The following is a 54,881-nucleotide window of genomic DNA, read 5'->3' on the forward strand; positions in this document are numbered from 1 at the left end:
CGGCCAGCCCGCGAACTTCCTGGGGCTGTTTGCCAGCGCAACCGAAGAGCGCGACAAGGCAAACGCGATCCTGGCTATAGGCGAAACGATCCTCGATTGGGCAGAGCATCGCGCCAAGGACGCCGGCGCGCAGGACGTGGTCACGCACTTATGCGCCGGCGATTACGCAGACGGTATTCTGAAAACCGCCGAATCCAGCAATGCCGGGATGATCGTCATCGGCAGGCGCGGGCTGGGTCTGGTCCGCGAGATACTGATGGGGAGCGTGTCCCAGAAGGTGCTGCACCACGCGGCGTGCACGGTGGTTGTCACGCAGTAACCCGGCACCGGAATGCAGTTGGCTTCGGTAAAAGGGAGCAAGCCGTGGGATTTCCAGCGGGCGTCCAGCATGAGCCTCCAGCCAAAGACAGATTAGGCCCGTGGCCAGCTGCCGTGGTCACTGCATTTGCAGATCTGGGCCTGAATGACGGCGAAATCGCCCGGTACTTTGGCGTCCCGCCGTCGCTGATCCTGCAACTGCGGCAGGCCAGGCGGCCGGACCGCATGGCGGTTTTCGGGGGCGGCAGCGCCCTTGATGCGCGGCATCCAAGCGACCCGCCGGCCACACCGCCCTGGTACGCAAGCCTTACCCGGCTTGCAGGAAGACTGCGCCACGCGCTGCGCCGGCTGCCGTGGTAGGGTGGGTCGGCACATCCTGACGCTCAGGCTCGGGCGCGCCTTGCCCAAGAGCTCTGACCCAAGGTCATGTTGACAAATGGCGGAGCCAAAGACGGATCGACGTGATGTCGATGAAGCCCGGGAAGCTCTCAGCCGTCTTGTCGTAGCGTGTTGCGGCGCGTCTGGCGTTCTTGAGCTTGTTTAAGCACCGCTCGGCCAAGTTGCGCAGGCGATGGAGCGAACGGTCCACGCTGATGCGTTTCTTGCGGGATTTGCGCATCGGGATGACCGGCAGCACATCGCGCTTTTCCATGTGCACCCTGTTGCTGTCGGCGTCATATCCGCGATCTGCAAGCAGCACGCTAGGACTAGGCAGGTTGTCGGCCATGACCAGATCGAAACCGAGATAGTCGAATGTCTGCCCCGGCGTGATCTCTGTCCTCATGGGCAGACCATGCGCGTTGACGAAGAGGTGGATCTTGGTCGTGAAGTGGTAGATGGTCCAGAAAACAGTCCAGTGGACTGTTTTCCCATCGGACGCTCTTGAGCGCCCGAAACCCTGTCGCGGAGTCCCCCTTTAGCACCCGCTGTCTGATGATGGGCCCGGATCACGGTGCTGTCGATCATTTGCAGGGCGTCTGGCACGGCCCCGCTTTCGTTCAGGGCCTCCATGATCTCCTCCCAGAGCCCCGCCAGCGTCCAGCGCCGGAACTGGCGGTAGACGCTCGACCACTTGCCAAACTCTTCCGGCAGGTCACGCCATGGGGCACCCGTCTGCGCGATCCAGAATATCCCATCAAGAACAGGGCGGTGGTTGGTGGGTTTGCGTCCATTCGGGGTGCGGGTTGTCTGGATGAACCGCTCAAAGAACGCCCATTCCTCGTCCGACATCAGGTTTCGTGCCAAGCTGGTCTCCATCGCAGATACCAGCTTGAATCATGCCCAGAGCCCGATGTGAATCCCGTTTATCAACACGACCTAGGGCCGTAAATTTACAAAAAATGAACTAGAAGTAGAAAAGCCAACGTTTCAAGCCTCCAAATATCTCCGTAACAGTAAGTCAAAGGAACCTTTGGGCTCTACCGCCCGCTGACCCGAAACAGCTTCACTATTTGAGGGTTACGCTGTTTCGGGCTAGCTGGTAGCTGAAGTTCTAACACAACAAGAGCTTATGGTCTCGTCGTACGTGTTAGCACTTTTAATTCATGCCCAAGGCGTCCTTGTACATTTCCAGCACCGCCTCTTCTTCGGCGATGTCGTTCTCGTCGCGCTTGCGCAGGGCGATGATCTTGCGCATCACCTTGGTGTCGTAGCCGCGCCCCTTGGCTTCGGCCATCACCTCTTTCTGCTGCTCGGCGATGGTCTTCTTCTCTTCGTCCAGACGCTCGAACCGCTCGATAAACTGGCGCAGTTCGCCAGCGGTCACACGGTAGTTTTCGCTTTTTTCGTCTTCGGTGATATCCATCTGCGGCTCCGTCGGCACATGCTGTCAGTTGCTGTCGGAGCAAGGGGATAGCGTCCCGCCCGCCGCGCCGCAAGAAGGGAAAGCGGCAGAGCTGCGCCAAGCGGCAAAATCCGGCACCACGCCTGCGCGGCTTGCGCGTGCGATCAGGATCAGCTAGGCGCGGCAAAGCGCAAAACCCTGCAGGAGCACGCCTATGTTCGATCTTATTGTCTGGACCGGAGCCGCCTTGTCCGTAGCCGGGCTGCTGGGGCTGGTCTGGTGCATCATCAAGGTCGCACGCGCCCGCCGCCGGAAACTGGATGACGACGCGCTGCGTGCTGTGGTGCAATCGGTGCTGCCCTACAATCTGGGCGCCCTGCTGCTGTCGGTTCTGGGCCTGATGCTGGTGATGGTGGGCATTTTCCTGGGCTGAAGCCCGGGGCGGTCCTGCTGGACCGGCATGCCTTCAGACGGGCATGTTGTCGAACATCTCTTCCACCGCCTCTTCGCACAGCGCAGCCTCAAGACGGCGGAACCGGCGCGGAACCTCTGCCCCCTTCTTGCGCATGTGGTCCAGCAGCCGGATGAATTCGGGCCGCATGGCCAGCCGGGCAGCGCCGGTCTCTTTCTGAATTCTGGTTTCCAGCTGTTCGACGGTGTGAAACAGATCTTCCATTGTCATGAGCAGTCCTCCCTACGTCCTGCGATTGTGACAGTATTTCGCAACAGGAATACGAAATCCCGCGGAATGTGACCTCCGTGCCGCAAATTTACGCACTTTTATCGCCCAGCCGCCGCTTTTGCGGCTTTACTTGGCGCCCGGCAACGCTAACGCGGCGCAGCATCGCCCGCCTTGACACAAATCAGACGGCTGCGATGATTTGAATGGCGCCTGCGGCTTTGAGCTCCGGCGGCCTTGAAACACATTCTCAAATCAATATATGAATTCCCGTAATCAAGGGAGACTGACAAATGACCCCCGCCGTCAAAGCCTTTTTCGACGAAGCCACCAACACCGTGTCTTACGTAGTGCGTGAGCCCGAAGGCACGGCCTGCGCCATCATCGACTCGGTACTGGACTTTGACCACGCGGCCGGGCGCACCAGCACCGCCTCCGCCGACGCAATTGTGGCCTGGATCAAGGCCGAGGGGCTGCGGCTGGAGTGGATCCTTGAAAGCCATGTGCATGCCGACCACCTGTCGGCGGCCCCCTATCTGCAGGAGCAGCTGGGCGGCAAGATCGGCATTGGCGATCGGATCACCGTGGTCCAGAACACCTTCGGCAAGATCTTCAACGAAGGCACCGAATTCCAGCGCGACGGCAGCCAGTTCGACCAGCTGTTCCGCGAGGGCGACAGCTTCATGATCGGCCAGATGCGCGGCGAGGTGCTGCATACGCCCGGCCACACGCCCGCCTGCCTTACCTATGTGATCGGCGATGCCGCCTTTGTCGGCGATACCCTGTTCATGCCTGATTTCGGCACCGCCCGCTGCGATTTCCCCGGCGGATCCTCTGCCGATCTGTACAACTCGATCCAGAAAATCCTGTCGCTGCCCGATGAAACCCGGATCTTCGTCGGCCATGACTACAAGGCGCCGGGCCGCGACGATTATGCCTGGGAAACCACGGTGGGCGAGCAGAAGGCGCTGAACGTGCATGTGGGCGCGGGCCGCAGCATCGAAGAATTTGTCGAAATGCGTGACGCCCGCGACGCGACGCTGGGAATGCCGCGGCTGATCCTGCCGTCGCTGCAAGTGAACATGCGCGCAGGCCAGATGCCGGAGCCGGATGACCAGGGCGATGTGTTCCTGAAGATCCCGGTCAACAAGATCTGACCGGGCTAACGGAGAAAAATGATGCAAGCAGACTGGATTTGGGGATTGGGCGGCGGCCTGCTGATCGGGCTAGGCGGCGCGGTTTACCTGCTGGGCAATGGCCGGATCATGGGCGCCAGCGGCATTCTGGGCGGGCTGCTGGATGGCAGCGGCCGCAACACCGCGGCTGAACGGACCGCCTTCATCGCCGGCGTGATCGGCATGCCGCTGCTGATCGGGCTGCTGACAGGCAGCACGCCCGACACCCACGTCACCAGCAATGCTGCGGTACTGGTGCTGGCCGGCCTGCTGGTGGGCATCGGCACCCGCGTTGCCAATGGCTGCACGTCCGGCCACGGGGTCTGCGGCATTTCCCGCCTGTCCCTGCGCGGGATTGCGGCAACGGCGGTCTTCATGCTGGCAGGCATCCTAACGCTCGCGGTGCTGCGCCAGATGCTGGGGGTGATCTGATGCTGCGGATTGTGCTGGCATTGTTTGCAGGCAGCCTGTTCGGGACCGGACTGATGCTGTCGGGAATGACCGACACCGCCAAGGTGCAGGGCTTTTTGGATATCCTTGGCGATTGGGATCCCACCCTGGCCTTCGTGATGGGCGGCGCGCTGCTGCCGATGGCGCTGGCCTGGCGGCTGACAGAAGGGCGCAAACCCGCAGCCGGCGGCAGCTTCCCCGCCCCGCCCTCTGCGGAGCTGGACAGGCGGCTTGTCCTGGGTTCGGTGCTGTTCGGCATCGGCTGGGGGCTGGTGGGCCTCTGCCCCGGCCCGGCGATGGCTTCGCTCAGCTACAACAGCTGGCAGGGCGCGCTGTTCATGGCGGCGATGGCCTGCGGCATGATAGCCGCCCCGAGGGTCAGCCGGCATCTGGACCGGGGCGCCGCAAACGCGTAAAGAATCGCGCATGGATGCACGCGTAATCACCCCCCGCTACTCGGTCTCGCCGCAGATCTCGGCTGAGGATCTGCCCGCCATCGCCGCCGCCGGTTACAAGACTGTGATCTGCAACCGCCCGGACGAGGAAGTGCCGCCCAGCCATCAGGCCGAAGCGATCCGCGCCGCGGCGGAGGCGGCCGGGCTGCGGTTCGAGGTGCTGCCCCTGACCCATCAGACCATGACGCCTGAAAACGTGGCGCTGCAGCGCGAGCTGTACGAGAGCTGCGAAGGCCCGGTGCTGGCCTACTGCGCCTCCGGCACACGCTGCTCGGTGGTCTGGGCACTTGGACAGGCCAGCGATATGAGCGCGGACGACATTCTGCAAAAGACCGGCGCGGCAGGCTATCAACTGGATGGGCTGCGCCCGGCGCTGGAATCGCTGGCAAGCCGCTGAGGCCCTGACCGCAGATTGCCTGCCCAGGTATGGCAGGCAATCCCAAGCACCGGCACCCGTCTCCTGCCCGGGGTCAGCCCCGGGCAACTTCGCCTTATGCAAGGGCTTTCTGCGCTTCTGTTTGCGGCTGGCTGTTTCCATTTCGGTGCGGCGGCCGGGACTGAATTTGCGGCAACGCTCCGGGCACACTGAGCTGCCGCCGCAGCGCTGCCAGCGTACGATTGCGGCCCGGCAGCCCGTTTATGGGTCTATGCGAAAAGGCCGTCCGGCGTGAGCAAGGGAAACGCCGCAAACGGGGCTTATCAAAATCAGCCGTTTTCCGTCAGCGCGCCGTCCAGACCGGCCAGTTGCGAGATTTCCGCTGCGGCATCGCCCGGCTCGAAATCGCCGAGGCCGGCGGCAGGCAGATCAGGCAGGTCAGGCAGATCCGGCAGGTCGGGAAGATCCGGCAACCCGCCGTCCAGGCCATCCATGCCCAGCCCGCCATCGCCGTCGAGACCGGACAGGTCCAAGCCATCCAGGCCCGCGTCCATTCCGCCCATTCCGCCCATACCGCCGCCCTCCAGCGCCGGAGCCGCCTCCAGCGCGGGCAGGCCGCCATCATCCATCGGATCCTGCAGCCCCTGGTCGGCAATTCCCATTCCGAGTGCCGGCGCGGCGTCCGGCATCGAATCCATGCCTGCCCCGTCGGAGAAGGCCATATCGTCCGCACCGGCATCGCTGACCAGCCTGGTTCTGGGCTGGTTCAGCCGCACCGCACGGGATCCGTTCATCTGTCCCAGCCGCCCCTGCGCCACCGGCTTTCCGCCAATGGTCAGCAGGTCGGTTTCATAAAGAAAGGCCTGATCCAGCGGCAGCGTGTCGCCGACCTTCAACCCGGCAAAGTCGCGCAGCGGCACCCGCATCTTGCACAGAACCGCGGTCAGCTCCGCGCGGATCGAATCGAGGTTGCGGCCCAGCGACGGGCCCTGGGCTGCGCCGCCCTGTCCGTCCTGCAGCTCTTCCGCGGTGGGTTCCGGCAGTATCAGCTTCATCACGCCCTGCATGGCGCCGCAGGCCAGATCCAGCGTCAGCTCGATCACCCGGTAATCCTCAGCCTCCAGCCCCAGCACCAGGCTGCGCACGTTCTCCACCTGCGCGCCAAAGCGGTAGCCGGAGAAGATGGCCTGGTCCGCATGGCCGTCCAGCATCGACACAACCTTGGCAAAGGCGCGCTCGAGGAATTCGGCGGTCATTGCAGCATCGGTGGGCGTATAGACGCGCTCACCCGGCGCCTTGCCGATCACCGCGCCGATGGTCTGCTGCTGAATCAGCGCGGTCACCGTGGCCGCGTCCATGCTGGCTGCACCGATCCGCCCGTTGGGGCAGTCCAGCACCACCAGCAGATCCTTGTCTGACAGGTTCTGGGCAAGGTCCTCGGGGACGCGGTTGCACTGACGGGCCGCCAGCACCGCCATCGGCAGCTCACACAGATCCGCAGCCGCGCGCGCAACGGAACGGCGCAACGCCTTCAGCGTCAGCGAGCTGTTGATCGCCCCGGCGCCTTCCTTAGTTGCTGCCAGCTTGCGTGCAAGCACACTCTGCTTACCGCTGCCCGCCTGTGCTGCATCTGTCTCAGACATAGGTTGATTAACCTGCCCCATACGCGTCCCGTTTCCCCGGTTTTACCCGAAAGGAGGTTAACAACTTCTGTATCCCGAGGCAGGTTACGCCGCCTTTTCACCGGCTGCGGGTAAGGAAACCCGGAAGGCGCCGCCGCTGTGCCCGGGCAAGTAGCAGATATCTCCGCCGAGCCGCTGCATGACCTCGCGGCAGATCGCCAGCCCCAGCCCGGCGCCGCCCGCGCGTTCGGGGCTAACGCGAGAGAATTTCTCGAAAATCATCTGCTGGAAATCCGCGGGCACACCGCTGCCGTTATCCGTGAAATCGATATGCAAATGCCCGCCGGCGGCCGTGGTGGAGATGGTCAGTTCAGGCTCTTCCGCGTCGCAGTATTTCTGGGCATTGGCGATCAGGTTGATGAACACCTGCGCCAGCCGGTCGAGGTCGGAGGAGATGCGGTAGGCCTCCGCTTCGGGGCTGCGGACCACCTTGAGCGGCCGGTCCGAACCCGCCAGCGCAGCGGCGACCGCGTGGTCCAGCACTTCCGTCAGGGTGCCTGCCGTCATGTTGAGGCTCACCTGGCCGTTCTCCAGCACGCTGAGGTCCAGCAGGTCGTTCAGCAGCCGGGTCAGACGCAGCGTCTCGTCATGGATGATGCCGGCATAGTGCCGCTGCTCCTGCGGGCCGAGCTGGGCGTCATCGCGCAGGATCTCCGAGAACGCCCGGATCGAGGTCATCGGCGTGCGCAGCTCATGGCTCACCTGGCTGAGGAAGGCGTCTTTCTGCTCTGAAATCTGTGTGAGCTTCTCGTTTGTTTCCCGCAGCTTTCGGGCCGTTGCCGACAGCTCCGCCGACTGGGCTTCCAGGCGGCTGGAGTATTCCAGCATCTGCGCCGTCTCATCCGCCACCGCCAGCAGATCCTGCACCGAGACCGACGAGCCGCCGACGATCTGCCCGATCATCGCATGCGCCGCCGCGGCGCCGATGGAGGCGCTGAGCTCGCGCTCCAGCCGCTCCAGAAAGGCAGGCGTCGGCTCCGGCAGCGGGCCGCGGCCACCCTGGCGCATCCGCTCGCGCTGGAAGAAGGCCTGCGCTTCGGAGGCACCGAGGATCCGCTGCGACATGATCATCAGGTCTTCGGATTGCGCAACCGAACCGGTCCAGCCGCGCGGGCCCGCGGAATGGTCAAAGACATTAACGAATTGCGCGCCCTGCAACCGTTCCAGCGGGCTGGGGAAGCTCATCAGCGACACCAGGCAGAAGGCCGTGGCATTGAGGCTCATCGACCACATCACCGCATGCACGGTCGGGTCCATGCCCTCGATCCCGAACAGCGCCTGCGGGCGCAGCCAGCTGAGGCCGAACAGGCCCTCGCGCAGAATGTGCTCCGGCAGCAGCCCGCCGCCAAGTGCGGGCAGCAGCATGGTATAGAGCCAGATGGCAAAGCCCACGGTGAGGCCGGCCAGCGCGCCGCTGCGGGTGGCGCCGCGCCAGAACAGGCCGCCGACCAGCGCCGGCAGGATTTGCGCCACACCGGCAAAGGAGATCAGGCCGATAGCCGCCAGCGCGGCAGCGCCGCCCGAGAGGTGGTAATAGAAATACCCCAGCGCCATGATCACCGCGATCGATACCCGCCGCGACAGCAGCACCACATCGCGCACATCGCCGGAGACCGAGGCCTGGCGGCTTTGCAGCCGCAGCCAGACCGGCATCACGATATGGTTCGACACCATCGTCGACAGCGCCATCGCCGCCACGATCACCATCGAGGTCGCGGAGGAGAAGCCCCCGAGGAAGGACAGCACGGCCAGCCCCTGCTGGCCCTGCTGCAAAGGCACCGTCAGCACGAACATGTCGGGGTTGGCGCCCGCGGGCAGCAGCTCCAGCCCGACAACGGCGATCGGCACCACGAACATCGAGATCAGCAGCAGGTAAAGCGGGAAGGCCCAGGAGGCGATGCGCAGGTGGCGTTCGTCCTCATTCTCCACCACCATCACCTGGAACATCCGCGGCAGGCAGACAAAGGCGGCAGCAGCCAGGAAGGTGATGGTCGCCCAGCGGCTGCCGTCGACGTTCCACTGGCCGATCTGCGAGGCATCGATGCGCTGCAGCGTCTCGCCGACACCGCCCGCCACGCCCCAGACCACAAACACCCCCACCGCCAGCAGCGCCGCCAGCTTGACAATGGCTTCCAGCGCAATGGCGGTCACCACCCCGTGGTGGCGCTCATTGGCGTTGAGGTTGCGGGTGCCGAACAGGATTGCGAACACCGCCAGCCCGGCCGCTACCCAGAACACGGTCGAGGTCTCATTATAGCCGCGTATGGGATCGGCCTCGGCGAAGATGGCAAAGGACAGGGTGACCGACTGCAGCTGCAGCGAGATGTAAGGGGTGACACCAATCACCGCGAGGATCGTGACCCCGGTGGCCAGCAGGTTCGACTTGCCATAACGCGAGGAAATGAGGTCGGCGATGGAGGTGATCCGCTGGCTGCGCCCGATCCGCACCAGCTTGCGCAGGCCCCACCACCAGCCGATCATCACCAGCGAAGGCCCGAGGTAGATGGTCACGAACTCCAGACCTGAGCGCGCCGCATAACCGACGGCACCGTAAAAGGTCCAGGCGGTGCAATAGACCGACAGCGACAGCGTGTAGATCAGCGGCGAGCGCATCCAGGCCGCGCTGCGGCCTCGTGCCGCCATCCGATCGGCCCAGAAGGCGATGAAGAACAGGAACGCCACATAGGCGAGGCAGACAAAGGCCAGCACGTTGAGGGAGGCCATCAGCCGTCCTCCCCGTCATCCGGCCGGTCACCGGGAAGCCCTGCCCCGTCCGGCCCGCCGCCGGTCCAGTGGTCGGCCCACCGCTGCACCGCCATGCTGAAGACGAAACAAGCGCCGATCAGCCCGATCCAGACCGCGAACACATAGATGACGGCAGCAGACATGCTGACCCCGTCCCGGGCCGCCGGATGGGTCGAGGCTTCGGGCCACAACAGCGGCAGTGCCAGCAGCAGCGCCCCCAGCACCGGCAGCAGCCGGGCGATGTCCATCAGGCGGCGGCGGCGGTAGGTCTGGCGCTCCGCGCGGGTGCCCGTTTGCTCTCTGGGGCCGCCGTCCCGGGTCATCCCTGCCCGGCCTGGGCGTGCAGGTCCCGCACTGCGGTCAGCACCTCGGCATTGGAGAAAGGTTTGGTCATGAAGCGGGTCACACCCGCTTTCTCCGCCATCTCGCGGTCCCGCATCTGGCCGCGGGCGGTCAGCATCAGCACCGGCAGCGCCTGCATGTCACGCTCGGCGCGCAGCTCGCGGACGATCTCCAGCCCGCTCTTGCCCGGCAGCATAAGATCGAGAATCACCAGGTCGGGATTGGCATCCCGGATCACCTCCACCGCGGTGGCGCCATCGGTATGCGCATCCACGCTCCACCCGTCCCGGGTCAGCAGAAACCGGATGGCCTCGGTGATATTCGGCTCATCTTCGATCAGTACAACATGCCTGCCCATCAGCAGAATTTCCTCCCGGCGTCCCCTTCCGGCCAGGCCGGTGCGGGCGCGCATTCCTTTTTGCGCAGGTTAGCCCCGCGGCCATGTGGCTGTCAAAACTCTTCCTTCAGGATCGACGGCTCGCGCCGGGCCGGACAACCCTGGCGCGGGCAGATCCGGCAGCTGGCGCCGACCGGCTGCGGGTCCTGCGCTTCCTGGCCGCCGGGCAGGATCAGCATCACCGCCCGGTACAGGGGATCAGCCCCGAAATCCGGCATCTCCTGCGGCCAGGCTACCGCCATGCAGTCAAAGGCAGCCGCGTTGCGCCCCTGCTGCACCACATTGCGCCGCACCGGCACATGCGGGCGCACCAGCGCGGTGTAAAGCGGCCACAGCGGGCAGGACGCCCCGAACCGCGGCATGGCAAAGCCGGTGACCGGCTTGCGGAACAACAGCGTGCCGGAGGCATCGCAGATCACCAGCCCGGCCTCCCGCCCCAGCACCTCCTCCGGCAGTGCGGCCAGCCGCCGCAGCACCGCAGGCAGGCCGCAGCCGAATTTCTGCGCCAGCGCCACGGGGGCAAGCCCGCCGGAGCGGAGCTCGCGCTCCAGCGCCTGCAGCGGCATGGCGCGGGCGTCCGCCTGGTACTGTTCCAGTGCTGCGCGGGCCAGGCTGCGGGCGGCTTCGCTCACCAGCTCCGGGGCCTCCCGCACCAGATCCTCCGGCGCAGCGGTGCCGTCCTCCAGCGCCGGAAAATGGAAACGGCTGGCCTGCAGGAAGGCCTCGGCCTCCTCCTGCGGCATGCCGCGGCGGTCGGCGCCGGTGTCCCCCTCATCCAGAAAGCTCACCAGTGCCCGGCTGCTTTCCGACAGGCGCAGCGAATCCTCGTTGAGGTTCTTGTGGAAGCGGTCGCGCCATTCCGGCTCCAGCTCTCCGGTTTCCGCCAGGATCGACGCGGTGGAGCGGATTGCCGCCGCGGTGGACAGCACCTCATGCACCGAGGCTGCCAGGTTGGGGTCATGGGTCAGCCGGTCCGACAGGGTTTCCACCGTGCGCTCCAGCGTAGCGATACGGCGGTGGCCGGACGCCAGCACCTCGGCCCAGCCCGGAAAGCGGCCGGCAAATTCGTCCACCCGGTCCAGTTCCGCGACCGGCACGCCGCTGTCCGCCGCCGCCTCCCGCAGGGTGGAGATCAGCGCCGCCTCCGCCCCCTCGCTCAGCATCGACGGCTCCACCCCCAGAACACCGGCGATATCGACCAGCAGCTTGCCACCGATTCTGCGCCGGTTGTGCTCGATCAGGTTGAGATAAGAGGCTGAAATCCCTGCTTCCCGCGCCAATTCGGCCTGCCGCAACCCCAGGATGAGCCTGCGTTCGCGGATCCGGCTGCCAGTGAGGGTGTCGCGTGCCATGCCGGCGGGTCTCCCAAAACACTTCCAATTCAAGGGCTTTCTGCAACGCAATATAAGTTTGTTTACAGTATGCCACGGAATATTGTTCATTTATTTACAGAATTTTCAAGCTGTAAAAGGGTTTTATTGCCTGGGTTTACATGTCGCTCTCATACTGATTTTGCACTCATCGTGCTGGTACCGCGCAGAAGTGAGGAGCTGCAAGGCACCAATCATACTAGGGAGGAATACATGTCTAAATTCGACGTTTCGCGCCGTGGTGTCCTGAGGACCGGCGCACTCGCAGGCGCCGGCGTGGCGCTGCCGACCATCTTTACCGCTTCTTCCGCCGCGGCCTTCACCAATGAGCCGACCGGCGGCACCGTTACCCTCGGCTTCAACGTGCCGCAGACCGGCCCCTATGCCGACGAAGGCGCCGACGAGCTGCGCGCCTATGAGCTGGCGGTCGAGCACCTGAACGGCGGCGGCGACGGCGGCATGATGAACACCTTCAGCTCCAAGGCGCTGCAAGGGAACGGCATCCTGGGCAAGAAGGTGGAATACGTCACCGGCGACACCCAGACCAAGTCCGACGCCGCCCGTGCCTCCGCCAAGTCGATGATCGAGAAGGACGGCGCGGTGATGATCACCGGCGGCTCCTCCTCCGGCGTTGCCATCGCCGTGCAGGGTCTCTGCCAGGAGGCAGGCGTGATCTTCATGGCGGGCCTCACCCACTCCAACGACACCACCGGCAAGGACAAAAAGGCCAACGGCTTCCGCCACTTCTTCAACGGCTACATGTCGGGCGCGGCGCTGGCGCCGGTGCTCAAGAACCTCTACGGCACCGACCGCACCGCCTATCACCTGACCGCCGACTACACCTGGGGCTGGACCCAGGAAGAGTCGATCGCAGCCGCCACCGAAGCCCTGGGCTGGCAGACCGTGAACAAGGTCCGCACCCCGCTGGCAGCCACCGACTTCTCCTCCTACATCGCGCCAGTGCTGAACTCGGGCGCCGACGTGCTGGTGCTGAACCACTATGGCGGCAACATGGTGAACTCGCTGACCAACGCGGTGCAATTCGGCCTGCGCGACAAGGTGGTGAACGGCAAGAACTTCGAGATCGTGGTGCCGCTCTACTCCCGCCTGATGGCCAAGGGCGCCGGCGAGAACGTCAAGGGCATCCACGGCTCCACCAACTGGCACTGGACGCTGCAGGATGAGGGCTCCAAGGCCTTCGTGAAGAGCTTTGGCACCAAATACGGCTTCCCGCCGAGCCAGGCCGCGCACACCTGCTATGTGCAGACCATGCTCTACGCGGATGCGGTCGAGCGCGCAGGCAGCTTCAACCCCTGCGCCGTTGTGGAAGCGCTGGAAGGCTTCGAGTTCGACGGCATGGGCAACGGCCCGACCCTCTACCGCGCCGAAGACCACCAGTGCTTCAAGGACGTCCTGGTGGTGCGCGGCAAGGAGAACCCGACCTCGGAGTTCGACCTCCTGGAAGTGGTCGAAGTCACCCCGCGGGCACAGGTGGAATACGCCCCCGATCACCCGATGTTCGCCGGCGGCAACCTGGGCGCCTGCAACCCGGGCGCATAAGCCAGCCACAGGGCGCCGGAATTTTCAAAAAATTCCGGGCCGGATTCCGGGCCGGAATCCGGCTGCCCCAACCGGCCCGTCCGCCTCCCCCGCCGGACGGGCCATTCCGAACCTGACGAACGGTGGGACCCATGGACGCCATTCTCCTGCAAATCCTGAACGGGCTCGACAAGGGCTCGGCCTATGCGCTGATCGCGCTGGGATTGACACTCATTTTCGGCACGCTGGGCGTGGTGAACTTTGCCCATGGGGCCCTGTTCATGATCGGCGCCTTCTGCGCCGTTACCCTGCAACGCATTCTGAACCTCAGCTTTGAAGTGGTCGACGAGACCCAGACCGACTTCCTCGGCAACCCGCTGAAGGTGAAAACCCCCTATGTCGAGGCCTGGTTCGGCCCCGAGTTCGGCGGTGCCATCATTGACTGGGCGGTGCCGCTGGCGATCCTCTTTGCGATCCCGATCATGATCGGCGTCGGCTATGTGATGGAGCGCGGGCTGATCAAGCATTTCTACAAGCGCCCCCACGCCGACCAGATCCTGGTGACCTTCGGCCTCGCCATCGTGCTGCAGGAAGTGGTGAAATACTTCTACGGCGCCAACCCGATCCAGACCCCGGCACCGGATGCGCTGAACGGGGTGATGAACCTCGGCGCCGTCATCGGCATGGACATCATCTATCCTGTCTGGCGCGTGGTCTATTTCTTCTTTGCCGTGCTGATCATCGGCGGCATCTTCTCCTTCCTGCAGTTCACCACCTTCGGCATGGTGGTGCGGGCCGGCATGGCCGACCGCGAGACCGTGGGCCTTCTGGGCATCAACATCGACCGCCGCTTCACCATCATGTTCGGCATCGCCGCTGCCGTCGCGGGCCTGGCCGGTGTCATGTACACACCGATCAACTCGCCCAACTACCACATGGGCATGGACTTCCTGGTCCTGAGCTTCGTGGTGGTGGTTGTCGGCGGCATGGGCTCCCTGCCCGGCGCGGTGCTGGCAGGCTTCCTGCTGGGTGTTCTCGAGAGCTTTGCCTCGATGAACGAGATCAAGTCGCTGATCCCCGGCATCGACCAGATCATCATCTATGTGGTCGCAATCATCATTCTGCTGACCCGTCCGCGGGGCCTGATGGGCCGCAAAGGCGTGATGGAGGACTAAGACATGTTCGGACTGGACAAAAGAGACACTTCCCTGCTGATCATCGTCGCCATCCTGACGCTGTTTGCCCCCTTCATCCTGAACCCCTTCCCCACCGGCAGCGCCATGGCGCAGTTCAACGCGGGCTATCCGGACCTGATGCAGCGGTTCGTGATCTTCGGGATCTTCGCCATCGGCTTCAACATCCTGTTCGGCCTCACCGGCTACCTGTCGTTCGGCCATGCGGCCTTCCTCGGCGTCGGCTCCTACTCCGCCGTCTGGATGTTCAAGCTCATCGGCATGAACGTGATCCCGGCGATTGTGCTATCGGTAATCGTCGCGGGCCTGTTTGCGCTGCTCATCGGCTTCATCAGCCTGCGCCGCTCGGGCATCTATTTCTCGATCCTGACGCTGGCGTTTGCGCAGATGTCCTTCAACCTCGCCTATTCGGTGCTGACACCGATCACCAACGGCGAGACCGGCCTGCAGCTGACGCTGGAAGACCCGCGCATCCTGGGCGTCTCCGCCACCGCGGACGGCTCGATCCCCGTGACCAACCTGTTCGGCCTTGAAATGCGCTCCACCTTCGAACTGGCGCTTGGCCCCTGGGCCTTCCAGTTCAACGCGGGCTACTACCTGTGCGCGCTGATCATGCTGGCCGCCTTCTACCTGGCGATCCGCATCTTCCGCTCGCCCTTCGGCATGATGCTGCGGGCGGTGAAATCGAACCAGCAGCGGATGAACTACACCGGCCTCAACACCCGGCCCTACACCCTGGCGGCCTTTGTGATCTCCGGCATGTATGCGGGTCTTGCAGGCGGGCTGATGGCCTCTATGGACCCGCTGGCGGGCGCTGAGCGGATGCAGTGGACCGCCTCCGGCGAGGTGGTGCTGATGACCATCCTGGGCGGTGCGGGCACGCTGATCGGCCCGGTGCTGGGCGCAGGCTTCATCAAGTACTTCGAGAACATCTTCTCCAAGATCAACGACAACGTGCTGCACACCTGGTTCAGCTTCCTGCCCGACGGGATGGAGGACGCGGTGGTGTTCCTGATCCACCCCTTCATCGGCAAGGGCTGGCACCTGACCCTGGGCATCCTGTTCATGCTGGTGGTGATCTTCCTGCCCGGCGGCCTGGTTGAGGGCGGCCAGCGGATCAAGGGCTGGCTGCGCGGCCGCAAGGTCAAAGACAGCAACGCCTCTGGCGAAACCAACCCCGCGGAATAAGGAGACAGAACAATGGGTATCCTTGAAGTCAAAGACGTGGGGAAACGGTTCGGCGGCCTGCAGGCGCTGTCCAACGTGAACCTCAGCGTCAAGGAAAACTCGGTCCACGCGATCATCGGGCCGAACGGCGCAGGCAAATCCACCCTGTTGAACTGCCTGGTGGGCAAGCTGATCCCCGACACCGGTTCCGTCATGTTCGACGGCCAGTCGGTGCTGGGCCGCGCCCCTTACGAGATCAACCAGATGGGCATCAGCCGGGTGTTCCAGACGCCCGAGATCTTCGGCGACCTGACGGTGCTGGAAAACATGATGATCCCCTGCTTCGCAAAACGGGACGGCGCGTTTGAATTGAATGCCCTGTCCGCGGTGCTGCGGCAGAAGGACATCCTGCAAAAAGCCGAGCACATGCTGGAGGAGATGAACATGGCGGACAAGCGGCACATGCACGCCGCCGCCATGTCCCGCGGCGACAAGCGGCGGCTGGAGATCGGCATGTGCCTTTCACAAGAACCGCGCCTGCTGCTGCTGGACGAACCGACTGCGGGCATGGCGCGGGCCGACACCAACAACACCATCGACCTGCTGAAACAGATCAGCGACGAGCGCGACATCACTATCGCCATCATCGAGCACGACATGCACGTGGTGTTCAGCCTCGCCAACCGGATCACGGTTCTGGCCCAGGGCACCCCCTTGGTCGAGGACGACCCGCAGAACATCCGCGGCAACCCGAAGGTGCGCGAAGCCTATCTGGGCGAGTCGGCGTAAGGAGGAACCAATATGAACGTCAAACCCGATTTCTCCAAGAACGCCAATGTGGCCTCCACCGCCCCGGCCTTCCTGTCGGTCTGGGATGTGCACGCCTACTACGGCGAGAGCTACATCGTGCAGGGCATCAACTTCAACGTCCATGAGGGCGAGATCCTGGCGCTCTTGGGCCGCAACGGCGCGGGCAAGACCTCGACCCTGCGCTCGATCGCGCGCACCGGCTCACCCATGGTGACACGGGGCGAGATCTGGCTGGACCACAAGCCGCTGCATAAGATGACCTCGTATGAGGCCGCCGCCGAGGGCTTGGGCCTGGTGCCCGAAGACCGCCGCATCATCCCCGGCCTGACGGTTGAGGAAAACCTGCAGCTGGCGCAGATCGCCCCGCCGATCGGCTGGTCGCTGGAACGCCTTTACGACCTGTTCCCGCGCCTCGGCGAACGCCGGAAACAAGAGGGCGTGACCCTGTCCGGCGGCGAGCAGCAGATGCTGGCGATTGCCCGCGCGCTCGCCCGCGACATCAAGGTGCTGCTCTTGGACGAACCTTATGAGGGCCTCGCCCCGGTGATCGTGGACGAGATCGAAAAGACCCTCATCCACATCAAGGAACAGGGCATGACAACCATCATTGTCGAGCAGAACGCGGTCCGTGCCCTGGAACTGGCGGACCGTGCCGTGATCCTCGATACCGGCGGCATCGTCTTTGACGGCACCGCCGCCGAGGTTCTGGCGAACGAGGAACTGCGCGCCGAATACCTGGCGATCTGAGGCGCGCCCCAAGAATTCATCTCCGTCTTGCCGGCCACCCGCGTGCCGGCAGTGGCAGACTGAGGCTGGCTCTTCCTGGGTCGGCCTCCTTTTTTTGGGGGGCAGCAGCTGTTCTTGCGTGCGGCAAACATCAGTTTCCCACTATAAACCCTGGTGGTACTCGTTAGCGTTTCTGCGCTTTTCCAACTTGGCGCCTCTTCTTCCCTGCCGCTCCGGTTCCGATGTCTCAGCCACGGCCCGCGCCATTCCGGTGCGGTTTCTGACAGAACACAGAAAGGACATCCGGTTCGCCATGCGCTGAAACTCCGCGCCCTTGCAGTCGCCCTGCCCGCCGCAGCCGCATAGGCTTCCAGCGGCACACCCAGCGCCGGAACCCAGGCCACGATCCGCGAACTTCTGACCGGTCAGGGCAATGACGTGCGCAAGATCGAAACTGAAGACGGCCTGGACGCGGCCCAGGCTGTGAAGGACGGCAACTCAGCAGAGACCTGACAATGCGCCAGAACCGGCAAGACCCGGCCAAACCCTGGATCCTGATTGCCATCATCGCCGTGCAGCCCCTCTGCGCGGCGGTGTTCCTGGGCGGCATGATCGCCGATCCGGCGGGCTTGAGGCCGGTGATGCGGAGACCGGAGAAGGGCCGCACGCCTATTTCGAGAGGCTGGCGGCGGCCATCGTGATCGAGACCCGCATCCTGATGTGGCCGGTGCGGCGCAAGGCGCAGCTGAAGGCAATTTACCGCAAGTCCGCCACCGGAAACCGGGCTGAGCTGGTGAACTTCCTGACCGGCACCATGATGGGGCAGCGGCAGCCGGATACGGGCCAAAGCGCTGCTGCCCGCCCGGCCCGATCCGGCGTCAGACCATCTTCCGCAGCTTGGTCTTCAGCACCTTGCCGTAGTTGTTCTTGGGCAGGGCTTCGATGCGGATATAGGCCTTGGGCCGCTTGAACCGGGCGATCTGGCTGTTGCACAGATCGTCCAGCTCCGCCTCCGGTGCATCGCCCACAACAAAGGCCACCACTTCCTCGCCCCAGTCGGCATGGGGCCGCCCCACCACCGACACTTCCCGCACCTGCGGGTGCATCAGCAGCACCTCCTCCACCTCGCGCGGATAAACGTTAGAGCCGCCGGTAATGATCATGTCCTTGGAGCGGTCCTGCAGGGTCAGATAGCCGTCCGCGTCCAGCACCCCCATGTCACCGGTCATCAGCCAGCCATTGACCAGTGTCTTGGCGGTAGCCTCCGGGTTGTCCCAATAACCCGGCATCACAGCATCGCCGCGTACCATGATTTCACCGTGTTGACCTGCGGGCAGGAACTCCCCCTCCGGGGTACCGATCCTTACCTCCACCATGCTTTGCGCCCTGCCGACACTGGCCAGCCGCTCCTTCCAGCGGGGGTGCGTTCGGTCCTGCACGTCATGGCGCGGCAGCGCGGTGATTGCCATCGGGCATTCGCCCTGGCCGTAAACCTGTACGAAGACCGGTCCGAAATGCTCAACCGCCTCGATGATGTCGGCCACATACATCGGCCCGCCCGCATAAACCACGGTGCGCAGCCCCTCCCCCTTGCGGCCCAGCCGTTTGGCTTCCGAAGTCATTCTTGTGACCATCGTGGGTGCTGCAAACATGTGGACGCGCCCGAAATGCGCGGCGAGGCCGAAGATTTCCGCCTCGTCAAACCCGCCCGACGCCGGGCAGACATGCCTCGCGCCGGCCAGTACATGCTGGATCGCGTAGATGCCCGCCCCATGGCTCATCGGCGCGGCATAAAGCGCGTGATCCTCTGCACTCACCTGATCCACATCTGCAAAATAACCAATGGCCATGTTCATCAGCATCCGGTGGGTAATCATCACCCCCTTGGGCCGCCCGGTGGTGCCGGACGTATAGAACAGCCAGGCCAGATCCCCCGGCAGGCGCGAGCCGGGTTCCGCCACCGGATCCGCTTGCATCGCAGCCGCATAATCCGCGCTGGTGATATCCACGCAACGGACTTTGGCCTCTGTTTCCTCAACGGCCCCGGTCAGGCCCGGCGACGAGAACACCAGCCCGGCACCTGAGTTTTGCAGGATGAACTCCGCCTCCTTGCCGTGCAGCTTGGCATTGATCGGCACAGCAGCCGCCCCGGCGTACCAGATGCCATAAAGCGCGATCAGGTAATCCGGGCAGTTCTTCATGAAGATGCCCACCCGGTCACCCGGCTGAATGCCCTGCCCCAGCAGCCAGCCCGCCACCGACGCCGCCCGCGCATGGAACTCCGCGTAATCCGCCACCAGTTCCTGCCCAAGATACAGCGCAGGCCGGGCGCCCTCCGCCGCTGCCATCCGCTGCAGCCAAACTGCTATGTTCATTTGCTCCTCCCGATGCCCATTTGCCCGCCATAAGGCGCGCCGCGGCACCCCCTTCAATTTCCCGGAACAACCGGGCTAAGAATACCATATGAGCGATCTTGCCTTTGACCATGCCCCCGTGGGCCTTGCCGTGCTGGAACGCCGCGTCATCACGCGGTGCAATCTGCAGTTTGCCGCCACCTTCGGCGGCGCGCCGGCGGACTACACCGGGATGCTGGTGGCCGAACTCTACCCCAGCCAGGAGGATTTCAACCGCATCGGCGCGCTGCTGCAGCGGCCTGAGGCGCAAAGCGGCAGCTACAGCGACGAGCGCATTATGCGCCGCCGCTCCGGCGCCTTGTTCTGGTGCCGGGTGCGCGGCCGTTCGGTCACGCCACAGGCGCCGTTCCAGACCGGAATCTGGTCCTTTGCCGACATTTCCGACGACCGCCCCGTCGTTTCCCTCACCCCGCGCGAACGTGAGGTGGCGATCCTCACCTGCAAGGGGCTGTCGGCCAAGGAAATCGGCAAGCAGCTTGACCTGTCCTACCGCACCGTGGAAAGCCACCGTGCGCATCTGCTGCAGAAATTCGGCGCCCGCAAACTGCCGGAACTGGTGGCAAAACTGACCGGAATGCCGCTTTAGGCAGGAATTTCCCGCCGCCAATTGCGAATCCGCGCCATAGACCTCATGTTACGGCGCAGTTCAGGAGTGCTTTCCTTGCGGTAATCCTTGCCCTATAAGCGCCCTAATTTCCTGCCTGCCTTAACCGGCGGGCCTGTCGGAATTGGCTGAGGACAATATGACAAACAAAACTCACGAAGCTGACGTGGCATTCATCAAGGCGCTGGCGGAGCTGCTGCGCGAAAACGATCTGACCGAGCTGCAGGTCAAACGCGACTACGGCGATGATGACAGCCTGAACGTGCGCGTGTCGCGCCAGACCGCGATGGCTGCGGCCCCGATGCAGGTACAGGTTCCTGCCGCGGCTGCCCCCGCGCCGGTTGCCGCCGCAGCCGCGCCTGCCGCTGCCCCCGCAGCTGCCAATGACGATCCGGCCAGCCACCCCGGCGCCGTGACCTCGCCGATGGTCGGCACCGTGTACCTGCAGCCCGAACCGGGCGCACCCTCCTTTATCTCCGTGGGCAAGCAGGTCAGCGAAGGCGACACCCTGCTGATCGTCGAAGCCATGAAGACCATGAACCACATTCCGGCGCCGAAATCCGGCACCGTGAAGCGCATCCTGGTCGAAGACGGCGCCGCCGTCGAATTCGGATCGCCCCTGGTCATCATCGAATAAGGATCTGCCATGTTTGACAAGATCCTGATTGCCAACCGCGGCGAGATCGCCCTGCGCGTGATCCGTGCCTGCCGGGAAATGGGCATCAAGTCGGTCGCGGTGCATTCCACCGCCGACGCCGACGCCATGCACGTGCGCATGGCCGATGAATCGGTCTGCATCGGCCCGCCGTCCGGCGCCCAAAGCTACCTGTCGATCCCGGCCATCATCTCCGCCTGCGAGATCACCGGCGCCCAGGCCATTCACCCGGGCTACGGCTTCCTGTCGGAAAACGCCAATTTCGTGCAGATCATCGAGGACCACGGGCTGACCTTCATCGGCCCCTCGGCCGAGCACATCCGCATCATGGGTGACAAGATCACCGCCAAGGAAACCGCCAAGAACCTCGGCATTCCGGTGGTTCCCGGTTCCGACGGCGGCGTGCCCGACATTGCGACCGCCAAGACGGTGGCCGCCGACATGGGCTACCCGGTGATCATCAAGGCGACCGCCGGCGGCGGCGGCCGCGGCATGAAAGTGGCGAAGAACGAGAAAGAGCTGACCTCTGCCTTCTCCACCGCCCGCTCCGAGGCCAAGGCCGCCTTCGGCAATGACGAAGTCTACATGGAGAAATACCTCCAGAAGCCGCGTCACATCGAGATCCAGGTCTTCGGCGACGGCAAGGGCACCGGCGTGCATCTGGCCGAGCGCGACTGCTCCCTGCAGCGCCGCCACCAGAAAGTGTTCGAGGAAGCCCCCGGCCCCTGCATCACCCCGGAAGAGCGCGCCCGCATTGGCAAGATCTGTGCCGACGCGGTCGGCAAGATGGGCTATTCCGGCGCCGGCACCGTCGAGTTCCTCTATGAGGACGGCGAGTTCTACTTCATCGAGATGAACACCCGCCTGCAGGTGGAGCACCCGGTGACCGAGGCCATCTTTGGCGTCGACCTGGTGCGCGAGCAGATCCGGGTGGCCGAAGGCCTGCCGATGTCGTTCACCCAGGACGATCTGGAGATCAACGGCCACGCCATCGAAGTGCGGATCAACGCCGAGAAGCTTCCGAATTTCTCGCCCTGCCCGGGCAAGATCACCCAGTACCACGCCCCCGGCGGCCTGGGTGTGCGGATGGATTCGGCGCTCTATGACGGCTACTCGATCCCGCCGTACTACGACTCGCTGATCGGCAAGCTGATCGTGCACGGCCGCGACCGGACCGAGGCGCTGGCGCGCCTGAACCGCGCCCTGGGCGAGCTGATCATCGACGGCATCGACACCACCGTGCCGCTGTTCCATGCGCTGCTGCAGGAGAAAGACATCCACACCGGCGAGTACGGCATCCACTGGCTGGAACGCTGGCTGGAAGAGAACACGCCGGGCTGAAATCTCACGGGGCGCGCCATTGGCTGCGCCCCGTTTTACTTTTCCCTGCATTTTCCCGTTATACTGCCAGCACCATGAGCTTGACTGCGGACCTCCTGCTGCACGCCTATTCCGCCGGTGTTTTCCCGATGGCCGAACACCGCGACGATCCGGACGTGTTCTGGGTCGATCCCAAGCGGCGCGGGATCCTGCCGCTGGACGGCTTCCGCATCTCCCGCTCCCTGGCCAAGCGCATCCGCAACGGCGGCTTTGAAATCACCGTGAACTGCGACTTTGCCGGGGTGGTGGACGGCTGCGCCGACCGGGCCGAGACCTGGATCAGCGCCGAAATCCGCGACCGGTATCTGGAGCTGCACACCATGGGCAACGCCCATTCTCTGGAAGTCTGGCATCAGGGTATCCTGGCCGGCGGCACTTATGGCGTCTCGCTGGGCGGTGCGTTTTTCGGCGAAAGCATGTTCTCGCGCCGCCGCGACGCCTCCAAGGTGGCGCTGGCCTATCTGACCGACCGGCTGGTGCAGGCGGGCTACAGCCTGTGCGACACCCAGTTCCTGACGCCGCACCTCGCCTCGCTCGGCGGCATCGAGGTCAGCCGCGCCCGCTACCGCGCGCTTCTGCGCGACGCCCTGTCAATAGATGCTGATTTCACGCGCCCCGACGTTCCCGCGCCTCAGCTGCTGCTGCAGCGGATGACCCAGACGTCATAACGGCTGTGATCCAGCGCGTTCAGCGCCGGGCTGGAGGCGATCATCCACCCCTCGAACTGCACCGCGCCGTCACTAGGATTGCGCACAGTGAGATAGGCAAAGGCATCCCCCGTAGGGTTCTCCGCCGGGTATCGGCACTCCGACACGGTGACCAGCAGCCCGAACATCTCCGCGCTGGCGCCAATGGCAACCTCGGCGTCCATGCTGTGACCGTTGACCTTGTCGAGCGCCCGCAGCACCGCGGCAGTCCCCTGTGCCGCCTGCTCCTGCCCCCAGGCGGGCAGCGCCAGCATGGCGGCGGCCAGGGCAGCGGTCAGCCGTTTCACGACTCTTCCCCGCCGCCTGCCACGAATTTGACCAGCAGCGAAATCAGGCTGACGGCACCTTGGGTGTCCTCGATCTCATCCCCCGGCTCAAATGCGAAAGGCGAGCCGCCAGGCATGATCTCGACGAAATTGCCGCCGAGCAGACCTTCGGAGGAGATGACCACCGCACTGTCATCGGGGATTTCGATCCCTTCCTTCACCGAAAACATGGTGTCGGCCCGGAAGGTTTCCGGGTTCAGATCAACACCGGTCACGGTGCCGATCTTGACGCCCGCCAGCCGCACATCGGTGCCGACGCTGACCCCTTCCAGCGACCGGAAAGACGCGGTCAGGTCATAGGTGGCGCCGGCGCGCGACAGGCCCGCTGCCTGCCCCGCATAGACGGCAAACGCAACCGCAGCGGCCAGCACAACGCCGCCGGCAAAGACTTCAGTAGGATTGTGGGACATGAAACCAGCCTTCTGGCAAATGTTTATTCCGGCACCCAGGCCTCGTAATCGCGGCGTTCCTTGGGCTCGCCGCCCGCGCGGATGGAGCCGGCCGGCGCATAGGCCATCATGGTGCCGGTCAGGTTTTCCTGATGCGGCTTTTCCCAGGCCTTGTGCTTCAGCGGCTTCTCGCTCGGCACCTCGTCAAAGGTGCGGTGCAGCCAGCCGTGCCAGTCCGGGCTGACGCGAGAGGCTTCCGCTTCGCCGTTGAACATCACCCAGCGCTTGCTGTCGTCGGCATTGCGGTAAAACACATTGCCCTGGTCATCCTCGCCCACCTTGATCCCCTTGCGGGCGGTGAAAATCGCGGTGTTCAGGGTGGAGCCGTTCCACCAGGTCACAGCGCGCAGAAGAGTGTTCAGGATTCCCATGGGTGCCTCCGGAGTTTTCCGACCTTGATATGGCCCAATTTCCCGCCAAGGTCCAGTGGCTTGCGCCTTTGCTGGAGGCCTCCCGGCGGGAAGGGGCTGTTTTGCCTCAGCCCCGTTTACGGGGCGTTTACCGGCTCAGCTTTCCGCCGGTGCCAGCGCCGTCACCTCGATCTCGATGCGGAACTTGGGATCGATCAGATTGCACTCGATCATCGTTGCCGCCGGCGGGTTGGCGCCAAAGGTCTCGGCCAGAACCGGCCAGCAGGGCTCAAACTCCGCTGCATCCGGCAGGTAGTAGTTCACCCGCACCACATCGGCAAAGCTGGCACCTGCCTTCTCCAAGGCTCCGCCAATTGTGTCCAGCGCCGACCGGCACTGCGCCACAACGTCCTCGCCCTGGCCGACAGTGCCGGCCACATGCACAAAACCGCCCGCAACCACGGCGCGGCAATAGCCGATCTTGGCTTCGAACTCACCGCCCGAAGAAATCCGCTTGATCATGTCTCTCTCCTCAACATGAAAACGGCGCGGAAAATACCGCGCCGTTTTGATAAAACCTTTGGTCTATCAGCCTGCAGACGCCGGCTCTTTCTCGGCATCCGCGTGGATCATCAGCGGCTGCGCTTCAGAGGTCACCGCCTCTTCGTTCACAACCACCTTGGTCACGCTGTCCATGCCCGGCAGATCGAACATGGTATCCAGCAGGATGTCCTCCATGATCGAGCGCAGGCCGCGGGCGCCGGTCTTGCGTTCGATCGCCTTGCGGGCAATCGCCTTCAGTGCCTCGTCGGTGAAGTCCAGCTCGGTGTCTTCCAGTTCGAACAGGCGCTGGTACTGTTTGACCAGGGCGTTCTTGGGCTGGGTCAGGATGGTGACCAGCGCGTCCTCGTCCAGGTCCTCCAGCGTCGCCAGAACCGGCAGGCGGCCGACGAATTCCGGGATCAGGCCGAATTTCAGCAGGTCTTCCGGCTCCAGGTCCTGGAAGATCTCGCCAACACCGCGCTCGTCATTGTCGCGCACATCGGCGCCAAAGCCCATCGCCGAACCCTTGCCGCGCTGCGCGATGATCTTGTCGAGGCCGGCAAAGGCGCCACCGCAGATGAACAGGATGTTGGTGGTGTCCACCTGCAGGAATTCCTGCTGCGGATGCTTGCGCCCGCCCTGCGGCGGAACCGAGGCCACAGTGCCTTCCATCAGCTTCAGCAGCGCCTGCTGCACACCCTCGCCCGACACGTCGCGGGTGATCGAGGGGTTCTCCGACTTGCGGGTGATCTTGTCGACCTCGTCGATATAGACGATGCCACGCTGCGCGCGCTCGACGTTGTATTCCGACGCCTGCAGCAGCTTCAGGATGATGTTCTCGACATCCTCGCCCACGTAACCGGCTTCGGTCAGCGTGGTGGCGTCAGCCATGGTAAAGGGCACATCCAGGATCCGCGCCAGCGTCTGCGCCAGCAGGGTCTTGCCGCAGCCGGTGGGGCCGATCAGCAGGATGTTCGACTTCGCCAGTTCGATGTCCGACCCCGCCTTCTGGGCGTGATTCAGTCGCTTGTAGTGGTTGTGCACGGCAACCGAAAGCACCCGCTTGGCGGTTGCCTGGCCGATCACATAGTCGTCCAGCACCTGGCAGATGTCCTTGGGCGTCGGCACCCCGTCGGTGGCCTTCAGCCCGGAAGCCTTGGTCTCTTCACGGATGATGTCCATGCACAGTTCAACGCATTCATCGCAAATGAACACGGTGGGGCCTGCGATCAGCTTGCGCACTTCATGCTGGCTCTTGCCGCAGAAGCTGCAATAGAGGGTGTTTTTGCTGTCGCCGCCTGAATTCGTCGCCATGGTCTACCTTTCAGTCCGCCCGGTCCGCTGCGCCCGCGCCGCGGGGCAATTCATCTTTCTGCCAGCTTAAGCCAGTGCTTAGGCCGCCACAATGTGAAAGTGCGCCCCAAATTCACCGCGGGGCACACCGCTGTTCACAAGAGCAGGCGTCAGGCCTGCTCGTCATCGCCCCTGGCGCGGTTCTCAACGATCTCGTCGATCAGGCCGAATTCCTTGGCCTCTTCCGGCGACATGAAGTTGTCGCGCTCCAGCGCGTTGACCACGGTGTCGTAGTCCTGGCCGGTGTGCTTGACGTAGATCTCGTTCAGGCGCTTCTTCAGCTTCAGGGTCTCTTCGGCGTGGATCATGATGTCGGTCGCCTGGCCCTGGAAGCCGCCGGAGGGCTGGTGCACCATCACGCGGGAGTTCGGCAGCGAGAAGCGCATGCCCTTTTCGCCCGCGGTCAGCAGCAGCGAGCCCATCGACGCCGCCTGGCCGATCACCAGGGTCGAGACCTTGGGCTTGATGTACTGCATGGTGTCATAGATCGACAGGCCGGAGGTCACCACGCCGCCGGGGCTGTTGATGTACATCGAGATTTCCTTGGACGGGTTTTCCGCCTCAAGATGCAGCAGCTGCGCCACGATCAAGGAGCTCATCCCGTCGTGAACCGGGCCGTTCACAAAGATGATCCGCTCCTTCAGCAGGCGGGAAAAGATGTCATAGGCCCGCTCGCCCCGGCTGGTCTGCTCAACCACCATCGGGACCAGGGTGTTCATGTATGTTTCTCTGGGATCAATCATTTCGACCTGCCTGCGTTGTTTATGTCCGGCACCATACCCGACAGTGTGTTACCCGAGTCTTAGTATCGCCCCTTTTGACCTGCAAGGGGCGGCTGGCATTTTACGCTGCCGCAATCCTGCATCCGGTGTCGCAATCCGCTGGAACGCTGTCGCTATTCTCGGGCTGCGGCCTGCGGCAGCGCCTTAGGTAGCAAAATCAAGTCCGAATTCCGCCCGGGTGCCAAGCGTCCGGGTGCCGCGCTGGGGTCCCGTCATGGCCGATGACAGTTTCGTTCAGAAAGGCGCCGCCGCCAATCTCGCCATCCCGTTCGAGGGCGAGCCGCAGGATTTCTATTTCCTGCTGCTGCCCAAGGCGACGATGCTGCCCGTGGCCGCCGCCATCGAACCCCTGCGCATTGCCAACCAGGTCACCGGCACCAGGCTGTACCGCTGGTACATCATGACCGAGGACGGCCAGCCGGTGCGCTGCTCCAACGGCATGGTGGTGACGCCGGACACCCCGCTGCAGCCGCTGCCCTCGGATTCGATGGGCTTTGTCTGTGCCGGCGTCGAGCCGCACAGCGCCGCCAGCGAGATCACCCTGAACTGGCTGCGCCGCGAAAGCCGCTTTGGCCGCTCCATCGGCGGCATCTGCACCGGCGCCTTTGCGCTGGCCCAGGCCGGGCTGATCAAGAATCACAAGTTCACCCTGCACTGGGAGAACCAGCCGGGTTTTCTGGAGAGCTACCCGAACCTGGAGCCCTCGCCGAATATCTTTGAGATCTCAGGCCCGCTGATGACCTGCGGCGGCGGCAATGCCGCAACCGACATGATGCTGCACCTGATCGAGGAGCGCCACGGCAAGCAGCTCGCCATCATCGTCGCCGACATGTGCCTGCACGTGCGCTCCGGCGGCCAGGCGGCGCCGCAGAAATCGAACTACGCGGTGGCCATCGGCAGCCGCAACCAGCGCCTGCTGAATGCGCTGCAGCTGATGCAGGAATCGATCGAGGAGCCGCTCTCGATCGGCGAGCTCTGCGACCGTCTGGACATCTCCCGCCGCCAGCTGGAACGGCTGTTCTCGCGCTACCTGAACCAGAGCCCGATGCACGTCTACTTCGACATGCGCCTCAGCCACGCCTTCGCGCTGATGAACGAGACCTCGATGAGCGTCACCGAAATCGCGCTGGCCTCGGGCTTCAACTCCGCCACGCATTTCTCGCGCCAGTTCAAGCGCAAGTTCGGCGCCTCCCCGCATTTCTTCCGCAAGGGCTGGAGCTGATCTCTCCGATTTGATCCAGCGCAAATCGCGGCCCGGAATACCTGCGTAAAGGAGCACCTCAAACACTCCTTTTCGCCAGGCCGGACCGATGACCTCCAAGCGCTCTGAACTGCTGATGCCCGCGGGCAATCTGCGCAAACTGAAAATGGCAATCCTCTACGGGGCCGATGCCGTCTATCTCGGCACCCCGGACATGAGTCTGCGCACCAAGTCGGAGTTCTCGCTGGAGGAAGTGATCGAGGGGGTGGAATTCTGCCACAGCCATGGCCGGCGCGCCTATCTGACGCTGAACCTGTTCTCCCACAACAAGGACATTCCCAAGCTGGACGAGTACATCGAGACCGTCCGCAAGGTGCAGCCGGACGGGCTGATCATCGCCGATCCGGGCGTGTTCCAATACGTCAAGGATCGCGCGCCGGAAATCCCGCTGCATGTCTCCACCCAGGCCAACATCTGCTCCTGGCTGTCGGTGAAATTCTGGCAGGACCAGGGCGCGGACCTGGTGGTGCTGGCGCGCGAGGTCTCCTATCCGGAACTGGTGGAGATCCGCGAAAAATGCCTGGATATCAAGCTTGAGGCCTTTGTGCACGGGGCCATGTGCATGACCTATTCCGGCCGCTGCCTGCTGTCGAACTTCATGGCCGAGCGCGGCGCCAACCAGGGCAACTGCGCCAATTCCTGCCGCTGGAACTACGGCGTGCGGATGCGGCTCAAGGACGGCACCGTGCAGGAGCTGGACATCAACGAAGGCAACGCAGGCCTGTTCGAATTCCTGCTGGAGGAAGGCTGCCGCCCGGGCGAACTGATGCCGATCGAGGAAGACGGCCGCGGCTCCTACATTCTCAATTCCCGCGACCTCTGCATCATGCCCAAGCTGGACGATTACCTGAAAATCGGCGTCGACAGCCTCAAGGTCGAGGGCCGCGGCAAGTCGGAATACTACGCCGCCATCGTGGCCCGCGCCTACCGGATGGCGATCGACGATTACTACGCCGCCCCCGGGAATTGGGACCCCAAGCCCTACATGCGCGAGCTGGAAGCGGTCGGAAACCGCGGCTACACGCTGGCCTTCCATGACGGCCGCCTCAGCAACCTTGCGCATGACTACGAGCACACCGCCTCTCTGGCGCAGTGGGAATACGCGGGCGTCGTGACCGAAGTAACAGACGAAGCCTTTCACGTTCTGGTCAAGGCCAAGCTGACCGCCGGCGAGGTGCTGGAGTTCGTTTCTCCCATTGCCCGCGAAACCGTTCTGTTGCGGGTCTACGATTTTGAGGTTGCCAAGGACGGCAGCCGCACCGGGACCGTGCATGGCAGCACCCAGACCATAATCCGCCTGCCCTTCACCCTGTTCGACCACGAGGACATTAATGCGCTCAAGGCCCGCTACCCTGCTTACACCGTCCTGCGCAAGGAACGCGCCCTGACGGAGGAGCAATGGAACCGCGTCCGTTTCGACAAGCTGACCCAAGCACTCGAAATCTCGGGCAAGGACAATCCAAAGGCCTACACCCGCCGCCGCGACGCATTGGCGGACAGCATCGCCCAGGACAGCAACGAAAGACGCTACAAGACCAACCGTACCGGCACCGAGGGCTGCTGCGGCAAGGGCTGCAACGGCTGCCTGATCTTTTGGCAGGACCCGCAATACGAGCTCGCCCGCGCAGCCCTGCAAAAGCGCAAGCAGGGCGAGATGCTGAGCCGCGCCGAAGCCAATGAACTGAAACTGGCCGCAGGCGAAACCGCATGACAAAGGGGCGCCGCCGGGCGCCCCTTTTCAGTTCCGGTCTCCGCAGGACTTACTGCGAATAGGCCTGCAGATAGGCGATCACCGCCTCGATATCGCTGTCCTTCTTCAGCCCGGCAAAGGACATCTTGGTGCCCTTCATGTACTTCTTGGGCTTGGCCAGAAAGGCCGCCAGTTCGGCCTCATCCCAGACCAGCCCGCCTTCCGCCGCGGCCTTCATCGCCTTGGAATAGCGGAAGCCTTCCTCATGGCCCGCAGGCGCGCCGACAATGCCGTTCAGGACCGGTCCGGTCTTGGATTTCGCACCCTCGCCGACCTGGTGGCAGGCCTTGCACTTCTTGAAGGTCTTCTCGCCCTTGGCCACCAGTTCCGGGTCCAGAACCGCTGCAGTTTCAACGGGTTCTTCAGCAGGCTGTTCCACCGCCGCTTCCTGCACGGGTTCGGCTTCGGCAGACGCTTCGACGCCTTCCTCCTCCGGCGTCACGTCCAGCACCATGGCGCGCATGGTGATCTCGACGCTGTCCTTGCAGTTCTCCATGCAAGGCTCCGGGTTCCAGAAGTGCTTCTCTGCCTCCAGCCGGTTATCGAGGATGAACCCCTCGGCATTCGGCAGTTCGACCTCCATGAAAGTCTCGTTCGACAGCACGAACTCATCATCCACCAGATCGTTGGAATAGAGGATATAGGCCACGATGGCATAAACCTCATCCGGCGTCAGCGACTGCGCATCGCCAAACGGCATCGACCGGTTCACGTAGTCCCAGGTGGTCGATAGGTATGGCCAGTAGCTGCCCACCGTCTTCAGCGGGTCCTCATGGTCCAGCGTGCCCTGCCCGCCCGCGAGCTTGGGCCAGTTGCCAACGCCCTCGGCAAAATCGCCATGGCAGACCGCGCATTTCTCGGCAAAGACCTCCTCGCCGGTGAACACATCGCCCGAGCCCGCGGGCAGGCCGGTGCCGTCGGGCGCCACGTCCAGATCCCAGGCGGCGATTTCCTCCGGCAAGGCCGGACGGCCCAGGCCGAATATCTCGGCCGCAGCGGGCCCGGCACCTAGAGCCGCCAGCGATACTGCCAATAGAATGTTCCGCCCGGCCGGCAGGCCGGGCAGCGCCCGCCCTTCACCACGGGAGGGCGCTTCTGCACCCGCCCGCGGCCGGGCGCTGCCCTCTGCTCTGTTGTACAGCCTGTTAAGAAACCTCGACATTTTCCGCCTCCCCGTTTGCCTTGACCCACCAGGTCTGGATGGCGTTGTTGTGATAGATGGAGTTCAGCCCCCGCACCTCGCGCAGCTGCGCCTTGGTGGGCTGCACGTAACCGGTGGAATCCTTGGCCCGGCTCTGCAGCAGCATCTCGGAGCCGTCCCAATTGATGTCCAAGTAGAACCGGGTCAGCGCCTTGTCCGTGCCCGGCGCCGCCAGCCGCGCCTCGGTCCAGTTCTTGCCGCCGTCCAGCGACACATCCACACCCGTAATCGCGCCGCGGCCCGACCAGGCCAGACCGGTGATCACCAGCGGCCCCGCGCCATGCTTAATGGGCGCCTGCGGGCTGGGGCTGGTGATGACGGATTTCGCATCCATCTCCCAGGTCCACTTGCGACTGACGCCATTGGCCAGCGTGTCGGTGTATTTTGACGTTTCCTCGCGGCTTTCGACCGGCTGGTCCATGACCTCGACCCGGCGCAGCCATTTGACCCACATGTTGCCTTCCCAGCCCGGCACCACCAAGCGGACGGGATAGCCATGCTCCTTGCGCAGTGCCTCGCCATTGGCCTTGAAGGCCACCAGAACGTCGTCCATCGCTTTCTCCAGCGGGATCGAGCGGCCGTTCGAGGACGCATCCGCGCCTTCCACATAGACCCACTTGCCCTCCGGCTTGACCCCGGCTTCCTCCAGCAGCGTCCGCAGGGAAACACCGGAGTATTCCATGTTGTGGATCATGCCGTGGGTGAACTGCGCCCCGTTCAGCTGCGCGCCGGCCCATTCCATGCCGGAATTCGCCGCGCACTCGCAAAAGTAGACGCGGTTTTCACGCGGGAAGCGCTCCAGGTCCTCATAGGTGAACACCAGCGGCGTCTCGACCAGCCCGTTGATCATCAGCCGGTAGTCTTCCTTGCGCAGCTCGATGGCACCCGAATGGTGCCGCTCGAACGCGCAGCCCTGCGGCGTGATCGTCCCGTCCAGCGCATGGATCGGGGTGAAGTTGATCGAGCTGATGGTGTCCGCCGTCAGCCACTCGACATTGCGGCGCACCACGTCGCTCTCGTACTGGATCGGCAGGCCATAGGGCGTGGCATCCACCCCCTCGCCCAGACCGCTGGCCCAGTCCTGCACTTCGGTGATCAGCGGATCGGGTGCGGCTGCCTTGGCTGCCCCAGCCGCGACTGCCCCTGCGCCGGCCGCTGCCGCCCCGGTCAGGAACTGGCGGCGCGAGGGCGCCAGGTTCTTGGCGTCGTCACTCATAATTTTTTGCCTCCTTACATAGATAAATTCACGTTCGTGAATTCAACTGCGCAAAATTTTTTGTCTTGTCCCCCGCCGGGGCGGGCGCTGATTAAGCGCCAGCTACCTGTACGGAGGTGTTGGGGTTCAGGGTCACGGTGCCGAGCTTGCGGATATGATCCTCGACCACATCCCAGATCATCGGCCCTTCGGTGCCCTCGTTCACGCTGGCCCAGCCGGCCACCACATAGGATTTCGCCGGATCAATGGCCTCGCCGGTCCTCAGCAGGGTCATGTCGCTGATCCGCTCGCCCTGCGGCTTGGTGATGTCGATCCGGTAACCCATGCCGCCGATCCGCACCATGTCGCCGCCCTGCTGATAGTAGGGGTCGGGGTTGAAGATGTTGTCGGCCACATCCTCCAGGATCACCTTGATGAACTGACCGGTCATTTCACTCCGGTAGGCCTCGCCGTAGGACATCGAGGTCACGTTCCAGATGTCCTCGCGGGTGATATCGTCGCCCGGCACCAGCGACGGCCCCCAGCGCACGCCGGGCGACATGGCGATATCCGCCTCCCGCTCGCTCAGCAGCGCATCGCAGATCAGGTCATCCCAGGTGCCGTTGAAATTGCCGCGCCGGTACAGCAGCGTATCGGTCTGGCCGATCACCTCCTCCAGCTGCGCCTTATAGGGCGCACGTTCCGCCTCGATCAGCTGCGCCACCGCCGGATCCGGCGCAATCACGTCCGAGAACACCGGGATCAGCTTGTGCCGCAGCCCCATCAGCTGGCCATCGCGCACATCCAGATCGACGCGGGAGACGAACTTGCCGTTCGAACCGGACGCGATGATATGCGTCTTGCCTACCAGCACAGGCTCCGGCAGCGCGTCGTGGGTGTGGCCCGACAGGATCACGTCGATGCCCTGCACCTTGCCCGCCATCTTCTTGTCCACGTCAAAGCCGTTGTGGCTCAGCACCACCACCAGATCAGCGCCCGCCGCGCGGACCTCATCCACCATCATCTGCATGTTCTCGTCGCGGATGCCGAATGAGTACTCCGGGAACATCCAGCGCGGGTTGGCAATCGGCATATAGGGGAAGGCCTGGCCGATCACCGCCACCTTGGCGCCGCCGCGCTCAAAGAACTTGTAAGGCTTGAACAGCTCGGCCGGCTCATCCCATTCAGCATCAAATATGTTCTGGCCAAGCGCCGCAAAGGGCAGCCCTTCGACAATCTCGTTCACCCGGTCGCTGCCCAGCGTGAATTCCCAGTGAAAGGTCATCGCATCCGGCTTCAGCGCGTTCATCACGTTGACCATGTCCTGGCCCTGGGTGTGATGGCAGGTGTAGGAGCCATGCCAGGTATCGCCGCCGTCGAACAGCAGCGCGCCGGGGCGGTCGGCGCGGATGGCGTTGATGATCGTCGCCACCCGGTCCAGACCGCCGACACGTCCATAGGCCTTGGCCAGCGAGGAGAAGTCATCATACGTCAGCGCATAGGCCGAGGGGCTGCCGTCGGCGATGCCATAGGCCTTGCGGAAGTCCGCGCCGGTGATGTGGGGCACATGACCCTTGTTCGCGCCGACCCCCAGATTGATCGACGGCTCGCGGAAATAGATCGGCTTCAGCTGGCCGTGAATATCGGTCACATGGATCAGGCTGATGTTGCCAAAGGTGTCAAACTCCAGCAGTTGGTCCTGGCTCAGCGACTGCTGCGCAGCCAGCCGCGCCCAGTTGCCAAAGCCTGACGCCCCCACCATGGCGGATGCCGCCATGGAAACCTGCAGAAAATCGCGGCGCGAGATCATGAGTACCGGTATCCTGTATGCTCACGCGACATATTCACGTGAATGAATGTTTTAAAAGAGACACGCCCCGCACCTGAAGACAGGCGCGGGGCGCTAAGATCAGTTGCGGACGGAAGGAGCTTCGACCGACAGCCCGTTGCCGCGCGAGGCGACATAGAGTTCCAGCGCAACGAATTCCGCCGAGCCCGGCTTGTAGGTCTCGGCGCGGGTGTCGCGCACGCAGCCCTTGAAGCGCGCATGGGCCGTGTTCAGCTTGGTGTTCTTCAGACGGTACACCGGGAAGCCGTTGATCTGGCCCTGGCTCAGGTGGTCGGCGCGGATCATGTTGCCATAGTTGTCTTCATGGCAGTTCGCGCAGGACAGCTCCAGCTGGCCGGTGCGCGTGTAATACATCTCCTTGCCCTTCTCCCAGGTCGCCTGGACCGGGCCGTCGATGGCCACGTTCACCGGCATCCCGCGGGACTGGACTGAGATCAGCGCCTCCATCGCCGCCATCTTGCCGCCGGAGTACTTCCACTTCTCGGCGCCCATCTGGTTTTCGCGGCAGTCGTTGATCTGCATGTTCAGGGTGCGGACCTCGCCAGCGGCTTCGTTCCACTTCGGGTACACCGCGCGCACGCCCGCCATGCTTTCCTCGACATCGCCATGGCAGGACGCGCAGGATTTGCCCTCGGAGCCGTCGGCAGTGTCCCAGGCTTCCTGCGCCTGGTCGACAAACACCATCGCCGGGTTCTCGAAGTCATCCATTTGCAAGGCCTGCGTCTCGTCGGAGCGGAAGTGCCAGCCCGACATCACCTCGTCCAGCACATCCGCCACATGGGCGGGCGCCGCGGCCTTGGTGATCATCTCGATTTCCTCGTTGACCACCAGCTTGTCGTCATCGGGGCCTGCGCCCGCCGCCATCGGCAGCGCCAGCACCGCGGCAATGGCTGTGATTGCCTTCTTGTTCATTCCTTTTCCTCCCTTGGGTGCCTGCCCTGCCCGGCGCAATCCGGACAGGACGCGTGCCTGAAGATCCGGAACGGATCAGCCGATGGCGATTTTCTTCTTGGTGTCGTAGACGGAGCCGTCGTCGTCATACCAGGTGAACACGAACTCACCCGCTTCCGGCACGGTCGCGTCGAATTCGAAATAGGGGTTGGTGGAGATCGCGGGCTCCATCGCAACGTCCAGCACCATCGTGCCGTTGAACTCGCAGGTGAAGCGGTTGATGATCGAGCGCGGGATCAGGTTGCCTTCCTTGTCCTTGCGCTGGCCGCTTTCCATCTTGTGGCTGATCAGGGTCTTGATGGTGACCGCCTCGCCGGCAGCAGCAGACTTCGGGACCTTGACGCGGGGTTTAACACCGGATGCCATGTCTTTAACTCTCCTTAAGAATTCCGTTCAGGGAGCGGGCGGCCTCAGCCGCCGCAGCCGCCGATGGTGACTTTGACGGTGGCGCTGGTCTTGGCAAAGGAACCGTCTGCCAGCTTGGCAACCGCAACCACGTCCTGGGTACCCGCCAGGCGGATCCGGGTGGAGGCCGCCTGCTGCGCCGCGCCGGGGCCGAAGTTGAAGGTTGCAACACCCGGTTCCGGGTTGCCGGTGGCCAGCACCAGGATCGCAGTGGCGCCCGGCGCCTCGACCGAGATCGGAACGGTGTTGCCGTTTTCGGCAATCTCCGGCGCGTTCAGCGTGACGCCCCCTTCGGCCATCTCGGCACCGCCGGTAAAGGCGGCGATCCGGTCGTCCGCCGCCGCGTTCACGCGGAACGGCAGCACGGTAACCACGGCAGCGCCCAGGCCCATCGCCAGGGTCTCACGGCGTGAGAACTCCATCATATCTCTCCTTTGAATTCACATCGGTGCAGGGCGCGGAACGGCCCCGCCCGCGCCTTACTCTTCTTTCAGCGTCGCGAGGAACGCGACCACATCCTCGATCTCCTGCGCCGTCAGGATCGGCGGCAGCGGCTCCTGCCCGGCATCGCCGGTATAGGCATCGCCCGGGCGGATGAAGCCTTCGACCTTGTAGAAGGCCGGCATCATGGTGCCTTCGAATGTCATCTTGGCATTGGCCACCAGCCCGCGCAGTTCCTCCTCGGTCCAGCGGTCGCCGGCGCCATCCAGCGACGGGCCGATCTCGCCATGGAACGGCACATCCGCCAGCGCGCTCACCTGGTGGCAGGCCACGCAGTTGCCCTTGGATTTGGTGCCGGCAACAATCGCCCCGTTGGCCGCATCACCCGCAACGCCGGTCAGCGAGGCCGCAACCTCGCCATACTCGCCGTACTGCACCGCTTTCGGAGCAACCTCCCCGGCCAAAGCCGCAGCCCCGGCCAGGCTCAGCGCCAGTGTCAGAGATGTAAACTTCATGTGTCCTCCCATTGGCTGCCGCTTTAACCGGGCGGCCTGCTTAGCTTTGCATACCGTAGGGCACAGCGGCCCCGATACGCAACAACAAATTCATTATTGTGAATTTTTATAGATGATGCGCGAAAGGTCAGTCTGTGGACCCATTGTTGCGCTCCTGTATCCGGCGCGCGTGATAACGCTGGAAATCTTCCCCGTTATCAATCGCATAGCGCTTTTCGTTGACCCATGTAAACATGTCCAGCGTGGTTCCTGCGCCAAACGCACCCGGCATCATCGCCACCGCAGCCTCGGGCGCCGAGACATCTTCTGCCACTTCCTCCGGCAGGAACAGAATCGTCGGTGTGAACAGAACGCCCCATTTGCGGGCCATGTCCTTTTCCGCCAGCGCCTCGCCGTCAAAGTCGGTCACCTCCACATCGCCGTAAAGGTTCAGCTGCACGACAAAGAAGTTGTCTTCGATGTACTGGCTGATTTCCGGGCGGGGAAAGATCTCCTCGTGCATCTTGGTGCAATAGACGCAGCCGCGCTGCTCAAAGATCAGAGCCAGGCGTTTGCCCTCGCCATTGGCCTCTTCCAGATCCTCCCGCAGATCCTTGAAGGTGTCCCGCATCCACGACGTCTTGTGCAGCCCGTCATCGCCCAGCTCCGCCGCGGCCAAGGGCGCGGCAAGAACCACGGCCATTAACACTTTTGCAATACTTCTCAGCATGTTGCCCTCCACATTTCACTCACCCGATTGCACTGAAACCCGGCACCCAGCGGATCATCGCCTCGGCGATCAGCCGCACCCCGCCAGTGGCGATCAGCACCGCAAACAGCACCAGCATCGCGCCCATGCCCTTCTCCACCCAGGCAAAGGCGCTGCGGTGGCGCGCAACCCAGCCCAGGAACGGCTTGGCAAACAGCGCCGCGACCACAAAGGGCGCCGTCATGCCCAGCCCGTAAACCAGCAGCAGCACCCCGCCCCGCCAGACATCGCCCATGCCGGAGGCAATCATCAGGATCGACGCCAGCGCCGGCCCCACGCAGGGCGTCCAGCCGAACCCGAACGCCAGCCCCATCAGATAGGCGCCCAAGACCGTAGAGGGCTCCGCTGAACTCTCCAGCCGCGCCTCGCGGTACAGCAGCGGAATCTTCACCACCCCCAGGAAATGCAGCCCGAACAGCAGCAACAGCGCCGCCGCGCCGTAGGACAGAACCTCCAGATACCGCCCGAACAGCTGCCCCAGCGCGGTTGCCCCCATGCCCATCAGCATGAACACCGTGGTCACCCCGGCGGCAAAACAGACCGCAGACACCAGCAGCCGCCGCTGCGCACCCACAGCAATCGCCCCGTCCCCGCGCAGCTCCGCCATCGACAGCCCGCCCATGTAGGACAGGTAAAACGGCACCATCGGCAGGATGCAGGGGGTGAAAAAGCTCAGCAATCCTGCGATCAATGCGCCAAACAGGGAAATTTCGAGCATCACACCCCCAACAGGCCCCACGCGAACGTTATCCCGGCCCGGCTTGTATCATTCACATATTCGAATTATGTTGAGTCATACGGTACCGTCAACAGATGGAATGACATCCATGCACCTTATCCGGCAACTGGCTGCTGCCGCAGCCATGGCCTTTGCAACGCTGCCCGCCTGGGCGGCGGAACTGGTGATGGTCGAACAGCCGGGCTGCGAGTGGTGCGCCCGCTGGAATGCGGAGATCGCCCCGATCTACCCCAAAACAGCCGAGGGCAAACACGCCCCCCTGCGCCGTGTAGACCTCCGCTCCCTGCCCGATGACCTGCAGGTTACCCGCCGGGTCATGTTCACCCCCACCTTCCTGGTTGTCGAGGACGGCGAGGAGCGCGCCAGGCTCGAAGGCTACCCGGGTGAAGATTTTTTTTGGCCTTTGATCGCGGATTTGCTAAGCGCACATACAGGGTTTGTTGATAATACGAACTCAAAGGGCGGCAGCTGAGCGCCCTGATGGGGCAAGAGAGAGGAGTGCGGCACCGAGGTGCCGCTCAGGAGACGACACATGGCACTACCGCAGTTTTCCGCCGACATGGACCCGGAAGAAATGGACAAGATGGTCGAAAACGCGACCAAGGCATCCAACTTCCTCAAGGCAATCAGCCACGAAGGCCGGCTGATGATCCTGTGCCATCTGGTTTCGGGTGAGAAATCCGTGACCGAGCTTGAGGAGCTTTTGTCAGCCCGCCAGGCCGCCGTCTCCCAGCAGCTCTCCCGCCTGCGTCTGGAAGGGCTGGTCATTCCCCGCCGGGAAGGCAAGGCGATTTTCTACCGGCTGGCAGACGACAAACCCCGCCGGATGCTGGAAGTGGTCTATGAGCTGTTCTGCAAGGAAGAAGGCTGACGCCTGACTGAAACCCCGGCATGTTTGACCTCCTGACAGAACACCAGCTGGCCGCCTGCATCGGGCTTCTGGGCGGTGTGGCTCTTGGGCTTGCCGCCCGGCTGGGGCGGTTCTGCACCTTGGGGGCGATCGAAGACCTGCTCTATGGCGGCTCGTCCCTGCGGATGCGGATGTGGGGGGTGGCCATCGGCGTGGCTGTCACCGCCAGCTTTGCGCTGCTGGGGCTGGGCCTGGTGGATGCGGGCCAGTCCTTTTACCTGTCGATCCGCTGGATGCCCGCCGCCTCGATCCTGGGCGGGCTGATGTTCGGCTACGGCATGGCGCTCAGCGGCAACTGCGGCTACGGCGCCATTGCCCGGCTTGGCGGCGGCGATCTGCGCAGCTTTGTGATCGTGCTGGTGATGGGGGTTTCCACTTACGTCGTCCTCGCAGGCCCCCTCGCCCCTGTGCGCAACTTTTTCTTCGCGCAGCAGGACGTCACCAATGAGATCCCGCCGGGCCTCGCCCACTATGCCGCTGCCTGGAGCGGGCTGCCGCTGGCTGCCGTTGGCACCGCCGCTGGCCTGCTGATCCTGCTGCTCTCCCTCGCCAATGCCGAGCTCCGCCGGGACAAGCAGGCGCTGTTCTGGTCCGCGGTTGTGGGGCTGGCCGTAACCTCCGGCTGGGCCGGAACCACTTACATCAACGCCGAAGGGTTCGAGGCACTGCCGGTGGTCTCCCACTCCTTCTCGGCCCCGTTGGGCGAAACCATCCTCTGGACCATGACCGGCTCCTTGCGACCGCTGTCCTTTGCCGTCGGCTCCATCGCCGGGGTCTGGGCCGGCGCCTTCCTCGGCTCGCTGATCAAGGGCCATTTCCGCTGGGAGGCCTGCGAGGACCCGCGCGAGCTGCGCCGCCAGATCATCGGCGCCGCGATCATGGGGGCCGGTGCGGTGATTGCCATGGGCTGTACCGTCGGCCAGGGCCTCAGCGCGTTCTCACTGCTGGCGGTCTCGGCACCGGTCACCATGCTGGCGATCTTTGCCGGTGCTGCCATCGGGCTGCGCCAGCTGATCGAGGGCTTCCGCCCGGCAGAATAATCCGCTGTCCCCGCGGGGACAGGCCAGGGATTCCGATTGCCGCGCAGATTGAAGATCTTGGTTAATTTTCATTAACGATTACATGCGTGTTACAAGCCACTCTTAAGATATCCGGGCCTCCCACCCCCGCAGCCCCGAATTGATATTTCCAAACAACCCGGAGCCCGCCGTGAACCGCAAGCAGACCATCAAAGACCCGCAAAACGGCAATAAGGCGGAAGCATTTGAGGCCGCCGACGACATTCCCGCCAACCCGTCTCGCGGCCGAACCATCGGCGATGTGATTGCCGCCCGCTATGGCCGCCGCGCAGCATTGAAGGGGATACTGGGCACCTCCGCCGCCACCGCCCTGTTCGGCGTCTCAGCCCTGACCGCTCCGCGCCAGGGCAACGCCGCATCCCCTGCTGCCCAAAGCCGCTATGCCTTTGACGAGCTGGAATGGGGCAATGACGAAACGCACCATGTGGCGCCGGGCTATGACGCCGATGTGCTGCTGCGCTGGGGAGACCCGATCCTCGCAGGCGCCCCGGAATTTGACGTGATGAACCAGACGGCGGAAGCCCAGCTGCAGCAGTTCGGCTATAACAACGACTACGTCGGCTTTGTGCCGCTCAACGCTGACGGCACCCGCGGCCTGTTGTGCGTGAACCACGAATACACCAACGAAGAGGTGATGTTCCCGGGCCTCGGCCGCCAGGACAAGGCGGAGTTCGCCGGCATGACCCGCGAGCTGGTTGAGGTCGAGATGGCGGCGCATGGCGGCTCGGTTGTGGAAATCACCCGCGGGGCTGATGGGAAGTGGTCGGTTGTGCGTGACGGCGCGATGAACCGCCGCATCTCGCCGCTAAACACCGCGATGGCCATTGACGGGCCCGCCGCAGGCCACCCGCGGATGCAGACCAGCGCCGATCCCAGCGGACGCGAGGTTATCGGCACGCTGAACAATTGCGCCGGCGGCATGACCCCCTGGGGCACCTGGCTGATGGCCGAGGAGAACTTTCACGGCTATTTCTGGACCGACCGCCTCGACACTGAAGGCGAGCCGGATCTCTCGGGCCAGCCGGACGCGGCCCGGATGGAACGCTATGGCGTGCCCGGCATGTGGTATGCTTGGGGCAAATACCACGACCGCTTTAATACTGACAAAGAACCCAATGAAGTGAACCGTTTCGGCTGGGTTGTTGAGGTCGACCCGATGGACCCGCTCTCCAAACCGGTGAAGCACACCGCCCTGGGCCGTTTCGCGCATGAGGGCGCGGAAACCACCCTGTCACGGGACGGCCGGCTGGTGGTCTACATGGGCGATGATGCGCGGTTCGAATATGTCTACAAATACGTCTCCGGCGGCATGGTGTCAGAGGACCGCGCGGCCAATGCGCGGCTGCTGAGCGAAGGCACGCTTTATGTGGCCCGGTTTGAGGCTGACGGCACCCACCGCTGGCTGCCGCTGGTGCATGGCCAGGGTCCGCTGACGGCGGAGAACGGCTTTGCCAGCCAGGCGGATGTGCTGATTGATGCGCGGCTGGCGGCAGATGCGCTGGGGGCCACTCCGATGGACCGGCCCGAGGACGCCTCGCCGCGCGGAGACGGCACCGCCTTTGTGATGCTGACCAACAACTCCAAGCGCAAGGCCGGCCAGACCGATGCCGCCAACCCGCGGCCCGCGTCGGATTTCGGCCATATCATCGAGATCCGGGAGGACGGCGGCGACCATGCAGCGGCAAGCGGCCGCTGGTCAATCCTGGTGAAATGCGGCGATCCGGAGATTGCCGAAGTGGGCGCCGAATGGAACCCGGAAACCTCTGAACACGGCTGGTTCGGCTCCCCCGACAACAGCGCGATGGACGCGGCGGGACGGCTGTGGGTGGCCACCGACCAGGGCAGCAGATGGGACAAGACCGGCAAGTCGGACGGTCTTTACGGGGTGGAGACCGACGGGAGCCTGCGCGGCCATTCCAAGCTGTTCTTCCGCTGCCCCGTGGGGGCTGAGCTGTGCGGGCCGTGCTTCACCCCGGACGGTGAGACGCTGTTTCTGGCCGTGCAGCATCCGGGCACCGACGGCACCAAGGACCTGACAGGCTTCGGGCGTGCCTCTACTTTTGAGGACCCTGCCACCCGCTGGCCGGATTTCGATCCGCAGATGCCGCCGCGGCCCTCGGTTGTGGTGGTCACCAAACAGGGCGGCGGCAAGATCGCGGTCTGACCTGAAATCCGCCATTGAAAAACGGAGCGCGCCCCGTCCGGGGCGCGCGCAGGTTTCAGCCCTGGCAGGCAGGCTGCCGCCTGATGCACGCGATTGTGAGCGGCAGGATCCCGGCCTTGCCCTAGAAACGGGAGAAACCCTGTGGAGACCTGCCATGTATGCCAAACGCCTGACAGCGGCCCTGATCCTTGCGGCCTCCGCCGCATCCGCCGGCAGCATCGCGCCGCGCGACGGCTGGGCGGTGCATGAAACCGCCAAGCCCTATGCACAGCTGATCGAGGACGTGAAAGCCGCCGCCAAGGCGGAAGGCCTGGGGGTGGTCACCCAGGCGGGCCCCACCCAGGCGGCAGCGGCCCGCGGCATTACCATTCCCGGCAACCGGGTCATTGGCCTGTTCAACAATGATTTCGCGGTGAAGATCCTCGCCCTTTCCACCGCGGCGATGATCGAGGCGCCGGTGCGCATGTATGTGACCGAGGAGGCCGACGGCATCGCCACCCTGTCCTACAAGCTGCCCACCCATGTCTTTGCGCCGTATGCGGAGGAAGGCGGCGCGGGGCTGGCGGCCCTCGCAGGCCAGCTCGACCGCCGCTTTGCGCTGATAGCGGAACGGGCGTTGAAATAGGTCCCGGCGTTTTCCGGTTTCGCTTGCTCACGCCGCTGTTTGCGCCGAATTCCGCCGCAGCATTTCTCACACTGCCGTGAACGGGCTTGCGCGCGGGCGCAGCCTCGGCAATCTGGCGGTAATTCAACGGATTGGACGGACAAGATGACAGATCCCTTGCGCGCGGCGGACGTTCTGGCCCGGCGGCTCTATGAAGCAGGCTGCCGCCACGCTTTCGGCATGCCCGGCGGCGAGGTGCTGACGCTGGTCGATGCGCTGACCAAGGCGGGTATCGCCTTTCACCTGGCCAAGCATGAAAACTGCGCAGGCTTCATCGGCGAAGGCGTGCATCATGCCGACGGCGCGCCGGTGATCCTGGTCGCCACCCTCGGCCCCGGCGCGCTGAACGGCATCAACGTGGTTGCCAACGCCCACCAGGACCGGGTGCCGATGCTGGTGCTCACCGGCTGCGTCGACGCGGCGGAGGAACAGAGCTACACCCATCAGGTGCTCGACCACCGCGCGGTTTTTGCGCCGATAACAAAGGCCACCTTCCGGCTGGACGCAGACGCCGCGGACCTGATCGCCGACAAGGCGGTTGCCATCGCAACCGCGCCGCGCAACGGGCCGGTGCATATCGACGTGCCGATCTCCACCGCAGACGCGCCGGCCAGGGACCGGGGCGTCCGCCGCGCGCCAGCAAGTGCCAGCGCGCCAAGCGGCGAGGCGCTGGCGCAGGCGCGTTCCTGGCTGGCGTCGGCAGAGCGCCCGGTGGCGGTGATCGGGCTGGACGCGCTGCAGGAGAGTGCTGGTGCTGCCCTCCGCAGCTTTGTCGAGAAACACCGGATCCCATTCGTCACCACCTACAAGGCCAAGGGGATCATCCCCGAGGATCACCCCCTCTGCCTGGGTGGCGCAGGCCTGTCGCCGCTGGCGGACAAGCACCTGCTGCCGCTGGTGCGGGAGGCTGACCTGGTGCTTTCCATCGGCTATGACCCGATCGAGATGCGCCCCGGCTGGCGCAATGTCTGGGACGTGGAAACCCAGAACGTCATCGACATCGCGCCCGAGGCGAACACCCATTACATGCATCAGGCAGGCCTGAACTTCCTGACGGCCATTGCCCCCACGCTGGAGGCGCTTTCCCAAGGCACAGCCCCACGCGAGACTTGGAGCAACGGGCAGCCAGCGGCGGTCAAAAGCGCGCTGGCAACGGCCTTTCCGCAGGACGACAACTGGGGTCCCGCCGGTGTCATCGCCGAATGCCGTGCCGTCCTGCCGCCGGAGACGCTGGCCACCGCCGACAGCGGCGCCCATCGGATCCTGCTCAGCCAGATGTGGGAGTGTTCCGAGCCGCGCGGGCTGATCCAGTCTTCGGCGCTGTGCACCATGGGCTGCGCGGTGCCGATGGCCATCGGCCGCAAGCTGGCGCAGCCGGAGCGTCCGGTGGTCAGCTTCTCCGGCGACGCAGGCTTCCTGATGGTTGCGGGCGAACTCTCCACCGCGGCAGAGCTGGGCGTGGCGCCGATCTTCGTGGTCTTTGCCGATTCGAGCCTTGCGCTGATCGAACTCAAACAGCGCCAGCGGCAGCTCGCCAATGGCGGCGTGGATTTTGCGCCCCACGACTTTGCCGCTATGGGCCGGGCCTTTGGCGGCAACGGCGTGACGGCCACAAACCGCGCGGAACTGCGCGCCGCCCTGCAGGACGCGCTGACAGCAGACAGGTTCACCGTCATCTCGGCCGTGATCGACCGCGGAGGCTATGATGGCCGCATCTGACATGCTCCCTCATGGCGCCCTCAATGGCGTCAAGGTTCTCGACCTCTCCCGCATCCTGGCAGGCCCGACCTGCACCCAACTGCTGGGCGACCTCGGCGCGACGGTCATCAAGGTGGAAAACCCCAAGACCGGCGGCGATGACACCCGCCAGTGGGGGCCGCCCTATGTGACCGATGCGGATGGCAACCGCTCTGATCTGTCCGCCTATTTCATGGCCGCCAACCGCAACAAGCGGTCCGTCGCCATCGACATCGCATCCGAGGAAGGCCAGCAGGCCATCCGCAGGCTGGCGGCTGAGGCCGATATCCTGATCGAGAACTTCAAACCCGGCGGCCTGGCGAAATACGGGCTGGATTACGCCAGCCTCAAGGATGATCTCCCGGGCCTGATCTACTGCTCGATCTCCGGTTACGGCCAGACCGGCCCCAACAGCCACAAACCCGGTTATGACATCATGGCGCAGGGGTTTGGCGGCATCATGTCGCTGACCGGCGAGCCGGATGGCCAGCCGATGAAGGCGGGCGTCGGCATCGCCGATGTGATGTGCGGCATGTACGCCTGTATCGGCATCCTGTCTGCCCTGCACCATCGCGAAAAAACCGGCGAAGGCCAGCAGATCGACCTGGCGCTGGTCGATGCCCAGATCGCCTGGCTGATCAACGAGGGCGTCGCCTATCTGAACACCGGCCGGATCCCCAAGCGCCGCGGCAACGAGCATCCCAGCATCATGCCCTATGGGGTGTATGAGACCTCGGACGGCCACGTGATCCTGGCGGTGGGCAACGACAGCCAGTTCCGCCGCTTCATGGAGTTCCTCAAGCTCGAGGGCCTGGCCGAGGATCCGCGGTTCGCCACCAACCCTGCCCGCTTGCAGAACCGCGATGCGCTGAACGAGATCCTGATCCCTTCGGTGCAGCGGTTCACAACGGACGAGGTCCTGGCCGCCATGGAAGCCCGCAAGGTGCCTGCAGGCCCGGTGCAGAACCTGGAAACCCTGTTTGCCACCGATCAGGTCGAAGCCCGCAACATGGCGATCGGCATGGAAACCACGGCCGGTCCGGTCAGGCTGTTGGGCAACCCGCTGAATTTTTCCCGCACGCCGGTCACATACCGGCACGCGCCGCCCCAATGCGGTGAGGCAACGGATGAGATCCTGGGCGCAGAAGACCCTTTCGGACAGTCCTGATCCCCCAGATGCGCGGCGGCTTTCCGCCATGTGTTACAGTTTCCGGCAATTCACCGCTAAATCAGCGGGGCTTTTGGCGTGGAGTAATCCTTCGCCTTGCAAAAATTTCCCGGGAAATCTTACACATCCGCCATATCTTCAATCCAGATGCACACAGGCCATCACCAAACCGCGAGCGGGGTTCGCCCGGTACATTCCGATGAACTACTCTTCAGCAGGACACGGAAACCGCGCGCAATTGAAAACAGAGATTGGACTTCTATGACGCATGATATCTTCGGCCAAGACAGCAGCCTGACCGATGCAGCCGCACAGCAGGATTGGAATGCCGTGCAGCTGGGAGTTCTTTCCCACGCCGCAGCAACCGCGGATCACTTGGGCGCGGTGCTGAAGGCCGCGCCGGAGTTTGCGCTGGCCCATGCGATCAAGGGGCTGTCGCTTTTGATGCTTGGGCGCTCTGAGCTGGTGCCGACCGCGCGCGAGGCGCTGCGCGATGCCAAGGCCTGTTACGAGGGCGCCCTGCCGCGCGAGCGCAAATACGTGGACGCGCTGGAAAACTGGCTGGCAGGCCGCCCCAGCCTGGCGATCCAGCGGATGGAAGAGGTGCTGCAAGCCTTCCCGCAGGACACCCTGGCGATGAAGCTCAGCCACGGCATCCGCTTCATCATGGGCGACCCTGAAGGCATGCGCGCCTCGATCGAGCGGGTGCTGCCGGCCTATGCGCCGGACCATGCCGGGCGCGGCTACCTCCTGGGCTGCCATTCCTTTGCGCTGGAGGAGACCGGCGAATACGAACGCGCTGCCAATGCCGGCCGCCAGGCGCTGTGGATGGCGCCGGATGACGCCTGGGGCCTGCACGCGGTGGCGCATGTGCATGACATGACCGGCAATGCCAAATCCGGGCTCGACTGGCTGCACGGCCGCGAGGACGCCTGGGCGCATTGCAACAACTTCCGCTATCACGTCTGGTGGCACAAGGCGCTGATGCATCTGGACCTGGGCCAGATGGAAGAGGCGGTTGCGCTCTATGACACCGAGGTGCGCAAGGACAAGACCGACGATTACCGCGACATCTCCAACGCCACCTCGCTGCTGGTGCGGCTGGAGCTGGAGGGTGTCGACGTGGGCAGCCGCTGGGACGAGCTGGCGAATCTCTGCGCCGCCCGGACCGAGGACGGAAGCCTGATTTTTGCCGATCTGCACTACCTGCTGGCGCTGACCGGCCACCGCAAGGAGGACGCCCACAAGCTCGTTCAGCGGATTCACGCCGATGCGGAGCAAGGCGGCACCGAAGCGCGGGAGCGGATGGCGGACCCGGGATGCGCCGCCGCCGACGGGCTGGAAGCCTTCGGAGACGGTAATTACAAGGCCGCTTTCAATCACTTATCCACAGCCCGCGCCACCCTGCAGCTGGCCGGCGGCAGCCACGCGCAACGCGATGTTTTTGAACGCATAACCATAGACGCGGGAATCCGCTCAGGACAGCTTGACGAAGTCGAAGCAATACTGGATGACCGCCGCGCCAAGCGGGGCGGCGCAGAGGACAATTACGCCCTCGCCCGCCGCACCCTGATTGCCGAGGCCCGGGACCCGTCCGGCGCCAAAAGCGTACCTGCCGAATAAGCCCCTCAAGGACCAAGACCACAGATGTCCAGCGTTGCGCCCTTCCCCGGGCCTCAGAAAGACCCTGCTGCCGCCAACCGCGCAGTGCCCCCGCCGCAAACGGTCCAGACGCGCGTGCGCGACCCGCGGCTCGACTTCTACCGCGGCATTGCGATGTTCATCATCCTGGCAGCCCATGTTCCGGGCAACCGCTGGGCGGGCTGGATCCCGGCCCGCTTCGGGTTTTCGGACGCAACCGAGATCTTTGTCTTCTGCTCCGGCATGGCCTCTGCCATCGCCTTTGGCAGCTCCTTCGACCGCCAGGGCTGGTGGCTGGGCACCGCCCGCGTCGCCTTCCGCTGCTGGCAGGTGTTCTGGGCCCACATCGGGCTGTTCTTCTTCCTGGCCATGTCGATGGCGGCGCTCGACCTCTATGGCGGGTTTGATAAGGAATATGTGAACTCGCTCAACCTTGGCCATTTCTTCAAGGATCCGATGACCCAGATCGTCGGCATCTTCACCCTCACCTATGTGCCCAACTACTTTGACATCCTGCCGATGTACCTGGTGGTGCTGATGCTGATGCCGCTGATGATCGGGGTTCAGAAGGCCGGGGTCTGGGCCGTTGTGATGGTGTCGGTGCTGATCTGGCTGACCGCCAACCCCTACATGCTCGGCCTTGGCCCCAACGGTGTTTCGCTGCCGGCAGAGCCGTGGTCGGACCGCGAGTGGTTCTTCAACCCCTTCGGCTGGCAGCTGCTGTTCTTCACCGGCTTTGCCTTCATGAAGGGCTGGCTGCCCAAGCCGCCGGTCTCCAAGGTGCTGGTTGTGCTCGCTGCCGGTTTCGTCATTTTCTCCGCCCCCTTCGGCTCCGGCAAGGTGCTGGGCTGGGTCGAGGCCTGGAACATGGGTCTGGCCGAAGCCATCCGCGAGACCTGGAAGCCCAGCAGCGAATGGCGCGAAAAGACCGACTTCGGCCTGCTGCGCTATACCCATTTCCTTTCGCTGGCCTATCTGGGCTGGGTCGCCGCCGGCGAGGGCGGAAAGCGGCTGATCGCCACCGGCCATTCACTGGCTGCAAGAATTTGGTCCGTATTGTTGCAGGTCGTTACCAAGGTCGGCCAGCAATCGCTTGCGGTCTTCGTGTTTTCGATGGCGCTGGCCCGCTTCATCGGCTTTGCGCTTGACCAGACCGACCGCGCGGTTATGACCACGGCATTCGCCAATCTTATTGGATTTTTGCTAATCATTGGCTGCGCTTACTGCGCTGCCTGGTTCAAGTCCCAACCTTGGAGAGCCAAGAAATGAGCTCTTTTTCCCGCCGCTCCTTCCTGGCTGCCGCGCTTGGCAGCACCGCCCTGTCCGCCCTGCCGGGGCTGGCCAATGACGCCGTGCCCTTCAGCCGCGACGTGGTGGTGGCCAAGGCCCGCGCGCTGGCGCAGGAAGACTATGCCGAACGCCCGACGGTACCGCAGGACTGGCTGGAACAGTCCTATGACGACTACAAGGCGCGCTGGTTCCGCACCTCGGACGCGCTGTGGTCGAAGACCGGCCGCAGCTACAACGTCGATTTCTTCCTGCCCGGCCTCTACTTCCCGCGCGCCATTCAGATCAACACGGTGACCGACGGCATGGCCGAACGGGTGCCCTTCGATCTGTCGCTGTTCGAAAAGAACGAGAAGGCACCGGACCTGACCACCGAAGGCGACTTGGGCTATTCCGGCCTGCGCCTGCGCACCGATCTGGACGACCCCACCAAGAAGACCGAGTTCTGCGTCTTCCAGGGTGCCAGCTATTTCCGCGCCATCGGCATCGGCAACGCCTACGGGCTGTCGGCCCGCGGCCTGGCACTGAAAACCGCCGACCCCGAAGGCGAGGAATTCCCCGAATTCATCGAATTCTGGCTGGAGGCCCCTGCCCCCGGCCAGCGTCACATGGTGGTGCATGCACTGATGGACTCCCCCTCCGTCACCGGCGCCTACCGGTTCACCATCACCCCTGGCAGCAGTACGGTGATGGATGTGGAGGCGACCCTGTTTGCCCGTGAGGAGCTGAGCCACGCAGGCCTTGCGCCGCTCACCTCGATGTTCCTGTTCGACGCCACCAACCGCAACCGCTTTGACGACTTCCGCCCGGCGGTGCATGACAGCGACGGCCTGCTGGTGGTCAACGGAAACGGCGAAACCCTGTGGCGGCCGCTGGCCAACCCCACGCGCCTGCAGGTTTCGTCCTTCCTGGATGAAAACCCCCGCGGTTTCGGTCTTATGCAGCGCTCGCGCAAGCTGTCGGATTTCAACGACCTCGAGGCCTTCTATCACAGCCGCCCCTGCCTGTGGGTCGAACCCAAGGAGGACTGGGGCCAAGGCGCCGTCACCCTGGTGGAAATCCCGGCGGACAAGGAAATCTACGACAACATAGTCGCCTACTGGCGCCCGCGCGAGCCTTATGCCGCCGGATCGGAAATCAGCCTCAGCTACCGCCTCACCTGGGGCGAGGAGCCGGTGCTGCCGATGCCGCGGGTGATCGACACCGCCGAGGGCGCCCGGATCTTCGGCGGGCCGGGCCGGATCGTCACCATCGACTTCGATGCCCACCCCCTGTTCGAGGGCGGGCCGGAGACCCTTGACGTGCACATCCACTCTCCCCATGTGGCGACCAGCGAAGGCGTGCTGCAGCGCAACCCGGAAACCGGCGGCCTGCGTCTCGCCTTCTACTTCGATCCTGGCGAACAGGATCACGTTGAACTTCGCGCCCAGCTCAGGAAAGACGGCAGCCCCGCCTCCGAAGTCTGGCTTTACAGGTGGACCGCATGAACGCATGTGATCTGATGCCCCCGGAACAGCCCCTGGCGATGCCGGAACAGGATTTCAGCAAGGACTTCAGGGACGCAGCCGCCCCCGGCGATGCCGCGCCCCGCCAGGTGGCGCTGTGGCGCCTGCTGGCGTTTTCGCCTGCCATGGCCGCCACCGGAGTGCTCACCTGGGTGATGGGCGGCTGGTTCGCCGATGACGGCTTCTCGGTGCTGGAAATGATCCTGCTGGCGCTGATTGCCTTCAACTTCTTCTGGATCGCCTTCACCGTCTCCACCGTGCTGCTGGGCCTTTACGGCCTGTCGCGCCGCGAAAAGACCGTGGCCCGCGGCCCCGCGCGCCCGATGAAGGTGGCGCTGCTGGTGCCGGTCTACAACGAGGTGCCCTGGTATGTGCTGGGCAACGCCCAGACCATGCTGCAGGAACTGCACGGCCGCGGCGGCCAGCACGATTACGCAATGTTCATCCTGTCGGACACCCGCGACGATGCGATTGCCGAACAGGAGCGCGCCAGCGTCGAGGCGCTGCGCACCATGCTGCCGCAAGGGGCTGAGCTCTATTACCGCCGCCGCGCCGACAACGAGGGCCGCAAGGTCGGCAACATCTCCGACTGGGTGCGCCGCTGGGGCGCAGGCTACGAGGCGATGCTGGTGCTGGACGCCGACAGCCTGATGACCGGCCGCGCCATTGCCCGCCTGGCTGACGCGCTGGCCCGCGATCCAAGCGCCGGTCTGATCCAGAGCTATCCGCAACTGATTGGCGCGCAGTCGGTCTTTGGCCGCATGCAGCAGTTCGCCAACGGCGTCTACGGCCTGGCGCTGGCCGAGGGCCTGGCCCGCTGGGCCGGCCACGAGGGCAACTACTGGGGCCACAACGCCATCATCCGCACCCGCGCCTTTGCCGCCTGTGCCGGCCTGCCGCTGCTGCGCTCGCGCTTCGGCGGCGGTGAAAAGCTGATCATGAGCCACGATTTCGTCGAGGCCGGCCTCTTGCGCCGGGCCGGCTGGTCGGTGCGCTTCCTGCCCCGTATCCGCGGCTCCTACGAGGAAACCCCGGCGACCCTGATCGATCACATCCTGCGCGACCGCCGCTGGTGTCAGGGCAACCTGCAGCACCTGAACCTGCTGCACGCCAAGGGCTTCCGCGCGATCTCCCGCTTTCACCTGTTTGCAGGCGCCATCGGCTACCTGATGGCACCGGTGTGGTTTGCGCTGCTGGTCCTTTGGGCCATCATCGGCCGCAGCGAGGAAGCCTCGGTGATCAGCTACTTCAGCGAGGCCAACCCGTTCCGTCCCAACTGGCCCGACATGTCCGAGCCCAAGCATGTGCTGGTGATCGTCCTGATCTACGCCATGCTGCTGGCCCCCAAGATGCTGGCCGCGGCGGCGCTGCCGCTGACCGGCAGCCGGTTCTCGGAATACGGCGGCCCGGTGCATTTCGCACTGTCCTTCCTGTCCGAGGTGGTGCTGGCGATCCTTTATGCGCCGATCCTGATGGTGCAGCAGATGATCGCGGTGTTTCGCACCGCCCTTGGCCTGCAGCGCGGCTGGGCCCCGCAGGCGCGCGACGGCGGCAGCTATTCCCTGCGCACGCTGATCACCTGCCACGCGCTGGAAACGATCAGCGGCGTCGCGCTCTGGGCCGGGATCCTCACGGGCACTGTGTCACTGTGGCTGGCCCCGATTGCGCTGTCCCTGGTGCTGGCAGTGCCGCTGTCGGCGCTGTCGGGGGTGAAAACCGTAAACCGCATCCGCCACTGGATGGCCACGCGCGAGGAATTCACCGAGCCGCAGATCACCCGCGCCGCCCGTGCCGCCCGTGCCGAGCTGAAGGCGCTGCTGGACGGCAGCCCCGTCCGCGGCACCCCGGCGGAGTAAGCCTCGATCGCAGGGGAAAGGCTCCCGCGCCCGCAGGATGCCCCGGCTGCGCCGGGACACCCCTGGCGGCCTTGGGCCCGGCGCCGCGCTGATCCGCGGCGCTGTTGCGCAAAACCGCCACCGCCTGTTCTAAGGCTCACTGCCGCCATCACGGAACCACAGCAGCGCGCCCAGCGGGCGCGCTGCCTGGCCCAACGCTTTCACGGAAATCTCTGATTTACGGGCAAAGGGGCGGGAGACCGCCGCCCGGACCGGGCGCTCCCGCGCCATCAGCGCACGGCCGGCTCGTCCTCGAACCAATCCGCCATCCAGCCCGCCCAGCCTTCGGGTACCGTATGGCCGCCGTCAAACAGCACCAGACTTAGCTCCGCACCCAGCCCGCAGTCCCAGCGGCGGCGCAGCAGCCCGTCTTCGCTCCACGCCCGGTCCGGCGCGTGGGAGGCGCAGCCATTGGCCTGCCGCCACAGCTCCAGCCCGGCAAAGACATCGCCCTGCTCCCAGCGCGCCAGCCATGCACCTGCAGCAGCCGCACCGGCCCCTCGCAACGCTCCGGCAACGGGCGCCAGAAGGCGCCCGACAACGGCGCATAGGCGGCGAAGGCGCCGGGGTCGCGGCAAGCCAGGTAATGCACCATGAAGGCACCGGCTGAAAACCCGGCCAGGACCGTCCGCGATCCGGACGTGCCAAACCGCGCCGAGGCATCTGCCAGTACCGAAGCAAAGAACGCGCCCTCATCCCGGCCTTCATCGAAGGGGCCGAAGCCCCAGTTCTGCGGGCCGGTGCCATCGCGTTTGCGCCCCTCCGGCGCGATCAGCGCATAGCCGCGCTGTGTCAGCCCCTGCACCAGCGTCGTGTTCTTCAGCACCTGCGCGCCGCTGCCGCCGTAACCGTGCAGGAACATCACCACCGGCACCGGCGCCGCGGAGGCCTCCGGCAGCACGATGTGATAGCGGCCGCCCTCCACGGCGCAGGCTACCGGCTCCGCGCCGCAGCCCGCTGCCGCCGCGCTGCCCCAGGCCGAAAACAGCGCCGCAGCCACGGCGCCCGCGGTCACACCTCTCATCATCCCGCCCATCGGGCCACCGGCAGGTTGCCCGCAATCCAGCCCGGACCTGCGGCGGAGCCCAGCATCCCTTCGGGCACGTCGATCACGTTGGTGAACCCCGCCTTTGCCAGCGCCAGGGTCATCCGCGCCGAGCGCACCCCGCGGGCGCAGATCAGCGCCACCGGCGCGGCCCGGTCCTGCCCCGCCACCGCCTGCAAGGCCGCAATGAAATCCTCGCGCCGCATGTCGATCTGATGGCTGCCCACCGGTACCCCCGAAGCGCGCCATTCCTGCGGCGTGCGAATGTCCACCAGGATGATGCCGCCGTCGCGGGCCGCGGCAAAGGCCTCCGCTGCCGAGAGACGCGGCTGGCCGTGATCGGGCGGCTGCCTGCGGTGCCACCAGTAGCCAAAGCCGCCAGCCGCCGCCGCACCGCCCAGCAGCATCAGCCGCCGCGTCAGGGTTGCCGTGTCCGCCTGTGCTCCGGCCATGTTGCCTCCGCATCTCCGCTTGCCGCTGCTGGACCGTGATCCTGCCCCCAGATCTAGCAGCTTGGCGGCCGCCAATCACCAGAAATGGAGGGTTTCGGTCAGTCAAGTTCTTGTTATTGCGCGCGCATCGCCCAAATATAGGCGCAATAATTGTACCAATTCCGCCCCGGGGCTGCGGCATTCTTACCGCAACCGGGGCGGCGGGGGTGGTTCTGGGCTGAAAAATTGCTTAGCACTGGACCAAAAAATAACGACGCGCCAACCCGACAGGAGACCTGCACGTGTCCCTTTTCCTGATTGCGGCCCTGCCCTTTCTCGGAGCCGTCTTCCCAGCGCTTTTGATCCGCGCCGGACGCAATGCCGCAGCTTCGGCCGCCGGGCTGACCACATTCCTCGCCTTCACCGGGCTGATGCTTCATATTCCCGCCATCTTCCGCGGCGAGACGGTCTTTGCCGCGGTCGACTGGCTGCCTGCCCTGGGGCTGAACGCCCATTTCTTCCTCGACGGGCTGGGCTTCCTGTTTGCGGCGATGATCCTGGGCATCGGCCTGCTGATCATTCTTTACGCCCGGTTCTATCTCTCGCGCGAAGATCCGATGGGCCAGTTCTACAGCTATCTGCTGCTGTTCCAGGGCGCGATGGTTGGTATCGTTCTGTCCGACAACATCCTGCTTTTGCTGGTATTCTGGGAACTCACCTCGCTCAGCTCGTTCCTGCTGATCGGCTATTGGAAGCACCTGCCCGAAGGCCGCCAGGGTGCCCGCATGGCGCTGGCCGTGACCGGTTCCGGCGGCTTGGCGATGATCGCCGGGATGCTGATCCTGGGCCATATCGCGGGGTCCTATGACCTCAGCGTGATCCTGCAGAACAAGGAGGCAATCCAGGCCTCGCCTCTGTATCTGCCCGCGCTGATCCTGATCCTGCTGGGCGCCTTCACCAAGTCGGCGCAGTTCCCCTTCCACTTCTGGCTGCCGCACGCGATGGCGGCGCCGACGCCGGTGTCGGCCTATCTGCACTCCGCCACCATGGTGAAGGCCGGCCTGTTCCTGATGGCGCGGCTGTGGCCGGTTCTGGCCGGCACGCCGGAATGGTTCTACATCGTCGCCACCACCGGCCTAGTGACCATGCTGGTCGGCGCGGTGATTGCGCTGTTCAAGGATGACCTCAAGGCGCTGCTGGCGTTTTCCACCGTCAGCCACCTGGGCCTGATCACCATGCTCCTGGGCTTCGGCACCAAATTCGCCGCGGTGGCGGCGGTCTTTCACATCATCAACCACGCGACCTTCAAGGCGGCGCTGTTCATGTCCGCAGGCATTGTCGACCATGAGGCCGGCACCCGCGACATCAAGCGGCTGGGAGGCCTGCGGCACCTGATGCCCGTCACCTTCACCATCGCCGCGGTGGCAGCACTGTCGATGGCCGGCATCCCGCCCCTGAACGGCTTCCTGTCCAAGGAGATGATGCTTGAGGAAGCCTCGCACACCATCTGGAACGGCTCGCACCTGATCG

At 64.4% G+C, this 54,881-nt stretch carries 58 protein-coding genes (1 of these 58 running past the window's edge); 31 read left to right on the top strand and 27 right to left on the bottom strand.

Annotated features, from left to right (window positions below):
* Positions 1-319, top strand: a 319-nt coding sequence (locus tag ACFMBG_RS17500) for a universal stress protein (protein WP_421055987.1), incomplete at its 5' end; no start/stop codon positions are given.
* 113 nt (positions 320-432) lie between these two features.
* Complete coding sequence (locus tag ACFMBG_RS17505; RefSeq protein WP_421055988.1) at positions 433-678, top strand: hypothetical protein; 246 nt, start codon at positions 433-435, stop codon at positions 676-678.
* A 64-nt stretch (positions 679-742) separates the two neighbouring features.
* On the opposite strand, the gene ACFMBG_RS17510 is transcribed toward ACFMBG_RS17505, so the two are convergent.
* The 3 genes from ACFMBG_RS17510 to ACFMBG_RS17520 all read right to left on the bottom strand — a co-directional run bounded on the left by ACFMBG_RS17510 (position 743) and on the right by ACFMBG_RS17520 (position 2,122).
* A complete protein-coding gene (locus ACFMBG_RS17510) occupies positions 743-1,102 on the bottom strand; it encodes a transposase (protein ID WP_421055989.1) in 360 nt (119 codons plus the stop codon).
* Positions 1,099-1,563 (bottom strand): IS5 family transposase, encoded by a 465-nt coding sequence (locus tag ACFMBG_RS17515; RefSeq protein WP_421055990.1) that lies wholly within the window; start codon positions 1,561-1,563, stop codon positions 1,099-1,101. Before ACFMBG_RS17515 ends, ACFMBG_RS17510 begins: the two co-directional genes overlap by 4 nt.
* Positions 1,564-1,855: 292 nt before the next feature.
* Positions 1,856-2,122, bottom strand: a complete 267-nt coding sequence (locus ACFMBG_RS17520; protein WP_421055991.1) for a DUF2312 domain-containing protein — start codon at positions 2,120-2,122, stop codon at positions 1,856-1,858.
* 193 nt (positions 2,123-2,315) lie between these two features.
* Between ACFMBG_RS17520 and ACFMBG_RS17525 the strand changes: the two genes are divergently transcribed.
* Positions 2,316-2,534, top strand: coding sequence for a hypothetical protein (locus ACFMBG_RS17525; RefSeq protein ID WP_421055992.1), 219 nt, complete (start codon positions 2,316-2,318; stop codon positions 2,532-2,534).
* Between the two features lie 33 nt (positions 2,535-2,567).
* Here the strand turns inward: ACFMBG_RS17525 and ACFMBG_RS17530 are convergent, their stop codons facing one another.
* Positions 2,568-2,783 carry a hypothetical protein gene (locus ACFMBG_RS17530; RefSeq protein ID WP_008556452.1) on the bottom strand — a complete coding sequence of 72 codons (216 nt, stop codon included), beginning with the start codon at positions 2,781-2,783 and terminating at the stop codon, positions 2,568-2,570.
* Positions 2,784-3,073: 290 nt separating this feature from the next.
* Between ACFMBG_RS17530 and ACFMBG_RS17535 the strand changes: the two genes are divergently transcribed.
* From ACFMBG_RS17535 to ACFMBG_RS17550, 4 genes are read left to right on the top strand one after another with little or no spacing between them, the layout of a single operon-like run.
* Complete coding sequence (locus ACFMBG_RS17535; RefSeq protein WP_421055993.1) at positions 3,074-3,937, top strand: MBL fold metallo-hydrolase; 864 nt, start codon at positions 3,074-3,076, stop codon at positions 3,935-3,937.
* A 21-nt stretch (positions 3,938-3,958) separates the two neighbouring features.
* Positions 3,959-4,387 (top strand): YeeE/YedE family protein, encoded by a 429-nt coding sequence (locus ACFMBG_RS17540; protein ID WP_421055994.1) that lies wholly within the window; start codon positions 3,959-3,961, stop codon positions 4,385-4,387.
* Positions 4,387-4,821, top strand: a complete 435-nt coding sequence (locus ACFMBG_RS17545; RefSeq protein ID WP_421055995.1) for a DUF6691 family protein — start codon at positions 4,387-4,389, stop codon at positions 4,819-4,821. The genes ACFMBG_RS17540 and ACFMBG_RS17545 overlap by 1 nt, the downstream gene beginning before the upstream one ends.
* Before the next feature lie 10 nt (positions 4,822-4,831).
* Positions 4,832-5,257, top strand: a complete 426-nt coding sequence (locus ACFMBG_RS17550) for a protein tyrosine phosphatase family protein (protein ID WP_421055996.1) — start codon at positions 4,832-4,834, stop codon at positions 5,255-5,257.
* 308 nt (positions 5,258-5,565) lie between these two features.
* Here the strand turns inward: ACFMBG_RS17550 and ACFMBG_RS17555 are convergent, their stop codons facing one another.
* From ACFMBG_RS17555 to ACFMBG_RS17575, 5 genes are all read right to left on the bottom strand, one after another.
* Positions 5,566-6,879 (bottom strand): FliM/FliN family flagellar motor switch protein, encoded by a 1,314-nt coding sequence (locus tag ACFMBG_RS17555; RefSeq protein ID WP_421055997.1) that lies wholly within the window; start codon positions 6,877-6,879, stop codon positions 5,566-5,568.
* 84 nt (positions 6,880-6,963) lie between these two features.
* Positions 6,964-9,642, bottom strand: coding sequence for an ATP-binding protein (locus ACFMBG_RS17560; protein ID WP_421055998.1), 2,679 nt, complete (start codon positions 9,640-9,642; stop codon positions 6,964-6,966).
* Positions 9,642-9,986, bottom strand: coding sequence for a hypothetical protein (locus ACFMBG_RS17565; protein ID WP_421055999.1), 345 nt, complete (start codon positions 9,984-9,986; stop codon positions 9,642-9,644). Before ACFMBG_RS17565 ends, ACFMBG_RS17560 begins: the two co-directional genes overlap by 1 nt.
* A complete protein-coding gene (locus ACFMBG_RS17570; protein WP_421056000.1) occupies positions 9,983-10,363 on the bottom strand; it encodes a response regulator transcription factor in 381 nt (126 codons plus the stop codon). The genes ACFMBG_RS17565 and ACFMBG_RS17570 overlap by 4 nt, the downstream gene beginning before the upstream one ends.
* Before the next feature lie 92 nt (positions 10,364-10,455).
* A complete protein-coding gene (locus tag ACFMBG_RS17575) occupies positions 10,456-11,754 on the bottom strand; it encodes a short-chain fatty acyl-CoA regulator family protein (RefSeq protein ID WP_421056001.1) in 1,299 nt (432 codons plus the stop codon).
* A 231-nt stretch (positions 11,755-11,985) separates the two neighbouring features.
* Here ACFMBG_RS17575 and ACFMBG_RS17580 point away from each other — a divergent pair, with 231 nt between their 5' ends.
* From ACFMBG_RS17580 to ACFMBG_RS17605, 6 genes are all read left to right on the top strand, one after another.
* Entirely contained in the window at positions 11,986-13,332 is a 1,347-nt protein-coding gene (locus tag ACFMBG_RS17580) for a substrate-binding protein (RefSeq protein WP_421056002.1), read from the top strand.
* Positions 13,333-13,463: 131 nt separating this feature from the next.
* A complete protein-coding gene (locus ACFMBG_RS17585) occupies positions 13,464-14,486 on the top strand; it encodes a branched-chain amino acid ABC transporter permease (protein WP_027237953.1) in 1,023 nt (340 codons plus the stop codon).
* 3 nt (positions 14,487-14,489) lie between these two features.
* Entirely contained in the window at positions 14,490-15,692 is a 1,203-nt protein-coding gene (locus ACFMBG_RS17590; RefSeq protein WP_421056003.1) for a branched-chain amino acid ABC transporter permease, read from the top strand.
* 12 nt (positions 15,693-15,704) lie between these two features.
* Positions 15,705-16,460, top strand: a complete 756-nt coding sequence (locus tag ACFMBG_RS17595; protein WP_421056004.1) for an ABC transporter ATP-binding protein — start codon at positions 15,705-15,707, stop codon at positions 16,458-16,460.
* A 12-nt stretch (positions 16,461-16,472) separates the two neighbouring features.
* Positions 16,473-17,228 carry an ABC transporter ATP-binding protein gene (locus ACFMBG_RS17600; protein ID WP_421056005.1) on the top strand — a complete coding sequence of 252 codons (756 nt, stop codon included), beginning with the start codon at positions 16,473-16,475 and terminating at the stop codon, positions 17,226-17,228.
* Positions 17,229-17,722: 494 nt separating this feature from the next.
* Positions 17,723-17,908 carry a hypothetical protein gene (locus ACFMBG_RS17605; protein WP_421056006.1) on the top strand — a complete coding sequence of 62 codons (186 nt, stop codon included), beginning with the start codon at positions 17,723-17,725 and terminating at the stop codon, positions 17,906-17,908.
* A gap of 177 nt (positions 17,909-18,085) precedes the next feature.
* Here the strand turns inward: ACFMBG_RS17605 and ACFMBG_RS17610 are convergent, their stop codons facing one another.
* Positions 18,086-19,582: a class I adenylate-forming enzyme family protein gene (locus ACFMBG_RS17610; protein ID WP_421056007.1), complete on the bottom strand. Its 1,497-nt coding sequence runs from the start codon at positions 19,580-19,582 to the stop codon at positions 18,086-18,088.
* Between the two features lie 88 nt (positions 19,583-19,670).
* Between ACFMBG_RS17610 and ACFMBG_RS17615 the strand changes: the two genes are divergently transcribed.
* The 4 genes from ACFMBG_RS17615 to aat all read left to right on the top strand — a co-directional run bounded on the left by ACFMBG_RS17615 (position 19,671) and on the right by aat (position 22,928).
* A complete protein-coding gene (locus ACFMBG_RS17615) occupies positions 19,671-20,207 on the top strand; it encodes a LuxR C-terminal-related transcriptional regulator (protein WP_421056008.1) in 537 nt (178 codons plus the stop codon).
* A gap of 157 nt (positions 20,208-20,364) precedes the next feature.
* Positions 20,365-20,862, top strand: a complete 498-nt coding sequence (accB, locus tag ACFMBG_RS17620; RefSeq protein WP_421056009.1) for an acetyl-CoA carboxylase biotin carboxyl carrier protein — start codon at positions 20,365-20,367, stop codon at positions 20,860-20,862.
* 9 nt (positions 20,863-20,871) lie between these two features.
* Entirely contained in the window at positions 20,872-22,221 is a 1,350-nt protein-coding gene (accC, locus tag ACFMBG_RS17625) for an acetyl-CoA carboxylase biotin carboxylase subunit (protein ID WP_421056010.1), read from the top strand.
* 74 nt (positions 22,222-22,295) lie between these two features.
* Positions 22,296-22,928 carry a leucyl/phenylalanyl-tRNA--protein transferase gene (gene aat, locus ACFMBG_RS17630; RefSeq protein ID WP_421056011.1) on the top strand — a complete coding sequence of 211 codons (633 nt, stop codon included), beginning with the start codon at positions 22,296-22,298 and terminating at the stop codon, positions 22,926-22,928.
* Here aat and ACFMBG_RS17635 read toward each other — a convergent pair.
* The 6 genes from ACFMBG_RS17635 to ACFMBG_RS17660 all read right to left on the bottom strand — a co-directional run bounded on the left by ACFMBG_RS17635 (position 22,892) and on the right by ACFMBG_RS17660 (position 26,731).
* The gene (locus ACFMBG_RS17635; protein WP_421056012.1) at positions 22,892-23,254 is read right to left on the bottom strand and encodes a DUF2155 domain-containing protein; all 363 of its coding nucleotides are present in this window, start codon (positions 23,252-23,254) and stop codon (positions 22,892-22,894) included. The genes aat and ACFMBG_RS17635 overlap by 37 nt on opposite strands.
* On the bottom strand, positions 23,251-23,703 hold the full coding sequence (gene mlaD, locus ACFMBG_RS17640) for an outer membrane lipid asymmetry maintenance protein MlaD (protein ID WP_421056013.1): 453 nt from the start codon (positions 23,701-23,703) through the stop codon (positions 23,251-23,253). Before mlaD ends, ACFMBG_RS17635 begins: the two co-directional genes overlap by 4 nt.
* A 23-nt stretch (positions 23,704-23,726) precedes the next feature.
* Entirely contained in the window at positions 23,727-24,113 is a 387-nt protein-coding gene (locus ACFMBG_RS17645; protein WP_366661761.1) for an NADH:ubiquinone oxidoreductase subunit NDUFA12, read from the bottom strand.
* A gap of 135 nt (positions 24,114-24,248) precedes the next feature.
* Entirely contained in the window at positions 24,249-24,614 is a 366-nt protein-coding gene (locus ACFMBG_RS17650) for a RidA family protein (RefSeq protein WP_421056014.1), read from the bottom strand.
* Positions 24,615-24,680: 66 nt separating this feature from the next.
* Positions 24,681-25,949 carry an ATP-dependent Clp protease ATP-binding subunit ClpX gene (gene clpX / locus ACFMBG_RS17655; protein WP_421056015.1) on the bottom strand — a complete coding sequence of 423 codons (1,269 nt, stop codon included), beginning with the start codon at positions 25,947-25,949 and terminating at the stop codon, positions 24,681-24,683.
* Between the two features lie 149 nt (positions 25,950-26,098).
* Complete coding sequence (locus tag ACFMBG_RS17660; RefSeq protein ID WP_421056016.1) at positions 26,099-26,731, bottom strand: ATP-dependent Clp protease proteolytic subunit; 633 nt, start codon at positions 26,729-26,731, stop codon at positions 26,099-26,101.
* A gap of 253 nt (positions 26,732-26,984) precedes the next feature.
* On the opposite strand from ACFMBG_RS17660, the gene ACFMBG_RS17665 reads away from it, so the two are divergent.
* Both ACFMBG_RS17665 and ACFMBG_RS17670 read left to right on the top strand, forming a co-directional pair.
* Positions 26,985-27,992: a GlxA family transcriptional regulator gene (locus ACFMBG_RS17665; RefSeq protein WP_421056017.1), complete on the top strand. Its 1,008-nt coding sequence runs from the start codon at positions 26,985-26,987 to the stop codon at positions 27,990-27,992.
* 88 nt (positions 27,993-28,080) lie between these two features.
* Positions 28,081-29,742, top strand: a complete 1,662-nt coding sequence (locus ACFMBG_RS17670) for a peptidase U32 family protein (protein WP_421056018.1) — start codon at positions 28,081-28,083, stop codon at positions 29,740-29,742.
* 49 nt (positions 29,743-29,791) lie between these two features.
* Here ACFMBG_RS17670 and ACFMBG_RS17675 read toward each other — a convergent pair whose 3' ends face one another.
* From ACFMBG_RS17675 to ACFMBG_RS17715, 9 genes are all read right to left on the bottom strand, one after another.
* Positions 29,792-30,802, bottom strand: a complete 1,011-nt coding sequence (locus ACFMBG_RS17675) for a c-type cytochrome (RefSeq protein WP_421056083.1) — start codon at positions 30,800-30,802, stop codon at positions 29,792-29,794.
* Between the two features lie 124 nt (positions 30,803-30,926).
* Positions 30,927-32,198 carry a sulfite dehydrogenase gene (gene soxC, locus ACFMBG_RS17680; RefSeq protein WP_421056019.1) on the bottom strand — a complete coding sequence of 424 codons (1,272 nt, stop codon included), beginning with the start codon at positions 32,196-32,198 and terminating at the stop codon, positions 30,927-30,929.
* Positions 32,199-32,289: 91 nt separating this feature from the next.
* Positions 32,290-33,987, bottom strand: coding sequence for a thiosulfohydrolase SoxB (gene soxB / locus ACFMBG_RS17685; RefSeq protein ID WP_421056020.1), 1,698 nt, complete (start codon positions 33,985-33,987; stop codon positions 32,290-32,292).
* 99 nt (positions 33,988-34,086) lie between these two features.
* Positions 34,087-34,938: a sulfur oxidation c-type cytochrome SoxA gene (gene soxA / locus ACFMBG_RS17690; protein ID WP_421056021.1), complete on the bottom strand. Its 852-nt coding sequence runs from the start codon at positions 34,936-34,938 to the stop codon at positions 34,087-34,089.
* A 75-nt stretch (positions 34,939-35,013) separates the two neighbouring features.
* Entirely contained in the window at positions 35,014-35,343 is a 330-nt protein-coding gene (gene soxZ, locus ACFMBG_RS17695; RefSeq protein ID WP_027237975.1) for a thiosulfate oxidation carrier complex protein SoxZ, read from the bottom strand.
* Positions 35,344-35,387: 44 nt separating this feature from the next.
* The gene (soxY, locus tag ACFMBG_RS17700) at positions 35,388-35,804 is read right to left on the bottom strand and encodes a thiosulfate oxidation carrier protein SoxY (protein WP_421056022.1); all 417 of its coding nucleotides are present in this window, start codon (positions 35,802-35,804) and stop codon (positions 35,388-35,390) included.
* 57 nt (positions 35,805-35,861) lie between these two features.
* Positions 35,862-36,338, bottom strand: coding sequence for a sulfur oxidation c-type cytochrome SoxX (gene soxX / locus ACFMBG_RS17705; protein ID WP_421056023.1), 477 nt, complete (start codon positions 36,336-36,338; stop codon positions 35,862-35,864).
* 127 nt (positions 36,339-36,465) lie between these two features.
* Positions 36,466-37,020: a thioredoxin family protein gene (locus tag ACFMBG_RS17710; RefSeq protein WP_421056024.1), complete on the bottom strand. Its 555-nt coding sequence runs from the start codon at positions 37,018-37,020 to the stop codon at positions 36,466-36,468.
* Positions 37,021-37,066: 46 nt separating this feature from the next.
* Complete coding sequence (locus tag ACFMBG_RS17715) at positions 37,067-37,804, bottom strand: cytochrome c biogenesis CcdA family protein (RefSeq protein ID WP_421056025.1); 738 nt, start codon at positions 37,802-37,804, stop codon at positions 37,067-37,069.
* 109 nt (positions 37,805-37,913) lie between these two features.
* On the opposite strand from ACFMBG_RS17715, the gene ACFMBG_RS17720 reads away from it, so the two are divergent.
* The 11 genes from ACFMBG_RS17720 to mdoH all read left to right on the top strand — a co-directional run bounded on the left by ACFMBG_RS17720 (position 37,914) and on the right by mdoH (position 51,836).
* Positions 37,914-38,297: a hypothetical protein gene (locus ACFMBG_RS17720; protein ID WP_421056084.1), complete on the top strand. Its 384-nt coding sequence runs from the start codon at positions 37,914-37,916 to the stop codon at positions 38,295-38,297.
* Positions 38,298-38,357: 60 nt separating this feature from the next.
* Positions 38,358-38,696, top strand: coding sequence for an ArsR/SmtB family transcription factor (locus ACFMBG_RS17725; protein ID WP_421056026.1), 339 nt, complete (start codon positions 38,358-38,360; stop codon positions 38,694-38,696).
* Between the two features lie 20 nt (positions 38,697-38,716).
* Complete coding sequence (locus tag ACFMBG_RS17730; protein WP_421056027.1) at positions 38,717-39,775, top strand: YeeE/YedE family protein; 1,059 nt, start codon at positions 38,717-38,719, stop codon at positions 39,773-39,775.
* A gap of 169 nt (positions 39,776-39,944) precedes the next feature.
* Positions 39,945-41,978 carry a PhoX family protein gene (locus ACFMBG_RS17735; protein ID WP_421056028.1) on the top strand — a complete coding sequence of 678 codons (2,034 nt, stop codon included), beginning with the start codon at positions 39,945-39,947 and terminating at the stop codon, positions 41,976-41,978.
* Between the two features lie 154 nt (positions 41,979-42,132).
* Entirely contained in the window at positions 42,133-42,603 is a 471-nt protein-coding gene (locus ACFMBG_RS17740; RefSeq protein WP_421056029.1) for a DUF302 domain-containing protein, read from the top strand.
* A 144-nt stretch (positions 42,604-42,747) separates the two neighbouring features.
* Positions 42,748-44,361, top strand: coding sequence for a thiamine pyrophosphate-binding protein (locus ACFMBG_RS17745; protein WP_421056030.1), 1,614 nt, complete (start codon positions 42,748-42,750; stop codon positions 44,359-44,361).
* Entirely contained in the window at positions 44,348-45,547 is a 1,200-nt protein-coding gene (locus ACFMBG_RS17750; RefSeq protein ID WP_421056031.1) for a CaiB/BaiF CoA transferase family protein, read from the top strand. Before ACFMBG_RS17745 ends, ACFMBG_RS17750 begins: the two co-directional genes overlap by 14 nt.
* A 261-nt stretch (positions 45,548-45,808) precedes the next feature.
* On the top strand, positions 45,809-47,170 hold the full coding sequence (locus ACFMBG_RS17755; protein ID WP_421056032.1) for a tetratricopeptide repeat protein: 1,362 nt from the start codon (positions 45,809-45,811) through the stop codon (positions 47,168-47,170).
* A 24-nt stretch (positions 47,171-47,194) separates the two neighbouring features.
* The gene (locus ACFMBG_RS17760) at positions 47,195-48,457 is read left to right on the top strand and encodes an OpgC family protein (protein WP_421056033.1); all 1,263 of its coding nucleotides are present in this window, start codon (positions 47,195-47,197) and stop codon (positions 48,455-48,457) included.
* Positions 48,454-49,962 (top strand): OpgD/OpgG family glucan biosynthesis protein, encoded by a 1,509-nt coding sequence (locus ACFMBG_RS17765; protein WP_421056034.1) that lies wholly within the window; start codon positions 48,454-48,456, stop codon positions 49,960-49,962. Before ACFMBG_RS17760 ends, ACFMBG_RS17765 begins: the two co-directional genes overlap by 4 nt.
* Positions 49,959-51,836 (top strand): glucans biosynthesis glucosyltransferase MdoH, encoded by a 1,878-nt coding sequence (gene mdoH, locus ACFMBG_RS17770; protein WP_421056035.1) that lies wholly within the window; start codon positions 49,959-49,961, stop codon positions 51,834-51,836. Before ACFMBG_RS17765 ends, mdoH begins: the two co-directional genes overlap by 4 nt.
* 361 nt (positions 51,837-52,197) lie before the next feature.
* Here mdoH and ACFMBG_RS17775 read toward each other — a convergent pair whose 3' ends face one another.
* Both ACFMBG_RS17775 and ACFMBG_RS17780 read right to left on the bottom strand, forming a co-directional pair.
* On the bottom strand, positions 52,198-52,899 hold the full coding sequence (locus tag ACFMBG_RS17775; protein ID WP_421056036.1) for a CE1 family esterase: 702 nt from the start codon (positions 52,897-52,899) through the stop codon (positions 52,198-52,200).
* Positions 52,899-53,372, bottom strand: a complete 474-nt coding sequence (locus ACFMBG_RS17780; RefSeq protein WP_421056037.1) for a rhodanese-like domain-containing protein — start codon at positions 53,370-53,372, stop codon at positions 52,899-52,901. The genes ACFMBG_RS17775 and ACFMBG_RS17780 overlap by 1 nt, the downstream gene beginning before the upstream one ends.
* Positions 53,373-53,653: 281 nt before the next feature.
* On the opposite strand from ACFMBG_RS17780, the gene ACFMBG_RS17785 reads away from it, so the two are divergent.
* Positions 53,654-54,881, top strand: the 5' portion of a protein-coding gene (locus ACFMBG_RS17785; protein WP_421056038.1) for a monovalent cation/H+ antiporter subunit A. 1,634 nt of this gene lie beyond the right edge of the window; 1,228 of the gene's 2,862 nt are visible here — the first part of the coding sequence; the start codon lies at positions 53,654-53,656; its stop codon lies beyond the right edge, outside the window.

It is taken from the genome of Leisingera coralii (assembly GCF_049056525.1).
Classification (GTDB): Bacteria; Pseudomonadota; Alphaproteobacteria; order Rhodobacterales; family Rhodobacteraceae; genus Leisingera; species Leisingera coralii.

What these genes read in the sequence shown, in the direction of transcription:
- ACFMBG_RS17510 (WP_421055989.1), bottom strand. Translation starts at nt 1,102, where the DNA reads ATGAGGACAGAGATCACGCCGGGGCAGACATTCGACTATCTCGGTTTC.
- ACFMBG_RS17520 (WP_421055991.1), bottom strand. Translation starts at nt 2,122, where the DNA reads ATGGATATCACCGAAGACGAAAAAAGCGAAAACTACCGTGTGACCGCT.
- ACFMBG_RS17525 (WP_421055992.1), top strand. Translation starts at nt 2,316, where the DNA reads ATGTTCGATCTTATTGTCTGGACCGGAGCCGCCTTGTCCGTAGCCGGG.
- ACFMBG_RS17530 (WP_008556452.1), bottom strand. Translation starts at nt 2,783, where the DNA reads ATGACAATGGAAGATCTGTTTCACACCGTCGAACAGCTGGAAACCAGA.
- ACFMBG_RS17535 (WP_421055993.1), top strand. Translation starts at nt 3,074, where the DNA reads ATGACCCCCGCCGTCAAAGCCTTTTTCGACGAAGCCACCAACACCGTG.
- ACFMBG_RS17540 (WP_421055994.1), top strand. Translation starts at nt 3,959, where the DNA reads ATGCAAGCAGACTGGATTTGGGGATTGGGCGGCGGCCTGCTGATCGGG.
- ACFMBG_RS17545 (WP_421055995.1), top strand. Translation starts at nt 4,387, where the DNA reads ATGCTGCGGATTGTGCTGGCATTGTTTGCAGGCAGCCTGTTCGGGACC.
- ACFMBG_RS17550 (WP_421055996.1), top strand. Translation starts at nt 4,832, where the DNA reads ATGGATGCACGCGTAATCACCCCCCGCTACTCGGTCTCGCCGCAGATC.
- ACFMBG_RS17555 (WP_421055997.1), bottom strand. Translation starts at nt 6,879, where the DNA reads ATGTCTGAGACAGATGCAGCACAGGCGGGCAGCGGTAAGCAGAGTGTG.
- ACFMBG_RS17560 (WP_421055998.1), bottom strand. Translation starts at nt 9,642, where the DNA reads ATGGCCTCCCTCAACGTGCTGGCCTTTGTCTGCCTCGCCTATGTGGCG.
- ACFMBG_RS17565 (WP_421055999.1), bottom strand. Translation starts at nt 9,986, where the DNA reads ATGACCCGGGACGGCGGCCCCAGAGAGCAAACGGGCACCCGCGCGGAG.
- ACFMBG_RS17570 (WP_421056000.1), bottom strand. Translation starts at nt 10,363, where the DNA reads ATGGGCAGGCATGTTGTACTGATCGAAGATGAGCCGAATATCACCGAG.
- ACFMBG_RS17575 (WP_421056001.1), bottom strand. Translation starts at nt 11,754, where the DNA reads ATGGCACGCGACACCCTCACTGGCAGCCGGATCCGCGAACGCAGGCTC.
- ACFMBG_RS17580 (WP_421056002.1), top strand. Translation starts at nt 11,986, where the DNA reads ATGTCTAAATTCGACGTTTCGCGCCGTGGTGTCCTGAGGACCGGCGCA.
- ACFMBG_RS17585 (WP_027237953.1), top strand. Translation starts at nt 13,464, where the DNA reads ATGGACGCCATTCTCCTGCAAATCCTGAACGGGCTCGACAAGGGCTCG.
- ACFMBG_RS17590 (WP_421056003.1), top strand. Translation starts at nt 14,490, where the DNA reads ATGTTCGGACTGGACAAAAGAGACACTTCCCTGCTGATCATCGTCGCC.
- ACFMBG_RS17595 (WP_421056004.1), top strand. Translation starts at nt 15,705, where the DNA reads ATGGGTATCCTTGAAGTCAAAGACGTGGGGAAACGGTTCGGCGGCCTG.
- ACFMBG_RS17600 (WP_421056005.1), top strand. Translation starts at nt 16,473, where the DNA reads ATGAACGTCAAACCCGATTTCTCCAAGAACGCCAATGTGGCCTCCACC.
- ACFMBG_RS17605 (WP_421056006.1), top strand. Translation starts at nt 17,723, where the DNA reads ATGCGCCAGAACCGGCAAGACCCGGCCAAACCCTGGATCCTGATTGCC.
- ACFMBG_RS17610 (WP_421056007.1), bottom strand. Translation starts at nt 19,582, where the DNA reads ATGAACATAGCAGTTTGGCTGCAGCGGATGGCAGCGGCGGAGGGCGCC.
- ACFMBG_RS17615 (WP_421056008.1), top strand. Translation starts at nt 19,671, where the DNA reads ATGAGCGATCTTGCCTTTGACCATGCCCCCGTGGGCCTTGCCGTGCTG.
- accB (WP_421056009.1), top strand. Translation starts at nt 20,365, where the DNA reads ATGACAAACAAAACTCACGAAGCTGACGTGGCATTCATCAAGGCGCTG.
- accC (WP_421056010.1), top strand. Translation starts at nt 20,872, where the DNA reads ATGTTTGACAAGATCCTGATTGCCAACCGCGGCGAGATCGCCCTGCGC.
- aat (WP_421056011.1), top strand. Translation starts at nt 22,296, where the DNA reads ATGAGCTTGACTGCGGACCTCCTGCTGCACGCCTATTCCGCCGGTGTT.
- mlaD (WP_421056013.1), bottom strand. Translation starts at nt 23,703, where the DNA reads ATGTCCCACAATCCTACTGAAGTCTTTGCCGGCGGCGTTGTGCTGGCC.
- ACFMBG_RS17645 (WP_366661761.1), bottom strand. Translation starts at nt 24,113, where the DNA reads ATGGGAATCCTGAACACTCTTCTGCGCGCTGTGACCTGGTGGAACGGC.
- ACFMBG_RS17650 (WP_421056014.1), bottom strand. Translation starts at nt 24,614, where the DNA reads ATGATCAAGCGGATTTCTTCGGGCGGTGAGTTCGAAGCCAAGATCGGC.
- clpX (WP_421056015.1), bottom strand. Translation starts at nt 25,949, where the DNA reads ATGGCGACGAATTCAGGCGGCGACAGCAAAAACACCCTCTATTGCAGC.
- ACFMBG_RS17660 (WP_421056016.1), bottom strand. Translation starts at nt 26,731, where the DNA reads ATGATTGATCCCAGAGAAACATACATGAACACCCTGGTCCCGATGGTG.
- ACFMBG_RS17665 (WP_421056017.1), top strand. Translation starts at nt 26,985, where the DNA reads ATGGCCGATGACAGTTTCGTTCAGAAAGGCGCCGCCGCCAATCTCGCC.
- ACFMBG_RS17670 (WP_421056018.1), top strand. Translation starts at nt 28,081, where the DNA reads ATGACCTCCAAGCGCTCTGAACTGCTGATGCCCGCGGGCAATCTGCGC.
- soxC (WP_421056019.1), bottom strand. Translation starts at nt 32,198, where the DNA reads ATGAGTGACGACGCCAAGAACCTGGCGCCCTCGCGCCGCCAGTTCCTG.
- soxB (WP_421056020.1), bottom strand. Translation starts at nt 33,987, where the DNA reads ATGATCTCGCGCCGCGATTTTCTGCAGGTTTCCATGGCGGCATCCGCC.
- soxA (WP_421056021.1), bottom strand. Translation starts at nt 34,938, where the DNA reads ATGAACAAGAAGGCAATCACAGCCATTGCCGCGGTGCTGGCGCTGCCG.
- soxZ (WP_027237975.1), bottom strand. Translation starts at nt 35,343, where the DNA reads ATGGCATCCGGTGTTAAACCCCGCGTCAAGGTCCCGAAGTCTGCTGCT.
- soxY (WP_421056022.1), bottom strand. Translation starts at nt 35,804, where the DNA reads ATGGAGTTCTCACGCCGTGAGACCCTGGCGATGGGCCTGGGCGCTGCC.
- soxX (WP_421056023.1), bottom strand. Translation starts at nt 36,338, where the DNA reads ATGAAGTTTACATCTCTGACACTGGCGCTGAGCCTGGCCGGGGCTGCG.
- ACFMBG_RS17710 (WP_421056024.1), bottom strand. Translation starts at nt 37,020, where the DNA reads ATGGCCGTGGTTCTTGCCGCGCCCTTGGCCGCGGCGGAGCTGGGCGAT.
- ACFMBG_RS17715 (WP_421056025.1), bottom strand. Translation starts at nt 37,804, where the DNA reads ATGCTCGAAATTTCCCTGTTTGGCGCATTGATCGCAGGATTGCTGAGC.
- ACFMBG_RS17720 (WP_421056084.1), top strand. Translation starts at nt 37,914, where the DNA reads ATGCACCTTATCCGGCAACTGGCTGCTGCCGCAGCCATGGCCTTTGCA.
- ACFMBG_RS17725 (WP_421056026.1), top strand. Translation starts at nt 38,358, where the DNA reads ATGGCACTACCGCAGTTTTCCGCCGACATGGACCCGGAAGAAATGGAC.
- ACFMBG_RS17730 (WP_421056027.1), top strand. Translation starts at nt 38,717, where the DNA reads ATGTTTGACCTCCTGACAGAACACCAGCTGGCCGCCTGCATCGGGCTT.
- ACFMBG_RS17740 (WP_421056029.1), top strand. Translation starts at nt 42,133, where the DNA reads ATGTATGCCAAACGCCTGACAGCGGCCCTGATCCTTGCGGCCTCCGCC.
- ACFMBG_RS17745 (WP_421056030.1), top strand. Translation starts at nt 42,748, where the DNA reads ATGACAGATCCCTTGCGCGCGGCGGACGTTCTGGCCCGGCGGCTCTAT.
- ACFMBG_RS17750 (WP_421056031.1), top strand. Translation starts at nt 44,348, where the DNA reads ATGGCCGCATCTGACATGCTCCCTCATGGCGCCCTCAATGGCGTCAAG.
- ACFMBG_RS17755 (WP_421056032.1), top strand. Translation starts at nt 45,809, where the DNA reads ATGACGCATGATATCTTCGGCCAAGACAGCAGCCTGACCGATGCAGCC.
- ACFMBG_RS17760 (WP_421056033.1), top strand. Translation starts at nt 47,195, where the DNA reads ATGTCCAGCGTTGCGCCCTTCCCCGGGCCTCAGAAAGACCCTGCTGCC.
- ACFMBG_RS17765 (WP_421056034.1), top strand. Translation starts at nt 48,454, where the DNA reads ATGAGCTCTTTTTCCCGCCGCTCCTTCCTGGCTGCCGCGCTTGGCAGC.
- mdoH (WP_421056035.1), top strand. Translation starts at nt 49,959, where the DNA reads ATGAACGCATGTGATCTGATGCCCCCGGAACAGCCCCTGGCGATGCCG.
- ACFMBG_RS17775 (WP_421056036.1), bottom strand. Translation starts at nt 52,899, where the DNA reads ATGAGAGGTGTGACCGCGGGCGCCGTGGCTGCGGCGCTGTTTTCGGCC.
- ACFMBG_RS17780 (WP_421056037.1), bottom strand. Translation starts at nt 53,372, where the DNA reads ATGGCCGGAGCACAGGCGGACACGGCAACCCTGACGCGGCGGCTGATG.